A 57,222-nucleotide genomic window follows, 5' to 3' on the forward strand; every position below is an offset into this window, starting at 1 on the left:
CCGACGATCGCAGTGACGACCAGCAATTCGACTAACGTGAAGGCTTGCCTTACGCACGCATCGCCTTGTCCGCGGGCAGCGTCTGTCGTCGATCTGGAGTTTTCCATTGCAGACATCGCCGCAACTGTGACTGATTAGCCGCGCTGGCGGCGCAGCAGGTCGAGACAAGCTCTCGTCAGACTATCAGATTCAGCAGGAGAATGCAGGTAAATTCGTCGCCGCGGAATTTTGCAAGATTGGCGTCGCTTGGGCACATTGGTACGGCAGAGCGATAGAATTTGGGCAATGACCCTACCGAACGACGCCACAGCAGAAATATCCGGCGGGGTTCCCGATATGACGGACCCCGTTATTTTTGCTGCGCACTTCCAGGATGCGTATCGTCGACTGACGCTTGTTGCGGCAGGCGTCACGGGAGAACGCCAGGCTGCTGAAGACATCGTGCAAGAAGCCGCGATCGTCGCGTTCGAAAAGGTTGAACAATTCCAACCAGGCTCCAAGTTTTCTGCATGGATGGCGGAAATCGTGCGACGCTGCGCCTTGAACTATCGGCGAAAAGTTCAGCATCGGCGAACGTACGCCGCCGATCCGGCGATCATCGCGGAAGTGCAAGGCGACGCTACCGTCGACAAGCGATCGCCGATTGCCCGCAACGGCGGCGAGTTGGTTCCCGATCAGACCGCTTTCGACGACGAAGTTTCCAGCGCCTTGCAAACTCTCAGCGTCGAGGCTCGCTCTTGTTTGATGCTGCGAGTCATTGAGAATTTAACGTATGCAGAGATCTCGGAACTGCTCGGCATCCCGGAAGGCACGGCCATGAGCCACGTCCACCGGAGTAAGTCGGCGCTCAGAAAACATCTCTCCGAATCGCCTAAGATGACGCGCCAGCAGCGCTAGTTTTTGCTATGCCCCAAGATCAAGAACAACCCGACGACGAATTGCTCGAGAAGTTTCTCGACAATTTGACGAACGATGACGAGCGCGAGTCGTTCACGGCGGCGTTGCGCACTGATCCGGGGCGTCGGGCGGAAGTTGAGCTTCAGCGCCGCATCGATGATTCGCTTCAACGAATGTTCACGATCAACGTGCCCCAGAGCAGAATTCCCACTATTGCTCCGCCGGCTGATGAGGAATTCGTCGAGCGCCCCGCGGTGAAACCTTCCAAGCAAAGACGGAACGTCATCATTGCGGCTCTAGCAGCGTCGTTGCTGGTCGCTTCTGCGCTGACGTTTCTGTGGCAGAACGCCCAGCATGGCGGCCCCGACGTCGCGGCGCGGCCGCTGGTCGACATCTACCGGAACGCAGTGTCGAGTGGTTTTGAGCCGACGTATGAATGTCACGAGCCCGAGCGATTTGCCGCGACGTTCGAGCGTCGGCAAGGCGAGCCGCTGCGATTGCTCGAACTGCCCGCGAACATGCGCATGCTCGGACTGGCGTACACGGGCGGCCTGAGTCGCAACGCCACCGCGATGCTGGCGTACGTCGACGATGCGCCGGTGATGGTTTTCGTCGATCGCTTGGAAAATGACGTCAAGCAAGCAGCCCCAGCGGCGGGCGATCTACACATTTTCCGCGATGAGCGAGATGGTCTAGTTTTCTACGAGGTCACGCCCTTGCAGTCGCCGCTCGTGACGCCATTTCTCGCGAAAACCATGCAAGACTCCCCCTAGTCGCCTTGCAAGTCGCTTGGTTGGTTCTGGAGCGTCAGTCTTCGATCAAGCTGCGGGGCTAGAAGCTCTTCTCTTCGAGCGTGCAAGATTTTTCACGCGTCGACACATTCTGAAGTACGACACCCGCGTAGTTTTTTCGCCGGACTCATCAAAGAAGGGGGCTGCCATGCGCCAGAACAGTGCATGCTTTGCGTTAATCGGGTCGATTGTTGCTCTTCTGCTGCGAAGCGAGGGGGCGGCTCAGCCTTACACAACCCCGATTGCGAAGGGAGCGATCTCCGTACGGCTGGAGCCAGTCGCCACTGGAATGGCGGCCCCGGACTACGCGATTAGTCCGCCGGATGATGCTTCAAGACTATTTGTCGTCGAACAGCGTGGTCTGCTGCGAATCATTCAGAACGGCGCGCTACTGCCTGGCGCCGCGCTCGACGTCAGCGGCAGAGTGAGTCCGCCATTCGTTGCCGGCAACGCGAACGACGAGCGAGGTCTGTTGGGGCTGGCGTTTCATCCTGGTTTCAACGACAGCGCCAGCGTCGGCTACCACACGCTCTACACGTATGGGAGCGAACCGATCCCAGCTGGAACGGCTCCTACGTTCGTCGCGCCGAACAACGCGGCGCAGGCCTACAAGAACGTCGTCAATGAATGGAAGATCAGCGCGGCGGACCCCAACGTCATTGATCCAGCGTCTCGCCGCGAAGTCGTCTCCTTCGGCAAGAACGCCGGCAATCACAACGGCGGCACGCTCGCTTTTGGGCCCGACGGGTACATGTACATCGGACTCGGTGACGGCGGAAACGCCAACGACACGGGCACCAGCCACATCGAACCGGGGGGGAACTCGCAGAACCTCTCGACGCCGCTCGGCAAAATGCTGCGCATCGATCCAGTGAACCCCGCGCTGACTTCGACCAGCGTCGACGCCGTCAGCGGCAACGCCCAATATCGCTTGCCAGCGACGAATCCGTTTCAAGGGGCGAATCAGCTGCGCGAGATTTACGCCTACGGATTTCGCAACCCCTATCGCTTCGCCTTCGACACAGCGAACGGCGAGTTGATCTTGGCCGACGTCGGGCAGAACAACATCGAAGAAATCAATCGCGTGACGCTCGGCGGGAACTATGGCTGGGCTGTGAAGGAAGGGACGTTTTTGTTCAATCGCTCGAACGGAACCATCGGCGCGCCTCCGGGAAATAACAGTCCCGGCTCGCCCGCTGGCATGATCGATCCGATCCAGGGAACGCTTGGAACCCTGCAATACGATCATGGCGACGGCATCTCGATCACCGGCGGATTCGTTTATCGAGGCTCAGCTATTCCCCAACTCGTCGGCAAATACGTTTTCGGCGACCTCGCGTTACGCGGCACGCCCGTTCGCGCCGACGGCCGGCTGTTCTACGCCGATTTGACGACGGGCGTGATCAACGAGTTCCGCATTCCACAGTTCGCCAATGACCAGCTGCCCAACGGCCTGACGGTTCATGGATTTGGCGAAGACGGCGCAGGCGAACTCTACGCGCTTGTTACGAACACTCCCGCCAATGGGGCTGGTGGCATCGTCTACAAGTTCGCAGCTGTGCCAGAGCCTGCTGCATTGCTACTTGCCTGCTGGGCGGGACTTGCGGCAACGCTTGCACGAGGCCAGCGGCGACTTTGACGATGAACATTCGCCGCGCAGCAAATGATGATGGCGAGAACCAAGGCTTCGGCAGCAACTTGCCTCAAATGTGCCTCGACCCGTTGACGCGATTTTCCGACCCAGTTTGTCAACAGTTTAAGTTCGTCGAACTCACTTGATTGCGAAAGGGACTTGCGTCAACGATGTAGCGAGTCAAGATAGTGCAATCCCCCCTTACACTTTCCATGACTCTCCCGGCCGGCCAATATGGAATATATCGTTCTGGCCTTTGGCCTGATTAGCTTCTTTGTTCACGTCGGGTTGGCCATCGCGGTGCTTGCAGACGCGAAGAAGATCGGAACCGATCGGCAGTCCATGGAGATTGGGCCGATGCTGTGGGGCTGGGCGACGCTCATCGGCGGAATCGTCGCTGTGGGCATCTACTGGTTCATCTACCATTCGAATTTGCGGTCTGATCGCAACGAACCTCCGCGGTGATCATACCGCTCCGCGGTCACTGCTCTATTAGCGATCCACGCCAAACGCTTTGATAGCGTGTTCTCGCTCCCGCTTTCGGTCGGAGTCGTCGCCCTCTTGATCAGTGCGAGCGGCTGAATTATCATACAATTCACCGTGGTCGCGACGGCAGGCATTTCGAGGTTTATCTCGGGCCATCTTCGTGGTTTTTTCAGCTCTGCTCGGCGTGCGGCCCCGGCTTGTCATCTCATTTGCCGTACACGGATCGGAATTGGTTCCTCTCAGCTTGCCATCCGTTCGACGGCGCTGCGCACGACTACGCGTAGCAACCCTCGTCAAGAAGGCCGTTGCAGTCGACCAACATCGAAGGCATTCGCGATGCGATGAGTTTGGGGCGCCAATCCGCAGGCGATTTCATCGACCAAGCCACTTCGACGAGATTATTCAGTCACGTGTAAACGGATGAATGGTACGCAACGATGCCGCTTGTAGACGCCGCCGCCGCCGAGTCGTACATCGGTTCCCTTTTCGAACGATTGGGAACGCCCGAGCGCAGCGCGCAGCTCGTAGCCAATCATCTTGTGGAGTCCAGCCTGCTAGGCCATGACTCGCATGGCATCATGCGCACCGTCCAGTACTGCGCTGCCATCGAGCGGGGCGACTTGATCACGGACGCGCAGTTGGAAATCGTTCGCGAATCCGCAGCTGGCGCCGTCCTCGATGGACGATGGGCTTTTGGGCAGGTTGCCGCGGCCGAAGCGATGCAGCTCGCCATGAGCAAAGCCGCTAAGTGCGGCGTCGGCACGGTAACGTTGCGCAACTGCAATCACACCGGTCGCCTGGGCGCCTACACGGCGACGGCTGCCAATGCCGGCATGGTCGCCATGATGATGGTGAACGCGGGCGGGGGGTATCAGTCCGTCGTACCCTTCGGCGGTCGCGAGCGGCGACTCGCCACCAATCCGTTGTCACTGGCTGCTCCGTCTGGCGGCGAATTTCCGCTCGTGCTCGATATTGCGACCAGCATGGCGCCCGAGGGGAAAATCCGCGTCTACAAGCAACGCAATGCCGCGCTGCCGAGCGGTTGGATTGTCGACGCCAATGGCGAGCCGTCGACAAATCCAAATGATCTCTACGCCGATCCGCCCGGCGCCATCCTGCCTTTCGGCGGAGAAGTCGGGCACAAAGGGTATGGACTGGCGTTCATGGTCGACGTTCTCGCCGGCGCGCTGACAGAAGCTGGTTGCTGTCGAGCAGGCGAGATCGTCGCACGCGACGGTTCGTTGCTCATAGCGATCGACGTGAGGCATTTCTCAAGCGAAGACATTTTCAGCGGCCATGTCAGGGGCTTGATCGCGCACATCAAATCCTGTCCTCCCGCTCCGGGATACGACGAGGTCTTCGTACCAGGAGAGATGGAGTATCGCACGGCGCAACTTCGTCGTAAGGAAGGGATTCACGTCGAAGAAGAGGCGTGGAACGGAATCGAAGCGATTGGCGATCGGCTAGGCGCGACTCGCATTTCGTATCTTCGCAATTGAGCCCGAGTTTCCGCGATTTAGATTTGCATTTCGAGGGTTTTCTATGACTTACCAAGCCTTGCTGCACAGGCAATACGCCAACTTTGCCTTCCGATGTCTCGCGATGGCGTTTATTGCCATGCACGGCTTCGTCGCCTCTCCACTTATGCACGCTGCCGTTCCAGCAGCTGCGCCTACTCAGGAGGAAATCGCGGCCAAAGATGCGTGGGGCAAAGCGAACTTGCTAGACGCCGAGGCGCAGCCGCCTTTTTCGCTCATGTTCGGCTCGGATAGTCGTTCCGATTTTTTCCGCACGTGGCCTCGCGAGACGAGCACGCGGAAAATCGACGCCGATCGCACCGAGCACACGTTCACCTGGCGGGACGCGGCGTCTGGGCTCGAACTACGGTGCGTCGCCGTCGACTACGCAGACTACCCAGTGGTTGAGTGGACGGTCTATCTCAAGAACACCGGCGACAAGCGCACGCCGCTACTGAAAAACATTGAAGGGCTCGACATCGTCGTCAATCGCAACGCCGATGGCGAGTTCACGCTACACGGCATTAAGGGCGACTTCTGCGCCGCCGACAGTTACGAGCCATTCTCGCTGCCGATGCCCGCAGGATTCGAGAAGAAATTCGGCACGCCGATATGGTCCGGCAAATCTTGCGACGGCCCCGATGGTTGGCCGTACCATAATTTACAAATGCCCGGCGGCGGAATGATCTTCGCCATTGGTTGGCCTGGCGCATGGCACAGCAACTTTACCCGCGTCGGCGAGCAAGGCTTGCACGTGGCCGCTGGCCAACAACATACGCACCTGGTCCTGGAGCCAGGCGAAGAGATTCGCACGCCCCTGATCGCCGTTTTGTTTTACCAAGGCGACGACATCATCCGCTCCCAGAATCTGTGGCGCCGGTGGAATCGAGCGCACGTGATCCCGCAGGTGGATGGGAAGCCGCTCGGCCCGCTGTCGCAGGTGCAAGTCGACGGCGTCGACAAAACGTATGTTCAAAGCTTGCTCGACGCCGGCGCCCACATCGATCTTTGCTGGCGTGACGCTGGCGCCGGCGGCCCGAACACCTGGTATCCGAGCGACAAAGGGCCACACCTGCCGAAGCCGGGGGAGCCGAACAACCAATGGCTGAACACCGGCACGTGGGAAATCGATCGCAGAAGGTACCCCGACGGTTTTCGCCCCTTCAGCGATTGGTGTCGCGAGCAAGGGATGCAATTCATCATGTGGTTCGAACCGGAACGCGCCGGCTCGCCCGAAACATTCCTCGGCAGCAAGACCGAGTGGCTGTTGCCGCAAACCCCGTCGACCGTGGGCAGCATCGTCAACTTGGGAAATCCTGAATGTCTTGCTTGGCTGATCGATCACATCGACGGGATGATCGAATCACAAGGGCTCGATTGGTATCGCGAAGACATGAACGGCGACGGTCCCTTCACCGCGTGGCGCGCGGCAGACGCGGGAGATCGGCAGGGGATGACCGAAAATCTCTACATCCAGGGCCATCTTAAGTTTTGGGATACGCTCGTGGAGCGCAATCCTGGTTTGCGGATAGATTCCTGCGCATCCGGCGGCCGCAGGAACGATCTTGAAACGATGCGCCGCGCCGTGCCATTCGTGCGCAGCGATTTCCAGTTCCCCGACATTCAAGAGAACGTGTTCGACGCGAATCAATGCCAGACTTACGGCCTGTCGAGCTGGCTGCCGTTCAATGGTTCAGGGGTCTACCGCTACTCGCCATATGAAATGCGCAGCTTCTACCTCCCGTTGTTTGGCACGGGATGCTTAAAGTCTGACGACTTCAAGGCGCAGGCGGAAGCCTACAAAGAGTGCGCTCGCGTTGCTCCCTCCATGTTATTCGGCGACTACTACCCGCTGACGCCTTACAGCTTGGCGAAGGACGTTTGGATCGCGTGGCAGTTCGACCGTCCGGAGCTAGGGGAGGGGGCGATTCAAGCATTTCGACGTGCGGGTGCGGAGGAGGGGACCATTCGATTGAAGCTGCGCGGACTCGATCCGAACGCATCCTACGAAGTGACCGATTTCGACCATGGCGACAGCACGCATCTCGGCCAGAAGCTGATGGACGAAGGCTTGGAGGTGGCCCTTGAGCCAGAAGGATCTGCGGTGTTCACGTACAAGGTGAAAGCCGCGGAAAATTGAACGGGCGTAGAACTGCAGGCCAGACGTTCGCGCTTCGGTACCGGCAATCGGCGTCACGACCTGCCACTGAGAAGCCGTCTCCGCTTCGTTTGTGAGCGAGACGGCGAGTTCGGTCCGCGCTTTGTTCTGCTGGCGAGGCTTGTGTACCATGTGAGCGACGAACGCGCTACTCCGACATCGACGCCAAGCTCAACGCAGTGAGAAAGCATGCGAAGCCTGCTCCTGATCGCCATCTTGTCTGCTCTCGTTTCCGCTCCATCAGTTCACGCCGCGCGACCGAAGCCCCCCGTGCGAGATCCGCAGGAGGATGGTTTCGTCGCAGCCGTCGAACTTCCGGACGGCGAGCTGCCGCCGAAAGACGCCGTCGGCAATTTTGTCCTCGGCCCGAAGCACCCGGTGGCGCCGGAGATGCTCGATCCGCCCGGCGGGCTGCGGGGTAGGGTGGTCGAGTTCACGATGAAGTCGGCTGACAGCAAGATCTATCCTGGCGTCGCGCGCGATGCCGGCACGTCAGGCAAGGTTGATCCGGCCGACCCGGCAAAGCTGATCGTCACAACCAGCCGGCCGGCGCCATACGAGCGTCGCGTCGCCGTCTACATTCCGAAGGACTATGTGGCGGGGACGAAGGCGCCGTTTATCGTCGGCGCCGACGGGCCCGACAACGGCCTGTTCACGGCGCTCGACAATCTCATCGCTGAGAGACGGGTGCCTCCGCTCGTGGCGATCTCCATCGGCAACGGCGGCGGCGACGCGCAAGGGAGCCAGCGCGGACTCGAATACGACACCGTGTCGGGCCTCTATGCCGAGTTTGTCGAAAAGGAAGTTTTGCCGCGCGTGGAGAAAGAATGCGGCGTCATGCTCACCGACGACCCCAACGGCCGCGCGACGACCGGCTGCAGTTCGGGCGCCTCGTGCGCGTTTACGATGGCGTGGTTCCGCCCCGACCTGTACCGCCGCGTTCTCAGCTACTCGGGCACTTACGTTAATCAGCAGTGGCCGTCGAACCCCGAGACGCCGCACGGGGCTTGGGAGTACCACGAACGCTTGATTCCCAGCAGCCCGCCGAAGCCGCTCAAGATCTGGCTCGAGGTAAGTGATCAGGATAACTTTAACCCGAATCGCATGCGCGACGGCATGCACGACTGGGTGCTGGCCAACGAGCGGATGGCCCATGTATTGGCCGAGAAGGGGTACCAGTACCAGTTCGTCTTCGCGAAGAACGCCGGCCACTGCGACGGCGCGGTGAAGCGACAGACATTGCCGTACGCACTCGAGTGGCTGTGGAGCGACTACAAGCCGGCCGAAGCGAAGCCGTAGGGCCGCGCCTGCAATAGCTTGTCGCTCAACGAGCGTTTGATGCGTCGCCGCTCTTCTCGGGCTCGATCGCCACCTCAAACCGCCCCGACGAATCAGCCATCCCGCGCGGCATCGCTGCCGTGTTGAACTCCGCAACCAAATCGCCTGCGTGATCGACGGCGATTAGCCCGGCCGTATCCTTCGGCAAGCGGTCGCGGACTTGCACAATCGCCGCGTCGGCCAGCGAAACGTCCGCGTAACGCATCCGCGCCGCGACGTCGTAACACACGGCGTTGCGGATGAACAGCTCGCCGACGCCGGTGCCGGAGATCGCGCACGTTTTGTTATCAGCGTACGTGCCGGCGCCGATGATCGGCGAATCGCCGATGCGTCCATACTTTTTCATCGCCAATCCGCCGGTCGACGTGGCGGCGGCGAGATTTCCATGCGTGTCGAGCGCGACGCAGCCGACGGTGCCGTAGTGATCGGGGGCCGCGAGTTGCGAGGTCTTGGGCTTCGCTTCGCCGTCGCGCGCTTCAGCCTCGGCTTTTGCTTTCGCCTTTTCGTATTCCGCCCGCGTGCGATCAGTCCAAAAATAATCGGGCGAAACGATCTCGGCGCCAACCTCGCGCGCAAACTTCTCTGCACCGTCGCCGGCGAGCAGCACATGCTTCGTATCGGTCATCACGCGACGTGCCAGCGAGATCGGATTCTTCACCGTCGACACCCCGGCGACGGCGCCGGCCGTGTGGTCGGCGCCATTCATGATCGAGGCGTCGAGTTGATGCTGCCCCGTCGCCGTGTAAGTGACGCCATGGCCAGCATTGAAATAGGGCGAATCTTCCAGCACGCGCACCGACTGCTCGACGGCGTCGAGACTGCTGCCACCTTTGGCAAGGATATCGCGACCGACAGTGAGCGACTTCTCGAGCGCCTGCTCAATTCCTTTGCGAGCCTCAGGCGTCAGATCGGCCCAACCGCCCGCGCCGCCGTGAATCGCGATGGCGTACTTTGCCGGCTCCGCCGCCACGGCCGGCGATGCGGCGATCAGTCCAACGGCAAAATGACAAATTGCGAACGCGGCGAGACGATTCACGGCATTACCTTCTTGGGCGTGAGGAATTCCGGGCGCTGCTGCAGCATAATGGCCGCGACTCCAACTTGCCACCAATTGCGAACGGAGAAGCGATGCGGCGCCTCGGCTACGTTTTACTAGTGCTCGTCATCGGAATCGATCGGCATCGTGCGAGCGGCGCCGACGAATCTGCGCACGCAGCGAATCCAATCGTTGCCGAGAACGCGCAGGAGGGATCGCTCGACTGGCAGCTCACTCGCGTCCGCGTCGACGATCGCGGTTTTCGTTCGCCATGGATTGAGGGCTACTGCTCGCGGCAAAGCGTGAAAGCGGGCGAGTCCATCGACATCATGGTCTCTACGAACCCGCCGCAGCGATTCGAAATCGAAATCTTCCGCATGGGCTACTACGGCGGCCGCGGCGCGCGACTCATGACGAAGCTTGGCCCCTTCGACGGCGTAACGCAGCCTGATCCGCCCAAAGGTGAAAAGAACCTCCACGAATGCCGCTGGCCCGCAGCCACAAAGCTGACAATCCCCACTGATTGGCTCAGCGGCGTCTATCTAGGCCGACTGACGACGCTGCCCGAAGATAAGGACAAACCTTACTGGCAGAGCTACGTCATCTTCATCGTCACCGACGATCGCCCGGCCGACATTTTGTTTCAATGCTCCGACAACACTTGGCAAGCCTACAACCGCTGGCCAAATGATTTCTCGGTCTACACGCATCCGCAGGGAGGGCAGGGCCCTTGGGCCGACGTTAGCTTCGATCGTCCCTACGCCCGCGAAGCTCAGCACAACGAGATCGTCAACGACCCGCTCACCGTCGGTGCCGGCGAGTTTCTGCCCTTCGAGTTTCCACTCGCCTATTGGTTGGAAGAGCAGGGGTACGACGTCGCCTATTGTTCGAACAGCGACATGCTCACGCCCGATCGCGGCCTCAAGTGCCGAGCGTTCATCAGCGTCGGCCATGACGAGTATTGGGACATCCGCCAGTTCCGCAGCGTCGAGGTGCTGCGCGACGCCGGCGTCGACTTGCTCTTCCTCTCGGGCAACGCCGTCTGTTGGGTGACGCCGTATCGAGCGAGCGTCGACGGCCGCGAGAATCGCATCATGTTCCGCGGCGGGCCGTACGGCGCCGACAACGACTATGCCGAGCAGCGCCAGCGCGAGCATGGTCCGTTCCCCGAACGCGGTCCCGACGAAGGGCTCCTCATCGGGGCCCGCAACATCGAACCGGTCAACGGTGGCGGCGATTGGATCGTCACCCAGCCCGAACATTGGATGTTCAACGGCACGGGCCTCCAGGCGGGCGACCTAATCCCCGGCCTCATCGGCTGGGAGTACCACGGCGCCCCGGCCGACATCCCGGGATTAGAAGTTGTCGCCGCGGGCACGGCTTGGGTCGGCGGCGACGAACCGCAACAGTGGACCGCGACGATCTATCCGGGCCCGAAGCAAAATTTCGTCTTCAACGCCGCCACGATCTTCTGGTCGCAAGGCCTCAGCACGCCGCCCGGGCACACGCTCCCGTGGTCGCACTGGTCGCGCCCTCACGGCCCTGACCGGCGAGTCCAGCGGATCACCAAAAACCTGCTCGACCGAGCTCTCGCTCCGCCGACAACAGAATAAGTGAGTCCGGTCGGGTGCCACTGGCGTGCCGCCAGTGCTGAAGTACCTCAACGGCATGGCTACTGAACGACTTGCAAGCAGCCTGAAGAGTGGGGCTGTCGGCTCACCTCATAACTGAAGGTGATCCGTGTCCCCGCTTCTCACTGGCAAGATGCCAGTGGCACCCCCGCTCATCTGTATAGAGAGCCCCAACCCCACTCGCGGCCTGCCAAATTGGCGGAACCCGCCCGCGGCAAGAAATCGCCTCCCCAACCCTCGCCCTGCCAATTTCCCCCACGAAACACCGGCGTTTCGGGCCCCGAACCAGCAGTTTTTCCCCGTTGGCACGCCCATTGCCTTAATTGGCCCTCACACCACGGTCTGCCTGCCATTTCCGGCAGAACGCCCGCCTCGACGCCTCAAAATGCGGCCCGAGCGGCTATCGCAAACCCCTTAAGCCGTTTAGATTTAGCGATTCGCCGCAGTCCGCTCCAGGCAACCATACACACCTCGAATCACCGTCCGGCCGGCCCATCGCGGCCCCGGACTGATCGCATCAGTCTTTTAGGAGGATTTCACGTGCCCAAGCAGATGGTCTTTGAAGACGACGCACGCAAGCCCCTCGCGGCCGGCGTCGAGAAGCTGGCCCGAGCCGTCCGCAGCACGCTCGGCCCGCGCGGCCGCAATGCGGTGCTCGACAAGGGATGGGGTTCGCCCAAGGTGACCAAGGACGGCGTCACCGTCGCCGAGGACATCGAGCTGGAAGACGCCTACGAAAACCTGGGCGCCCAACTCGTTAAGGAAGCCGCCAGCAAGACCAACGACGTTGCGGGCGACGGCACCACCACCGCCACCGTGCTGGCCGAAGGGATCTTCCGCGAAGGTTTGAAGATGCTCGCCGCCGGCGCCGATGCGATGGCCCTGAGCCGCGGCATCCAAAAGGCCGTCACGGCCGTCACCGAAGCGATCCAAAAGGCCGCCGAGCCGCTCGACGTCAAGGACAAGAAGTCGCTGCAGCAGATCGCCACGATCGCCGGCAATAACGATCCGACGATCGGCGCCGTGCTGGCCGATGCCTTTGCGAAGGTCGGCAAAGACGGCGTCATCACCGTCGAAGAGGGCCGCGGCAACGAGACGACCGTCGAGGTCGTCGAGGGCATGCAGTTCGACCGCGGTTACCTGTCGCCTCACTTCGTCACGAACGAAGACGACCAAACCGCCGATCTCGACAACTGCCTGGTGCTGGTCTTCGAAGAGAAGATTTCGAGCGCCAAGAGCCTCGTGCCGGTTCTTGAAGCCGTCTCGAAGGCGGGCCGTCCGCTGATGATCATCGCCGAAGACGTCGAAGGCGAAGCCCTCGCGACGCTCGTGGTGAACAAGCTTCGCGGCATCGTCCAGGTTGTCGCCGTGAAGGCCCCCGGCTACGGCGATCGCCGCAAGGCGATGCTCGGCGACATCGCCGCGCTCACCGGAGCCACGGCGATCTTCAAGGACCTCGGCATCAAGCTCGACGGCGTCCAGCTGTCGGACCTCGGCAAGTGCCGCAAGGTGATCATCTCCAGCGACAACACGACGATGGTCGGCGGCGGCGGCAAGAAGGAAGCGATCAGCGGCCGTGCCGAGCAGATCCGTCGCGAAATCGAAACGACCGACAGCGACTACGATCGCGAGAAGCTGCAAGAGCGTCTGGCGAAGCTCGCCGGCGGCGTGGCCGAAATCAAAGTCGGCGCCGCGACCGAAACCGAAATGAAGGAACGCAAGGACCTGCTCGTCGACGCGAAGTCGGCCACGCAGGCCGCGCTGGCCGAGGGCGTCGTCCCCGGCGGCGGCGTTGCCTTGCTGCGTGCGGAGAAGGCTCTCGACAAGCTCGGCCTCGAAGGCGATCTGAAGCTTGGCGCCGACATCATCCGCAAGGTGCTCGATTACCCGCTGCGGGCCATCGCTGAGAACGCCGGCGTCGACGGCGCCGTCGTCGTCAACCGCGTTCGCCAGCTCAAGGGCAAGACCGAAGGCTACAACGCCGACAAGGACGAGTACGGCGACATGATTGCCGCCGGCGTCATCGACCCGGCAAAGGTCGTTCGCACGGCTCTGCAGAACGCCGCGAGCGTCGCCGCGCTCTTGCTCACCACCGACGCGCTGATCACCGACCTTCCGAAGAAGGAAGAAGACGGGGGCGGCGGCCACGACCACCACGACCACGGCATGGGTGGAATGGGCGGCATGGGTGGCATGGGCATGGGCGGCATGGGTGGAATGGGCGGCATGATGTAAGAAGCGAGGAAGTGGTCAGCCGTCAGCTCTCAGCCAATAAAGGCTAGTGAATTATCTGACTTGAATGGCTGACTGCTGATCGCTGAAAGCTGACCGCTAAGCCGTTCCACACAAACTCGATCAACACCTCAAATAAACATAATCAAGGAACCGTTTTCATGGCCAAAATCAAGCTTCGTCCGCTCGACGATCGCGTTGTCGTTCAACCCCTCGAGGCCGAGGAAGTCACCGCCGGCGGCATCGTGCTGCCAGGCGCCGCCCAAGAGAAGCCGCAACGCGGCAAGGTCGTCGCCGTCGGCGTCGGCAAGCTCCTCGATAGCGGCAAGCGCGGCGAACTGTCGGTCACCGTCGGCGACGAAGTCATCTTCGGCAAGTACGGCGGTTCGGAAGTCGAAGTTAACGGCGAGGAATACAAGATCCTCCGCGAGAGCGACATTTTGGCCAAAGTCGTCGGCTAGTAAGCCGCGTCCGCGCATCGGACTGGTCGCTTAAGCGACCAGTCCAGCCCCGACGAAGACTTTCCATTCAAAACAAATTCACTCCTGAATCAGGAACCTTACAGTGCCAAAGCAACTCATGTTCGACGACGCAGCCCGGGCGAAGCTGCTCCGCGGCGTCGACAAGCTGGCCGACGCGGTGGCCGTCACCATGGGCCCCACCGGCCGCAACGTCATCATCAACAAGTCCTTCGGCGGTCCCACCGTCACGAAGGACGGCGTCACCGTCAGCAAGGAAATCGAGCTCGAAGACCCCTTCGAAAACATGGGCGCTAAGCTCGTGCACGAAGTGGCCGACAAGACCTCCTCGCTTGCCGGCGACGGCACCACCACCGCCACCGTGCTCGCTCGCGCCATCCTCCGCGAAGGCGCCCGCAACATTGTGGCCGGCAGCAACCCGATGGCCGTCCAACGCGGCATTCGCAAGGGCGTCGAAGCCGCCGTCGCGAAGCTCGACGAAATGAGCAAGAAGGTCTCCAGCAAGGAGCAAATCGCTCAAGTCGGCGCCATCAGCGCGAACAACGATCGCGTCATCGGCGACCTGCTCGCCGACGCGATGGAGAAGGTCGGCAAGGACGGCGTCATCACCGTCGAAGAAGGCAAGTCGACTGAAACGACCCTCGAGTTCGTCGAAGGCATGCAGTTCGATAAGGGCTACCTGTCGCCCTACTTCATCAACCAAACCGCCGACATGGCGTGCGTCCTCAACGACGCCTACATCCTGATCCACGAAAAGAAGATCAGCAACCTCCGCGAGTTGGTGCCGATCCTCGAGCAGGCCAGCCAAAAGGCGAAGCCGATTCTGATCATCGCCGAAGACGTCGAAGGTGAAGCCCTCGCCGCTTTGGTGGTGAACAAGCTCCGCGGCATCCTCAACATCTGCGCCGTGAAGGCCCCTGGCTTCGGCGATCGTCGCAAGGCGATGCTCGGCGACATTGCAGCCCTCACTGGCGGCACGCTGATTAGCGAAGACCTCGGCATCAAGCTCGAGAGCGTCACGCTCGAACAGCTCGGCCGTGCGAAGAAGATCACCGTCACCAAGGACAACAGCACGATTGTCCAAGGCGGCGGCTCGAACGCCGACGTCAAGAAGCGGATCGATCAACTGCGTAAGGGCATCGAAGGGACCACCAGCGATTACGATCGCGAAAAGCTCCAAGAGCGGCTCGCGAAGCTCACTGGCGGCGTGGCCATCGTTTCGGTCGGCGCCAACAGCGAAGCCGAAATGAAGCAAAAGAAGGCCCGCGTCGAAGACGCCCTCCACGCCACCCGTGCGGCGGTCGAGGAAGGCATTCTTCCCGGCGGCGGCGTCGCCCTCATCCGCTGCAAGGAAGCGGTCGAGGCGGCTCGCAGCGGCGCCAAGGGTGACGAGAAGATCGGCGTCAATATCGTCGCCGGCGTCCTCAGCGCCCCGCTGAAGCAAATCGCCGACAACTGCGGTCTCGACGGCAGCGTCGTCGCCGACGAAGTCAGCCGCAAGTCGAACAGCATCGGCTACGACGCCAACAACGGCGAATACGTCGACATGTTCAAGGCGGGCGTCATCGACCCGACCAAGGTGGTGAAGACCGCCCTTTCGAACGCCGCGAGCATTGCCGGCCTGATCCTCACGACCGAAGCCCTGGTGACGAACCTTGACGGGAAGGACCAGGACAAGCGTGCGGTATCGGGCAGCGTCCGGTAACGCGTCAGCCGTATAATTAGGAAAGTTCGCAAGCCGGGCCACTCGATTGGCGATCAAACGAGTGGCCCGGTTGCGTGTCACAGCATGAGAAGAGGGTTCAGGAGTTGGGGTTCGGGGTTCAGTTGAGGGAGTCAGTGGTCCGTGGTCTGTTGCTGAAAAGGCATGAGCCCAACGTCTTTAGCAACTGACGACTGACAACGGGCCACTGACAGATCAACCAATCTCGTCGCCCCTACGGACAGCTTCGAATGGCAACCAAACGCTGTTATTACGAAACGCTCGAAGTCACCCGCACCGCGTCGGGCAGCGAAATCTCTGCGTCCTACCGGAAGTTGGCGGTAAAGTATCACCCCGACAAAAACCCCGGCGACGAAGAAGCGATCGCACGCTTCAAAGAATGCAGCGAAGCCTTCGAAGTTCTCAACGATAGCGACAAGCGGGCTCGTTACGATCGCCACGGCCACGCCGGCGTCAACGGAGGCGGGGCGGGGCAGTTCAACGACGTCGAAGACATCTTCTCGGCGTTCGGCGATATCTTTGGCGACATCTTCGGCGGGCGTCAGCGCGGCGGCGGTCGTCGCGCGCGTCGCGGCCGCGACGTGCGCTGCGAGGTGACGCTCACGCTCAAAGAGGCCGCCGAAGGCGCTCACAAGAAGGTGACGTTCCACCGTCACGAAAGCTGCACAACCTGCGAAGGCTCGGGCGCCGCGGCCGGCAGCAAACGCGAAGTTTGCTCCTACTGCGGCGGTCGCGGCCAGGTGATCCAGCAGATGGGCATCGTCCGCATGCAGACGACTTGCCCGCAGTGCCACGGCGAAGGTTCGGCTGTGTCGAACCCCTGCAAGTCATGCCGCGGCTCCGGTCAAACGGCGAAGAAAGTTGAAGCGGAAGTCGACGTCCCCGCCGGCGTCGACAACGGCATGCAGATTCGCATGACAGGGCAGGGCGAGCCGAGCCTCGAAGGGGGGCCCGCCGGCGATTGCTACTGCGTCGTCACCGTGCTGCCGCATCCGCTGTTCGAACGCGAAGGCCAGCATCTCATTTGCCGCATCCCCATCGCCTACTCGCAGGCGGTGCTGGGCGCGACGCTCGAAGTGCCGACGCTCAGCGGCCCGATGGAACTCAAGGTCCCCGCCGGCACCCAGTCAGGCGAGGTCTTCCGCCTCCGCGGCAAAGGCCTCCCCGATCCCCGCGTTCACGGCCTCGGCGATCTGCACGTGCAGGTGACGATCGAAGTCCCCAAGAAGATCACCGCCGAAGAAAACGAACTCCTCCGCAAGCTCGCGGAGCTGGAACACAAAAACGTCGCCCCCGCGCGCAAAGGCTTCTTCGACAAAGTGAAGGAGTTCTTCGCCCCGGAGGAAGAACATACGGAAGTCGAAGCGTCCTAACGCTCGCTGGAGAGAAACAATGCCAAGCCATCCTTTTCGACAAGATCAGCCGTCGCGCGACGGCGGCGAAGACAACCCGTCCGACGCCCAGCTCGAAGGCGCCACGGCCGACGGTGCGCCGGGCGACAACGCCGGCATCGCCGACGGCATGAACGGCGGCGACCTGCTGGAAGCCGAACTTGCCACCGAACGCGATCGCAACTTGCGGCTCCGCGCGGAGATTGAAAACCTCCGCACCCGCAGCTCGCGCGAACTCTCCGACCAAATCCGCTACGCCGCGCTGCCGATGGCTCGCGACCTGCTGCCGGTGCTCGACAACGTCGACCGCGCCATCGCCGCGGGCGAAAAGGCTGGCGAGAAGGGTCCGCTCGTCGACGGCATCAAAATGGTCCGCCAACAGCTGATCAGCGCTCTGCAGCAGCAGCAGTGCCAAGAGATCAAAGCCCTCGGCGAACCGTTTAACCCGCAGTTCCATGCCGCGATCCTGCAGCAACCCTCAGCCGACGTCCCCGCGAACCACGTGATGATGGTCACCCAAGCCGGCTACCAACTCCACGACCGCGTCGTCCGCCCCGCGCAAGTGATCGTCTCCAGCGGACCAGCCGCCTAGCGGCGTCAGTCGTCAGTGGTCCGTAGTCAGTTGCTAGAAGACGTTGAACCCAAAGTCACCAGCAACTGACGACTGACAACGGACCACTGACATCCCCCAACTGAACCCCGAACCCCGAACCCTGAACCCTCCCGCTTCTCCAATGCCCACCTACGACTACGAATGCGACGCCTGCGGACATGAGTTCGAGTTGTTCCAGGGAATTAACGACGCCGTCCAGCGCAAGTGCCCCAAGTGCGGCAAGCTGAAGCTGCGGCGCCTCTTCGGCACCGGCGCCGCCGTCGTGTTCAAGGGCTCGGGCTTCTACGAGACCGACTACCGCAGCGACTCGTACAAGAAGGCCGCCGAGAAGGACAAGAAGTCGTCGTCTGAGTCTTCAAGCAGTTCCAGCGAGAAGTCGTCAGAGAAGAGTTCGGAGAAATCGTCGTCCTCCGAGAAGTCGTCTTCGAGCAGCAGCGAGACTAAGTCGAAATCGAAGAAGCCGAAGAAGGATTAGAAGAAAATCCACGCTTCATTCTTTCTTCGTGCGTCTTCGTGACCATCGTGTCTTTGTGGTGAGTTCTTTTGATCACTGCTCCAGCGGGTCGTTGACCCACGGCTACTATGCGTTGTCCCACCTGCGAACGCGAATTTCAGCCTGCTGAATCGACGATGCTCCCGTTCTGCAGCGAGCGGTGCCGCACGATCGATCTCGGCCGCTGGTTGGAGGAAGGGTACGCCCTTCCCGAACTGACCGAAGTCGACGACGAAGCTTTCGGCGACGGCGAATAACCCGTCTGCGTTCTTTCTCAGCGACCGCAATTTCGCGGTCGCCGCCAACGACGCGATTGGCCTATAATCCGGCCAACGCCGCGGCCCACGTTCCGCCGCTGCGACCAAGCTCGCCATCAGACGCACGCCTCATGACTCCCTCGCCGCATCAGCTTTCCTCCGTCCGTTGGCCCGCCATCTTTCCGTGGCTCATCCTCGTTCGCGCCGCTCGCGTCTCGCTGATGTTCCGCGTCATCGTCCTCGCGCTCCTCGGCGTCGCGGCAACGCACGGCGGTTGGCGGCTGATTGATTCCATGCTGCAAGGCAGCCAATCATTGGAGTCGTTGGAACGCGCGCCGCAGATCTCGATCCCACTGATGCCCGAAAGGCATGAGCCGCCGACGACGTTCAACGAGCCGATCATCGTGAAATCGGAATTGACGGTGGGAGCCTTCCTCTCCGCCTGGCATTGGCTCGGCCGGCCGTTCGGCTTGCTCGCACTGCGGCCAACGCTGCAAGAGAGCGTCACGCTCGCGCTCGCTGGCGTTTGGAGCGTCGCCGTCTGGGCCCTGTTCGGCGGAGCGATCGCTCGCATCGCTGCCGTTTACCTTACCTACGGCGAGACGCTCGGGCCAATCGCCGCCATCCGCGCAGCGGCCCGCACGTGGCTGGCGGCCGTCGGCGCCATCGGCCTGGTCGCGCTCGCGACGCTCGTCGTTGCGCTGCCGTTGATCGTCGCCGGGGCGCTGCTCCGCTTCGATCTCATGGTCTTGCTCATGGGCATGGCCTGGATCGTCGCACTTCTTTGCGGAGCCGTGGTCGCCATCCTCGCCGTCGGCCTCGCACTCGGCTGGCCGCTCATGTGGGCCACCTCCGCTGTGGAGCGCACCGACGCGTTCGACGCGATCAGCCGCGGCTTCGCCTATCTCTATCAGCGCCCGCTGCAGCTCTTGTTCTACGTCCTCGTCGCCAGCCTGATTGGCGTCCTCGCGCAACTCGCAGTTTCCGCCGCCGTCGTCGCGACGACGACCGCCACCGAGTGGTCCGTCGCCCTCGGCGCCGGCGAGGGCCGCACGAGCGACCTCGGCTTTGATCAGCAGGGCGTTAGCGGCGACGTCGATTCCGTCGGCGAGATCGGCGCCGGCGGCATCCAGTTCTGGACCGGCGTCGTCCAGGGAGCGTCGACTTACTTCCCGCTCGCCTACTTCTGGCCCGCTGTCACGGCAATCTACCTGTTGCTGCGACGCGAAATCGACGGGACCGAGATGACCGAGGTCGTGTTCGACGAAGGCGAATCGTTCCGCGGTCTGAAGCCCCTCACGCCAACCGCCAGCGGCGTCCCGCAGATTGAAGGCTCCGGCAGCGAGCAGGCTACGACGAGCAAATAAAAGCCACCGGCTCCGCCGGTGGACGGATTGAAAGAATCTCTACGAGCGCTAGGTAACTCGACTGGCACGTCGTCCACCGGCAGAGCCGGTGGCTCTTACCGCGCCAGCGCCGCGACGAGCGCATCAAGCCGCCCCTCAAACTGCCCGCGGGTAACGACCTCGTCGCACCCCGCCGCCACGGCCGCCGCGAGCGAATCGCGCTGCACATGCGGCCCGCCGGCCAGAATCTTCGCTGCCGGCGCCGCGGCGCGGAGTTGAGCAACCGCCTCCGCCACATCGAGCGCGGGCAACCGCAAGTCGATCGCAACGAGCGCCACGCCGTCCGCAGCACAGCGCGCCACGGCGTCCGCCGCGCTCCCCGCCACGCCCACGGTCGCCCCATGCCGATCCGCCGCCCCCTGGGCCGCAGACATCAGCATCAAATCAGAACTCAACAACAAAAAATGCATCCCAATCCCCAGTCGCTCGCGGCGTAGCGACTACCGGCGTCGCGAGTCCGAACAATTAAATTAAATCGCTCCCGGCCCGCGCGCTCCGTCGCTCACCTGAATCGCCTCGTCCATCGGCAACACAAACACCTTGCCGTCGCCGATCGTCCCTTCGCCGCCGGTGCGGGCAACTTGTTCTAGGACCTCGATCGTCTTCTCAACAAAATCGTCGTTCACGGCGATCTCAAGCGCCACCTTCCGCAGCAAGTTCGTCTTGTACTCGGCGCCGCGATAAGTTTCGTCCTGGCCGCGTTGTCGGGCAAACCCCATGGCGTCGCCGACGGTGAGCCGCGACACGCCGATCCGCCGCAGCGCTTCTTGCACCGCTTTCAGCTTCGGAGGTTGGATGATTGCGATGATGAGCTTCATAACTGCCGCCGACTGACGAGAAACCGTTCTTTTTGGGTAAGATAGAGCATACCCCGCCGCCCGCGATTCGAGTAGGTCGGCCCACGAGGCCCGCGACATGGAACAACTCGTCAAAGAGCTCGTTGCGACCCTCGGGGCGTGGCTTCCAGCCCCGCACGCGGCGTTGTTTGCTGGGCTCGGCGAGGGAAGCAGTTTTAGCGGCGCCGGGCTCTGGCGGGTCGAGCATCGCGATGCCATCTACGTGCTACGCCGCTGGCCTGCCGCGGCGACGTCGCAGCGCCTCGACGAAATCATTCGCCTGCAGCGTCACCTCGCTGCGGCGAATCTCGCCGTCGCCGCTCCGCTCGCGCTGGCGGACTCGCCTGAGAAATTCGTTCACACGCATTTCGGCGCCAACGCCGAGTTCTGGACGCTCTCGCCGTGGCTTGCGGGCGTCGCCGATTACTGGACCTACCCGCGTGCCGCGAGACTCAAATCGGCGCTCCGCACCCTCGCCGACGTCCACCTCGCGGCATCCAGCCACGCTCCCCCCGACGCGAATGGCGGGCCGCGTACCGCTCGTTCGCCCGCGCTGCAGAAACGAGCGGACCGCCTCGCCGCGCTGCAAGCCGGCGATCTCGCCGAACTAAAATCATACGTCACCCGCGGCCCTGCCAGTCTTACCCGCGAGTTGGCATTCCACGCCCTCGCGCACAGCGAACGCGCCCTCCCGCGACTTAGTCACGAATCGCACCGCTGGCGCGAAGAGTCGCTCCCGCTGCAGTGGGTGCTCCGCGACGTCTGGCACGACCACCTCCTCTTCACTGAGGACCGCGTCACCGGCGTCCTCGACTTCGGCGCCGTTGCCGTCGATTCCCCTGCCGGCGACGTGGCACGCTTGCTCGGCAGTCTCGTTGGCGACGACGAAGCGGCATGGCAGCTCGGTCTCGACGCCTACGCCAGTCGCCGCCAGTTAGCGCCCGACGAACTCGCCGCCGCACGGTTCTTCGACGCCAGCGGCACGCTCCTCTCGGCGATGAATTGGGTCCACTGGCTCTACCGCGATAGCAGCTCGCTGGGCCCGAATGTCGACCTCCCCGCGGCACACCGCCGCTTGGAACGGCTCGTCTCGCGGCTCCGTTCGCTCGCCTCCGTCTAAAAACCGCCAGAAAAAGTGTCGCTTTTCTCGGCAAACCGCACGCCGCTGACGCTCGGCGCCGCAAACCCCGGTCGCCGATCGCCGTTGACCCGGTTTTCGCCCCAACCGTAAAATCTTCTCATCGGCAGAGGCGGCGGGGATTCCGCGCGCGATGCTGGCATCTCCCGGTTAGGAATTCGACGGAATGACTCTTTCACGATATCGCGGGGCCTCCGCCCGGTTGGCGGCGTTCCTCTGTCTTCTCGTCGCCGTGCAGACGGCGGCCGCGCAAGAGTTCAATTTCGGCAAGTTCGACAACAAGCTCGGCGGCGGCCTGGGCGGCTTCGGGCAGAACGACCAGAAGGTCACCGTCTCGGCCGAGTTCACCGAGCCGACCGAAACGGCCCCGGCGATGCTGTTCGTCACGGCGAAGATCGTCCCCGGCCTCCACCTCTACGCCGCCGACCAAGGCGCCCTCGCCGACGGCGACGGCCCGAGCCCGACGCGCATCAAGCTGCAAGACGGCGAGCCGGTGAAGCTGCTCGGCAAGTTCCAACACATCGAGCAACCGAAGACGCACGTCGACGGCATCATCTGGAAGGGCCTCGAAATCCGTGAGCACTACGACCAAGTGACGTGGTACGCACCGGTCGAGCTCCCCGCCGGCTTCAACGCCGCAACCGCGGCGATCAGCGGCGCCCTCGACGGCCAGGCGTGCGACGAAAAATCATGCACGCCGATCGACGTCGCCTTCACGGCCAAGCTCGGCAAAGGTTTCGACATCCCCACGACGCAAGCCGCCACGCCGCCAAGCCCCGCGTCAACCCTCTCGCTCTGGACCGTCGCCGGCTACGGCATCATCGGCGGGTTGATTCTCAACCTGATGCCGTGCGTGCTGCCGGTCATCGGCCTGAAGGTACTGTCGTTCGCAGAGCAGGGGGGCCGCAGCCGCGCTCGCGTCCTCGGCTTGAATCTTGCTTACTCAGCCGGCCTGCTCTCGGTCTTCATGATTCTGGCGACGCTCGCCGTCGGCGTGCAGCTTGGCGTGAGCCGCGAGAATTTTGGCTGGGGCGAACTCTACACGCTCACTTGGTTCAAAGTCGGCATGACGGCCCTCGTCTTCTCGATGGCTCTCAGCTTCATGGGCATCTGGGAAATCCCGATTCCCGGCTTCGCCGCCTCGAGCACCGCGTCGAAGTTGTCGGCAGAGGAAGGTCCGCTTGGCGCTTTCTGCATGGGCATCTTCACGACGCTACTGGCGACGCCCTGCAGCGGGCCGTTCCTCGGCCCGGTCTTCGGCTACACGATCAGCCAGCCCGCCGCCGTCACGTTCCTGGTCTTCGGCTCGGTGGGCGTCGGCATGTCGTTGCCCTACCTGCTGATCGGCATGTTCCCGTCGCTGGTCAGCTGGCTGCCCAAGCCCGGCCCATGGATGGAAACGCTTAAGCACCTGCTCGGCTTCGTGCTGCTCGGCACGGTCGTCTACCTCTTCTCGACGATCAACGAAGACTACTTCCTGGCGACGCTGGCGATGCTGTTCGGCATTTGGTTCGCCTGCTGGTTGATTGGCCGCGTGCCGATCTACGCCGAGTCCGGCGAAAAAATCCGCGGCTGGGTAACCGGCGCCGCGATCGCCGCGCTCATCGGCTACGGCTCGTTCCAATTACTGACGCCGAGCGAGTCGATGCTCCCCTGGCAGCCTTATTCCCCGGAAGCGCTCGCGATGGCCCGCGCCCAGGGCAAGACGGTGATGGTCGACTTCACCGCCGACTGGTGCCCCACCTGCAAGACGAACCTCAAGTTCTCCATCAATCGCCAAGAGGTGAAGGACGTCGTCGAAGAGAACGACGTCGTGACTTTGCTGGCCGACTGGAGCGACAAGAACGACACGATCAAGCAAGCGGTGATGGAACTCAACAGCCGCAGCATTCCGCTGCTGGCGATCTACCCATCCGATTCGAGCCGCGAAGTGATGGTGCTGCGAGACGTGATCACGCAGTCGCAAGTCCTCGAAGCCCTCGCCGAAGCGGGCCCGTCGCTCGACCCCAAAACCGCCGCCGTGACGAGCGAAAAGAAGTAACGTTGCTACAGTAGCCGCGGGTCAACGACCCGCCGGAGCGTTGAGGAAAAAGGCTAACCACCAAGACACCAAGGGCACAAAGACGCACTAAGCAAGCGAAGGAAGAAGATATTCCGAAGCGTAGGCTCCGGCTCACTCTTCCTTCGTGATTCTTAGTGCCCGTCGTGCCTTCGTGGTAAAAGCGAACTTGTTTCTACGCCCAACGCGCCTCGCCCTTGCCCTCAACAATCCGCCCAATCCGCCAGCTCTCAAACCCCAGCCCGTTGAGCTGTTGCTGAATGCTCTCGGCGTAGTAGTCGCTCACCACCAGCGTCAGCCCGACGCCCATGTTGAAGACGTGGAACATCTCGGCCTCTTCGACGTCGCCCAGCTTCTGCAGCCACGGGAACACCGGCGCGATCGGCCAGCTGTCGCGGAAGATCTCCGCATCGACGTGATTGGGCAGCACCCGCGACAGATTCTCGTGTAGCCCGCCGCCCGTGATGTGGGCCACCGCGTGGACGACGCTTTTTACCTTGTAGTGATTGAGCACGTCGCGGACCGGGCGCGTGTAGAGCCGCGTCGGTGTCAGCAACACGTCACCGACCGTTTTGTCGCTGAAGTCGACCTTGTCGTTCACTTTCAGTCCGGCGTGATCAAGCACGATCTTGCGTACGAGGCTGTAGCCGTTCGAGTGGATGCCGCTCGACGCGATGCCGATCACCGCGTCGCCCGGCGTCACGTTCTGCCCGGTGAGCATCCGCGACTGCTCGACGATACCGACGCAGAATCCGGCGAGGTCGTAGTCGCCCGGCTGGTAGAGATCAGGCATGATCGCCGTCTCGCCGCCGACGAGGGCCGCGTCGCAGTCGAGGCACCCTTGGCTGATGCCGCTGACGATCTGCTCGAGCAGCCCTGGATCGTCCGCCGCCATCGCCACATAGTCGAGGAAGAAGAGCGGTTCCGCTCCGCAGCAGATCGCGTCGTTGACGCACATCGCCACGAGGTCGATGCCGACCGTGTCGTGCCGGCCGAGCAATTGGGCGACCTTCAGCTTCGTGCCGACGCCATCGGTGCAGGAGACCAGCACTGGCTCATTATAGTTCCGCGCGAACAGGCCGCCGGCAAAATCGAGCTTGAACAGCCCCGCGAACCCATTGGCCCACGGCAACACCCGCGGGCAGTGCGTCCGCCGCATCAACCGCGGGAGCCGCGACATCGACTCCTCGTAGGTGGCCAGATCGACGCCCGAATCTTTGTAAGTCAGTTTTGCCATTGAACTTGCTTGCGTGAAGATGGCTGCAAGGGAGCGATTTTAAGGGCCCAGCCGCCGACCGTCGAGGGTCGGAGTAGTGGGAGGGAGAGGGGGAAATGACGAATTCCCGAATGACGAATGACGAATGAGGATCGCTTGAGTCCTCCATTCGTCATTCGGATTTCGTCATGCGTCATTCATTTCTGGGGCCCAAGCGATTCAATCCCCGCCCCTGCCAACAGCCCCCGGGGCTGGCATCTCGCCCCCGCCCGGGTACGATTGTGCAGGTCCTATCGGTGAGCGGGCGACGGCGGCCGGCGCAACCCGACAGTGGCGCCGCGTAGCGAAACAAAGCCTTCCGCGCCGGTGCGCCTACCTGCTCCGCCTAAGCTATGTTGAAGCGGAGGCACGGGTTGACGCGCGTGTGCGGTAAGGCGAAGGTGCGCTGCGGCACATTTGCGTTTTCAAGACTAACGGGAGATTGAGTCGAAGCATGAGGCGTGGCCCAGCGCTGCGCCTTCAGGGAAGCAAGGCACAGCGGCGGCAACTGGGACCACACCTCCTGAAGCCGGCCACCGTCATCCCGAGAGCCTTCCCGATCCATGCTGACCCAATGGACCCCCACGCTCACCACGCCGTCGTTTACGCCCGTCATGCCAGCCGCGCAGCGATTCATGCAGTTTCGCTATCCGCTGCCTTACGGTGCGCTCTTACAAGACGGCGGGGTGCAGTTCGTCGTATACAGCCGCTCGGCTACGGCCATGCGGGTGTTGCTCTACAAGCGAGTTACTGACCGCGAACCGTATCGCATCGTCGACTTCAATCGCACCACCGACCGGTGGGGCGACATTTGGAGTCTCTTCGTGCCTGATCTTGAAGCAGGCGCGTTGTACCATTTTCAAGCCGACGGGCCCTACGCCCCCGAGCGCGGCCACCGCTTCAATCCGCAAGCGCGATTGATCGATCCGTACGCTCGCGCGTTGGCCGGCGCCTTCCAAGCGTCGGAAGACGGCATCATCCGCCCGCCGAAGTGCGTCGTCATCGACGATAACTTCGACTGGCAAGGCGATCGCCACTTGCGCCGCCCGCTGTCTGAGTCGGTGATCTACGAGATGCACGTCCGCGGGTTCACCAAGGGCGGCTCCAGCAACGTCGACTCGCCTGGTAGCTATCTCGGCGTCATCGAGAAGATTCCGTATCTACAATCGCTCGGCGTCACCGCCGTCGAGCTGATGCCGATTCACGAGTTCCCCACGAACGGCGTGTTCGGCGGCAAGCTCGATCGTCCCAACTACTGGGGCTACGACTCCCTCGCGTTCTTTTCGCCTCACCGCGGCTACCAACAGGGGAACGAGCCGGGCGACCAGGTTCGCCAGTTCAAGGAAATGGTCCGGGCGCTCCACGCGGCCGGCATCGAAGTGATTCTCGACGTGGTGTTCAATCACACCGCCGAAGGAAATCACATGGGACCGACGCTCAGCTTCAAGGGGCTTGAGAATCGCGTCTACTACATGCTCAATGGCGACGGCACCTACAAGAACTACTCCGGCTGCGGCAACACGGTGAACGGCAATCACCCGATCTGCCGCGAGATGATTTTCCACTGCCTCCGCCACTGGGTTTACAACTACCACATCGACGGGTTCCGTTTCGATTTGGCGTCGATCCTCAGCCGTAACCGGAACGGCGAGCTCGTGCCGAATCCGCCGATGGTCGAGCTGATCGCCGAAGATCCGATGCTTGCCGACACGAAGATCATCGCCGAAGCGTGGGACGCCGCCGGGGCGTTCCAAGTCGGCAACTTCGCCGACAAGCGTTGGGCCGAGTGGAACGGCCACTACCGCGACGACGTCCGCCGTTTTTGGCGCGGCGACCAGGGGATGATCGGCCCGATGGCCACTCGGCTGTCAGGTTCGAGCGACCTCTACCAATCGAGCGGTCGTCATCCGTATCACAGCATTAATTTCGTCACCTCGCACGACGGCTACCCGCTGAACGACTTAGTCAGCTACGAACACAAGCACAATCAGGCCAACGGAGAAGACAACCGGGACGGAGAGAATAACAACAACAGTGCGAACTACGGCGTAGAAGGTCCGACTCGGCGAAAGCACATCGTCGAGCTGCGTCGCCGCCAGGCGAAGAACATGATGGCGTCGCTCCTATTGAGCGAAGGGACGCCCATGATCGTCGCCGGCGATGAAGTCCTGCGAACCCAGCGCGGCAACAACAATGCTTACTGCCAAGACAACGCGACGAGCTGGTTCGATTGGAATTTAGTTGAGAAGAACGCGGAGATGTTGCGGTTCACGCAAGCCATCATTGAGTTTCGCAAGGCTCAGCCCAACGTCCGTCGTCCAATGTTCCTCACCGGCCAAGCGGCCCAAGAGGGACAGATTCCGGACGTCAGTTGGTACGGGCCCGAGGGGCATGGCGTGAACTGGGGTTCCCAGCAGAAGAGCTTGGTGTGCGTACTCGGCACCGCGGGTCTCGACGACCCGTCCGCCCGGTACATCATGCTGCTGCTCCATGCGGGGGGCGATTCGCAAGATTTCACCATCCCGGCGGCCGTGCGACGGCTTCCTTGGCGCCTCTTCGTCGATACCGCGGCCGAAGCCCCGGGCGACGTTTACCCCGGCGTCAACGGCCCCGCAGTCCCCGCCGGCGGACGCGTGAAAATGGTCCATCACTCGATGCGGTGCTATGTAGCATAGCTAGGCTCTAAGTTGTAGGCTGTAGGCCGTAGGCGGGGCATTGCTTCTCGCCTACGGCCTACTTCGTTTAGCTGGGCTTTGTTCAAGAAGTTGACAGTGGGAGCATTGACTGTGGGAGGCGTCTCCGACGCCGATAACGGTAACCAGAACGCGCCGTTGCGGCCCTCAACGTCGATTCGGGGTCGGAGACCCCTCCCACAATTGAAGGCTGATTAGGCTCTGAACTCGAACCACGAACTTGCGGCAATGGCGGTATCACGCTCCAACGTTTCGATCATCGGTATTGGCGACGACGGGCTCGACGGCGCTTCCGAAGCCGTTCGCCGCATCATCACTGAGGCGGACTTGCTGGTTGGTAACGACCGCGTGTTGGCGCTCGTCCCCGGCAACGTGACGGAACGGCTCGTCCTCGGCGCCGACGTCGAAGCGGCCGCCGACCGCATCGCCGCCGAACATGGACGCGTCGCCGTGCTCGTTTCGGGCGACCCGCTCTTCTACGGCTTGGCCCGCTATCTCTGCGATCGCGTCGGCATCGAGCGCTGCGAAATCGTGCCGCACGTCAGCAGCATGCAACTCGCCTTCGCCCGCGTGAAGGAGAGCTGGGACGATGCTTACCTCACCAACCTTGCGAACCACTCGCTCGAAGCCGTCGTCGAGCGGATCCGCACGGCCGAGAAGGTCGGCCTGTTCACTACCGACGAGCATGGCCCCGACGCCGTCGCAAAGGCCCTCGCGAAGCGGAAGATCGACTACTTCACCGCCTACGTTTGCGAGAACCTCGGCGCCCGCAACGAACGCGTCACCCGCGGTTCGCTCGCCGACATCGCCGGACAGAAGTTCGACCCGCTCAATGTGATGATCCTCGTCCGCAGCAGCGACGCCCCCGACCGCCCCCGCGACGCCTCGGTGCGCAGCCTGTTCGGCAACCCCGACGAGGCGTTTGTTCAATCAAAGCCGAAGCACGGCCTGCTCACCCCGGCCGAAGTCCGCGCCGTCGCCCTCGCGCAAATGGCGCTCTCGCCGCGGAGCATCGTGTGGGACGTCGGCGCCGGCAGCGGTTCGGTGAGCGTCGAAGCCGCGCTGTTGGCGCCCGCCGGGCAAGTGTTCGCCATCGAACAAGACGCCGAAGACGTCGAACTCATTCGCGAGAATGCTGACCGCTTCGCCGCCGAGAACGTGACGCCGGTCGTTGGTCGCGCCCCTGAAGTGTGGGCCGACCTGCCCGATCCCGACGCCGTCTTCATCGAAGGGAGCGGCCGCGAAATCGCGCGCTTGGCAGAACTAGCGTTCGAACGCCTCAAACCGGGCGGCCGCTTGGTCGCAAGCGTCTCAAGCATCGAGGGCCTGCACGAAGTGAAGGCGAACCTCGCCGCTGCCACCTCCGACGTCAACGTCTGGATGCTAAGCGTCGCCCGCGGCACCGACCAACTGCAACGCCTGCGCCTCAACGCGCTCAACCCCGCGTTCCTAGTCTCCGCCACCAAAACGGCCTAGCACCCTACAGGCGAGCCGGAGGCTTTATGCCTCCGGTCTTCAAGCCTCCGGTCTCCCCTCTATCACTCATCCCGATGCACCGTGGTAGGCGAAAACGCCGGCAGACAAACCGCCACATACTCCGCCCCTTCGACGCCCGGGCTGCTATAGCGAATCCATTCGCCCGCGTCCGTGATGATCGCTTGCCCCGCGGCAACGTCGAAGGTCTCGCCGCGTGTTTCCACGCGCAGTGATCCGCGCAGCACCAGCGTGTACTCCGCGAACTCCGGCGTCTGGCCCGGCTCGCTCCAGCCTGATGGGCTCACCATCCGCGCGACGCTCACCTCGGCGGTCTGAGAATTGACCCGACCGATGTATTCCTCAATCACTTTGGGCGGTTCGCCGTGGGCGTGAATACGCGTCGGCGAATTGATGAGTCGCGGCATCGCATTTGCTCCTGAGTGGTGTCTGTTGGAGTTCAGGATTTCAACCGAACGGTTGGCAACAGTTCGGCAACCACGGAGCATACATGCGTTACCAAGCCCTCGCCACCGACTACGACGGCACGATCGCCCATAACGGCGTCGTCAGCGAGAGCACCGTCGCCGCGCTGCGCGATCTGCTCGCCACAGGCCGCCGGCTGATCCTCGTCACCGGCCGCGAGTTGCCCGAACTCCTCGAAATTTTCCCCGAGGTCGATCTGTGCGAATGGGTCGTCGCCGAGAACGGCGGCCTCCTCTATAACCCCGCGACGAAGGAAGAACGTCCCCTCGCCGAGGCTCCCTCGCCAGCGTTCTTGGAAATGCTCCAAGCCCGGCAGGTCGAGCGCGTCTCGGTCGGCCGGGTGATCGTCGCCACGTGGGAGCCTTACGAAAACATTGTTCTCAAATCAATTCGCGACCTCGGTCTCGAAAGCCAAGTCATCTTCAACAAAGGCGCCGTCATGATCTTGCCGGCCGGCGTCAACAAAGCGAGCGGCCTCACTGCGGCACTGAAAGAGATGGGCCTCTCGCCGCACAACGTCGTCGGCGTCGGCGATGCCGAGAACGACCACGCGATGCTGAAGCTCTGCGAGTTCTCGGCCGCCGTCAGCAACGCGCTTCCCGCGGTGAAGGAGACTGCCGACTTCGTCACCTCCGCCGATCACGGCGATGGCGTCGCCCAACTCATCGCCGCGATGGTCGAAGACGACCTCGCGAAGTTCGATGACCGCCTCGCACGTCACCACCTCATCCTCGGCAAAGCAGGCAATGACGAAATCGCGATTCCCTCGCACGGTCCCTGCATTCTCATCTGCGGGCCCTCGGCCAGCGGCAAGTCGACGCTCGTCACGCGGATTGTCGAAACGCTTGAAGAGCAGCATTACCAGTTCTGCCTGTTCGACCCCGAAGGCGATTACGAAAACTTTGCCGGCGCCGTCGCGTTCGGCAGCCCCGACGCGCCGCCGGCCGCGGACGAAGCGCTTCAACTCCTCTCGAACCCCGACGCCAACGCGATCGTCAATCTCACCGGCCTGAAAATCCCCGATCGCCCGCCGATGTTCCTCAGCATGCTCGGCCCGCTGCTGCAAATGCGCACCCGCACCGGCCGGCCCCACTGGCTGATCCTCGACGAGGCCCACCACCTCCTCCCCGCCGATTGGCGCCCGCCCGAAGGCGTGGTTCCCGAGGAGTTTCAAAATGTGATCATGATCACCGTGCACCCGGAACTGCTCGCTCCGGAGATGCTGCAGCGCGTCGACATGCTGCTGGTCGTCGGCAAGGACGCCGAGGAGATGATCGCCACCTACTGCGACGCTTCCGGCCTCGACGCGCCGGCGCTTGAGCCCGCGCACCTACAGCAAGGCGAAGTGCTGCTTTGGAAGCCAGGCAACGAAGAGCCGCCGCTGAAGATCGCCGCGTACCCCTGCAAAACCGAACGCCGCCGCCATCGCCGCAAATACGCCGAGGGAGAACTCCCTCCCGACCGCAGCTTTTTCTTCCGCGGCCCCGGCGCCAAGCTCAACCTGCGGGCGCAGAATCTCATTATGTTTCTGCAAATCGCTGAAGGCGTGGACGACGAAACGTGGGAGTACCACCGCCGCGCCGGCGACTATTCAAAATGGTTTGGGTCGTGCGTCAAAGACGACGACCTCACTGCGGCGGCGAAGCAAATCGAATCGCTCGCCGCCCTCGATCCCCACGAAGGCCGCGAGATGCTGCGGGCTGCCATCGAGCGGGAGTATATCCTGGCGCCAACGTCAAAAATGCCCGTCGTCGGCGCGAGTTGATTATCGTCAATAGCAGAGATGCCGCGACTGGTGCAGGTCGTCGCGTGCTCGAAATGCTGAACCGCGGTGGAACTCTCCGCGGACTTCCCATACTCATGTCTGAGAGGCGAGAGTATGGTGCCGTGCGACGTCTTGGTTGCACGCTAGACTACCCCGAGACATCCCGGCGCTTTTTCTCGCCGACCAGGGTTGTCAACGCATCGTTGGGTCCACGATGGAACTCCTCAAGAAGCGTTCCATCTCGCGTTAATGTTCTGCTATTCATGAGCACGTCATACGCGAACTCCATCTCGCGATACACGGTGCCGTCGTCGTGCCACTCACGCTCAATGCCGTGACGTAAACCATGCACATAAGGGACTTCGAGCTTATTTGTACCCGCTGGATGATACTCGCGCGTGATACCGTGTTGGAGCCCAGCCTCGAAGTGTAGCTCACTTAACAGGGTTCCATTCGCGTAAAACTCGACAGCCGTCCCAGTAAAACGGAGTCCGTTAAATAAGTATATGTGGTCGTTTGAGTACTCTAATTGATCATAAAAGACTTGCATGGTTGTTGCGCGAAATTGCTTGAAATCTTTGTTTGATACAAACGAGGTGGAACCGACACGCGGGCGACGGGGCGTCGTGGAGCGCCGGCCTGCTGGACCACGATCGGGCGTCTGCGAAGGTTCGGCATGCTCACGCCTGAGGGGCGAGAGCATGGCGCCCTGCAGCTAAGCCAACAGTCTACCGCCGCGGCGAGCGCGATTGCGAACCTTTCGCTCCCTTAGCCCCTTTGCCCCCCTTCGGCCCGCCAGCTCCCTTCGCCGCCGGGTGCTTCTTATGCGGTCCAAGAGTGGCCGCAGCCGCCGCCCGCGCTTTCGCCGCATTCTCCGCCTGCCCGGTCATCTCGTACAAAAACCGGCTCGGCACCGTGTCCTTCGGCTTCCCCCACTTCCGCCGCGTGAGGGCGAACGACATCGTCAGCTTCTCTTGCGCCCGCGTGACGCCGACGTAGCAGAGCCGTCGCTCTTCGTCGATTTGCGATTCGTCCGGCATTTCGAGCGTCCGCTTGTGGGGCAGAATCCCTTCCTCCATCCCCACCATGTAAACGTACGGAAACTCCAGCCCCTTCGCTGAGTGGAGCGTCATCAGCGCGATCGCGTTGCGTTGCAGCTGGTCCTCTTTCTCGTCGCGGTTGTCGCTGCCGCCGAGGGCGACGTCGTCGAGGAATCCGCGGAGCAGTGGAATTTCCTCTTCGTCCTTCTTCGTCTTCTTCCCTTTGTTGTACGCGGCGCCGGCGTTGATCAGTTCCTCGATCGACGCGGTGCGGGCCTCGCGTTCCATGGGATCAGGATAGAGCCGATCGAGCTCGCGGCGATACTGCGTGCGGTCGACCACCGCGTCGACCAGCTTGTCGACCGGCGCCCCGCGATCGGCGATCTCTTTCAATTCGCCAATGAGTTTCACAAATTTCCCAATCGCGTTGCCCGTGGCTCCGCCGCCGCCGGCCGCTTCGCGCAGCACGGTCCAAATCGGCTCGCCGCGATTCACCGCCTCGGCCAACAGTTGCTTTACTGTAGCGTTGCCGATCCCGCGCGGCGGCGTGTTGATAATCCGCAGCAGCGACGTTTCGTCGGTCGGGTTCTCGACTGTCTTCAGGTACGCCAGCAGGTCGCGGACTTCCTTGCGATCGAAGAACGATTGCCCGCCGACCAGAATGTACGGCAGCTTCAGCCGTCGCAGTTCGGTTTCGAACGCCCGCGGCTGCTCGTTTGTGCGACACAGGATCGCAAAATCTTTCGCCTGCATTCCGGGCTGCGTCAGCTGCATGTGGATGTCGCCAACCACCCGTTCCGCTTCCTGCGCCTCATCAGGCAGCTGCATGATGATCGGCCGCTGTCCGGCGCCGCGGGCGGGCCGCAAGATTTTGTCGTGCCGCTTTTTGTTGAACGCAATGAGCGTGTTGGCGTATTCGAGAATGGCCCCGGCCGAGCGGTAGTTCTCCTCAAGCCGCACGACCTTCGCGTCGGGCCAATCTTCTTTGAACCGCAAAATGTGCTCGACCTCGGCGCCGCGCCAGCCGTAAATCGACTGGTCGTCGTCGCCCACGACGCACAAGTTGCGATGCCCCATCGCCAGCGCTTTGACGATGCGGTACTGGCTGCCGTTGGTGTCCTGATATTCATCGACCAGCACGTGGTCGAAATGCCCTGCCTCCTCGCGGCGGATGGCCGGATACTTGGTGAACAACTCCTCCGTGCAGAGGAGCAAGTCGTCGAAGTCGACCATCCCGCGAGCCTTCAGGCTGCTTTGGTAGCGCCGATAAGCCGCGGCGGCGAGATGCTCCTTATCGCTCGTCGCCTCCGACGCCGCTTGCATCGGCCGCAGCGATTTGTTTTTCCAGTTGCTAATGATCGCCAACAGGTCGCCCGGTCGCAGCGAATCTTCGGGGCAGCGAATGTCGCGCAGCGAGGTCCGCGCGAGCGACTCCTGGTCGCCCCGATCGCAAATGGCGAACTGGGGGGGATAACCCAGCTGAGTGATGTGCCGCCGCAGCACCTGGACGCACAGTGCGTGGAAGGTCGAAATCTGCGGCCGAATCTTCGGCCCCTTCGGCTTCGCTCTGCGATGCGTCTTGCCGGGCTTTTCCGGCCCGCCGAGCAGGGCCAGCGCCCGCTCCTGCATCTCGCCCGCCGCCTTGCGGGTGAACGTCACCGCCAGAATCCGATCGGGCTTGATCCGATGCTTGATGAGATTCGCAATCCGCGTCGTCACGACGCGGGTCTTCCCCGTCCCAGCCCCGGCTAAAACGAGCAACGGGCCGCTTAGCGTCTCAACGGCAGCGTGTTGGGCGGGATTCAGTCCGTGAGCCATCGGGCATCCATGCAGGCGGGCAAAAACTAGGCGGGCCGGCGGCGACAGCCTCAGCGGCGCCGCGCGACCCGCCAGTCTAACGGCTTCGTCGAAGAGAATAAAAGCCACCCGCAAACTCACCCCAGTCTGCTCTTTGCGCCTTCGCGCCTTTGCGTGAGATATCTTTCCTGAAAATCTCACGCAAAGGCGCGAAGGCGCAAAGAACGGGACTTTCCGGCCGAACCGCATTGCGACGCTAGCCTTGACGCAAGTCGTTTCATGGCCTTACACTTCGGGTTTACAGGCGGCCTCCGGTGGTCAGTGAATGGCCCTCCAACGCCCCTAGCGGTTTCGATCTGCCCACTGCTCACTGCCCACTCGCATTCATGAATACCGAACGACGACACGAGCTGGAAACCAACGCCCTGGCCGAAGGGATCACCACCTGGAGCGACAAGGCGCGCCCCTACACGTCGGCGCTCCTCGGCCTCATCGCCGCGCTGCTCGGTCTGTTCATCGTCGCCTCGCTCTGGAACTCCTACCAAGAACGTCGCAACCGCGAAGCGTGGCACGAACTGGAAGTCGGCCTCCTCGAAGGCGACATCGAATCGCGGAACCTCCGACTGATCGCCGACCGCGAAGATCTGCAGGGGACCGACATGACGGAGTGGGCCTACATGAGCTGGGCCGATCGCCAACTCCTCCGCGCGTCGCAGCTCTACCTCACCGATCGCGAAGATGCCAAGAAGCGGCTCGATGAGATCGAATCGATCTACGAGCAATTCGCCGACAGCGCCTCGAGCCCTGAGCTGAAGAATCGCGCTCGCCTCGGTCTGGCCCGCGTCAGCGAAATGCAAGGCGACGTCACTGACGCAGTGGCTCAGTACGAACTCATCGACGGCGCGTTCGCCCCGCTTGCCGAAGACCGGATCAAGGCGCTTAAGGCCAAGCCAGCGAAAGAGACTGTCGAGTGGCTCGCTACGGTTGAACTGCCGAAGCGCACGCCGCCGGGCGGCCCCGGTTCGCCTGGCGCTCGCCCCGGATTTGAAGCCGCTCCGCCGTCGGCTGATCAAGGCGGTGTGAATTTCGAAACGACGCAATCGCTCGAAGAGATCCTCGGCGGCATCAACGCTGCGGAAGACGCGGGTAAGCGGTACACGGAAGGCGCGGCTCCGGCCGAGGGCGCCGCGGCGCCTGCCGCTGAAACTCCGGCCGCCGGTACGACCGAAGCGCCGGCCACCGAGGAGAAGCCCGCCGCTGAACCAGCCGCCACGACTCCCGCTGCGGAAACCCCGGCTGCTGACGCTCCCGCAGCCGCCGAAACCCCCGCTGAATCGCCAGCCGCCGATGGCGCCGTCGCTGAGAAACCGGCAGCTCAATGACGCTGGACGACGAGGGGGCTTGGGATGATGAAGTCGCGCCAGTCACGTCACTGGCCAGCGAGTTCGGCGACTACACGCTCACTGTCGACGAAGCGATGGCCGGTCAGCGCATTGATGCGTTCTTAGCCGCAGCGATCGATGGCGTCAGCCGCGCCCGCATTCGCCGTTCGATCGATGAGGGCCTCGCCACCGTCAACGGCACGCAGCAGAAGGCCGCTTACCGCACGCTGCTGGGCGATCAGATTCAAATCCGCATTGCCGCGGCGGTCGAAGCGCCGCTCCCCGAGCCGATTCCGCTCGATCTGCTCTACGAAGACGACGTCATCGCCGTCGTCAACAAACCGGCCGGCATGGTCGTCCATCCCGCCAAGGGACATTGGGCCGGCACGCTCGCCGCCGCGCTCGTCCATCGTTTTAACGATGGCCTCAGCGCCGTCGGCGGACAAGTCCGCCCCGGCATCGTCCACCGCCTCGATCGCGAGACGAGCGGCGCCATCGTCGTTGCTAAGAACGACGCCGCCCACGAGTCGCTCGCCCGGCAGTTTCACGATCGCGAAGTGCAGAAGGAATACCTCGCGATCTCCGCCGGCCGCTTCGATCGCGACGCCGATCGCGTCAACGAACCGATCGGCCCCCATCCGACGCATCGCGAAAAGATGGCGATCCGCGGCGACCACCCCGACAGCCGCCCGGCGGAAACTTTCTTCGAAGTGCTTGAGCGCTTCCCCGGCTTCGCGCTGGTTCGCTGCCGTCCGAAGACCGGCCGCACCCACCAGATTCGCCTCCACCTGATGCACCTCCGCTGCCCAGTGCTGTGCGACAAGCAGTACGGTAGCCGTTCGCGAATTACTATCGGCGAGGTGCGCGGCATCACGCGGCAGAAGCGGCTAGGCGGCGACGCCCTCGACGACGAAGTGCTGCTCGCGCGTCACGCGCTGCACGCCCATCGGCTCAGCTTCGCTCATCCTATGAGCGGCGCGGCGATGACGGTCGAGGCGCCGCTGCCGAAAGATATGGAGCGTTTCCTGGAAGTGTTGCGATCGGCCGCCGGATCGTGATACAACGGCGGCGCGTCGATTCCTGCGACACCCGCCCTCAAGGAGATTCTCAATGGGACTACTCAGCGAATTCAAAAAGTTCGCCATGCGCGGCAACGTCGTCGATATGGCAGTCGGCGTGGTGATCGGCGGCGCCTTCGGCCTGATCGTCACCGAGATCGTCGGCAAGGTGATCACGCCGATCATCGGCTATCTGCAAGGCGGCGTTGATTTCAAGGAACGCGTCTACACCTTGCAACTGCCTGAGATTGCTGACGGAATGAAGCCGCCGGTGATCGGCTACGGCGCCGTCCTCCAAGCGATCCTCAATTTCATCATCGTCGCTTTCGTGCTGTTCCTCGTGATCAAAGCGATGAATCGCATGGTGAAGAAAGAGGAAGCAGCGCCCGCTCCTCCTTCGGAAGAAATTCTCCTTCTCCGCGAGATCCGCGACGCGCTTAACAAGCGCTAGTAACCGCAACACTCGACTCACTCGTGGCCTCGTTTTAGTTACGTAAAGCTCAACGGTTCTGGCTCCCTTCCCCTGGAGGGGACAGCAAGATGCATTTACTATCAGCCCCGACGGGGGCGGCATGATGTAGCCAGGGGCGTCAGCCCCTGGTTCGGCGCATCGTAAATGCCCCAAAGCCCCGTGAGGGGCGACACAACTCCCCTTTGTCGAGGACGAACAGTGCCGCCCCTCACGGGGCTGAGAAAGCTGGTCGCCCGAGAGTCCAGGGGCTTGCGCCCCTGGCTACATCACTGGGCCTCTTCTGGGCCGGGATTGGCAACAACTCATGCCACAAGCAAGCGCGTAATCCTGTTAAGGGCTGGGAAGGGGCGAGGCGCTTGCGCACGGCCTCGACCGTTTTCCGCCCAATTGAGGCCGATCTCGCGTTTGCACGTTTGCGCGCTCGCCTTGTTCAGCGAATGAAAAGGCCCCGCTCGCGCTGCCGCCATTTAACGCACTTTCTCCGCATTTCTCGGCAGATGTCCTAAAATCAGGCCCAATAGACGCAGGGGCCTGTAGTGGTAAAATGCCCGCTTCCGAGGCTCAAGAACTCTTGAGCGCAGTGCGAATTTAATAACGGAAGCGAACAATGCCAGAAGTCGACGTCAGCAAGAAAGAAAAGAACTACTTCACCGACGTGCCGCAGCAAACCCCCGGGTTCTTCCTCAAGGGAAGCGGCAACCTCGATTGGGGCATGAAGCACCGCCTCTCGCACACCTTCAATCCGAAGACGGGCCGCACCGTGATGCTCGCCTTCGATCACGGCTACTTCCAAGGCCCCACCACCGGCCTCGAGCGCATCGATCAAACGATCGTCCCGCTCGCCCCGATGTGCGACGCCCTGTTCTGCACCCGCGGCATCACCCGCTCGATGATCCCGGCCGACATTCAGAAGCCGGTCTTCCTGCGTGCCAGCGGCGGCCCGAGCATCCTCAAGGAACTCTCGGACGAACAGATCGCGATGGACATCGAAGATGCCATCCGCCTCGACGCGGCCGGCATCGGCATCCAGGTCTTCATCGGCGGCGAGCATGAAACCCGCTCCGTCCACAACATGACGCGCCTCGTCGACGCCGGCATGCGTTACGGCATCCCCGTGATGGCCGTCACCGCCGTCGGCAAGGAACTCGTCCGCAACGCCCAGTACTTCCGACTCGCTTGCCGCATGTGCGCTGAACTCGGCGCCCACGTCATCAAGACCTACTACGTCGCTGAAGAGTTCGAAACCGTCACCTCGTCCTGCCCTGTGCCGATCGTCATGGCCGGCGGCAAGAAGCTGCCGGAACTCGAAGCCCTGACGATGGCTTACAACGCCGTCCAACAAGGCGCCGCCGGCGTCGACATGGGCCGCAATATCTTCCAGTCGGACGCGCCGAAGGCGATGATGACCGCCGTCAACAAGGTCGTTCATGAAAACATGAAGCCGGCCGAAGCGCTCCAACTCTTCGAATCGCTCAAGGCGGAGTCGAAGTAGTGAGCCAGTTCGCAGTCCTTGACGTGCTTCGGACGCGGCCCCCGAAACTGAGCGTCGGCATCCTTGCCGCCGACGCGATGGACTACGGGGCCGGCGTGCGGCTGCTGGAGCAGTTCGGCGTGCTGTTGCACCTCGACGTGATGGATGGCCGCGTCTGGCCAAGCATCACCGCCGGGGCGCCGGTCCTCGCCGGCCTGCGTACCAGCTTGCTCAAGGACGTTCATCTGCTGATCGAAGAACCCGAGAAACACGTCGCTGCGTTCGCTAAGGCGGGCGCCGACGTGATCTCGTTCTCGATCGAGCATTGCGGCGACGTTTCTGCGACCCTCGATCTCATCGGCCAGCAAACGAACGCCAACGACCCAGCCCGCGGCATCGTCCGCGGCGTCTCGCTCGATCCGGCGACGCCGGTCGACGCGATTCGATCCGTCGCTGACAAGATCGACGCGGTGACGCTGCTCGCCGTCGGCCCGACTACCGGGAAGCAGAGCTTCATCGACGCGCTCCCTGCGAAGATCGCCGCCGTTCGTGCGTTGAACGAGCAGATCGTCATCTTCGTCGACGGCGCCGTCACCAAGGACAACATCGGCCAACTGGCCGCGATGGGCCCGAACGGCATCGTCACCGGCAGCGCCGCGTTCGCCGGCAATCCCGCCGAGAATATTCAGTTCATGCTGGAGCAAATCAGTGTCTAAGGTTTTGAGCGGCAAGGTCGCGGTCGTCACCGGCGCCGCCGGCGCCATTGGCTACGGCATCTGCGAAGTCCTGCTGGAAAACGGCGCCACGCTCGTCGCCACCGACCTGCCGGGCGAGAAGCTCGACGCCTTCGCGAAAGACCTCGACGCGCTCGCTCCCGGGCAATCGATCGGTTTGCCGATGGACGTCACCAGTCCGGAAGGCGTCGGCGCCGCGCTCGACGAGATTTACGCCAAGTTCGGCCGGCTCGACATCATGATTCACAACGCAGGCATCGCGTACGTGTCGAAGATCGTCGACATGGACATCGCCCGCTTCCAACTGCTTGAGAAGGTGAACGTCGACGGCACGCTCGTCGTCCTCAAGGAAACCGGCAAGCGGATGATCGAGAAAGCGGCCGGCGGCGACATCGTCGTCATGTCGACCAAAAACGTCCCCTCGCCAAGCGCTGGCTTCGGCGCCTACAGCGCGACGAAAGCCGCTTGCCATCAACTCGGCCGCATCGCAAGCGTCGAGTTCGCTCCGCACGACATCCGCGTCAACATGATCGCCCCCGACGCCGTGTTCGCCGAAGGCAAATACAAGTCGGGCCTGTGGGATCTCGTCGGCGAAGACCGCATGAAGTCCCGCGGCGTCAGCGAAGCGGAACTCCACGAATATTACCGCAACCGCAACCTGCTGAAGGCGTCGGTCACCGGCCGCCACGTCGGCAACGCAGTGCTCTACTTCGTCTCGCGGCAAAGCCCCACGACCGGCGCCACGATTCCCGTCGACGGCGGTTTGCCCGACGCGACGCCCCGCTAGCCGCACGGCCCCCACTTCCGCTTGGGTGGCATGCCCTCAGATATTCCTGTGGGCATGTATTCAGTGCTAAGGGCGAGGATGCTCCGCGCGCATGTATTGTAATTGTGTGGCCCCCTCCCCATGGAGGGGAGGGCTGGGGAGGGGGGAAGAACCCTGATACCCGCTGCCGTCACCCCTCCCTAACCCTCCCCCTCAAGGGGAGGGGACCAGACGGTTTATTGATGCAAGTGGGAGCCCGGGGCTACATCGGCGCATCCGACGGCGGTGACACCACCACGTCTCCAAACATCGCTCCCATGAGATCGCGCGTCCCGAGCGTCCGCGGCGTCACGAGCAACTCGCCCGCCGCGAACCCCGCGATTTCTCCCATGTGTTTGGCCTGCGCTTCAACGCGTCCAAACACGTGCTCCTTCTCTTTTGGGAACTGCGTCGCATAGCACCGTACCGCCGCGAGCTTCTTCTCCAGCGTCGCGCTGATGTCCGAGATGAGATGCCCCGCCCCCTGCAGCGGCGTCGCTGAGTAGAACGCCAGCGTGTAGTAAAGCTGCGCCGCAATCTTGTGCGGCGGCAAGTTCTCGAACTGGTCGTCCCACTTCGTCAGCCGCGCGTAAAAAATCGCCGCGTCGGTGATCTGCATCGCCTGCCAATGGTCAGGCGACGCCATCGGCGTTTTCTCGCCAAAGCCAATCACCAGCTTCGGCCGATACCGCCGCAATTCGATCGCGAGCGCCACGCGATTCTCGTACGAATCAAAGAGCTTCCGATTCGAAAGCTGCAGCACGATCCGCTTGTGAATCCCGAGCGCCGCCGCCGCCGCCCGCGCTTCCTCAAGCCGCGCCTCGGGCCCCGGCGAATTCGGCGTCGGCTCGCCGTCGGTGAGATCAATGATCCCCACCTTGTGCCCCTGCTCAGCCAACCGAGCGAGCGTCCCGCCGCAAGCAATCTCCACATCGTCCGGATGCGCCCCGACGGCAATCACATCAAGCGGTTCGGGAAGTTCAACAACGTTCGACATGCTGCTCGCCTTCTCTCTCGTATTTCCTTTGCGCCTCTGCGCCTTTGCGAGAAATCTTTCCGAAGAGATGTCTCACGCAAAGGCGCAAAGAAGGAATGCCTACTTCAGTTTGTCCCGTAGTTTTTCCGCGACGCGCTCAGCGATCCGCTCCACGAGCGCCTCTTCATCAAACGGCCCGCCGCTGCGCTTCGTCCACTCCGCCGCCGCCCGCGACCACGCCGGGATGCCAAAGGCCCCGCCGTTCACGCCGCTCGCGGCCCACGCCTCGCGGAAGATATCGTCGGCGAACAAATCGCTTCCTTGGTAGCTCGCCGCATGCCGCGGATCGTCGATGCCGAACCGCTTCTTCAGCGCGAGCAACTCCCACCCTTGCTGCTCCGACAGAAACTCAACGCCGCCGACCTGCTTCGCCAGGATGAGAATCCGGCAATAGGCGTCGAGAATCTCCGTGAGCCAGTACGCCCGCTCGACGCTCTCGCCGTAGCTCACGACGCCGTGGCTGGCGAGAATCATCACGTTCGTTTGCGCGGTGAACGGCAGCACCGTCTCGGCAAACTCCTTGCCGCCGGGCGTCTCGTACCGCGCGATCGGCACGTTGCCGAGAAACACATCGACCTCCGGCAGCACGCACGACGGAATCGCCTCGCGGGCCACGGCAAACGCCGTCGCATGCGGCGGATGGCAATGGACGACGCTTTTCACGTCGGGCCGGGCCTTCAAGATTTCGAGATGCAGCAGCACTTCGCTCGAACGCTTCCGCTCGCCGGCAAGTTGATTGCCTTCAAGATCGACCGTCGCGATGTCGCTCGGCTTCATGAAGCCCTTGCAGATCATCGTTGGCGTGCAAAGAACTTCGTTCGGTCCGATGCGATACGAAATATTGCCGTCATTCGCGGCCGCGAACCCGCGCTTGTACAGCCGGTCGCCAATGTCGCAAATCTCTTGCTTGATCTGTTCGGCGTCGACCATGGCAGAATTCAAATTCATCAACACAGAGGACACAGAGAGCACAGAGAAGACAATAAGTAGTTAAAAAGTCTTCTCTGTGTCCTCTGTGCTCTCTGTGTTGAAATGTTTTTTTATTGCAGTTGAGATGGTCTTTGCACCGGGCGTCCGCAGCGCTCACCTCATTCAAATACTAATCGTCAATCATCGCCCCGCCGCGCGGCCGCCCCGCGACAATCCGCACCCGCCGCCCATCGAGTTTGATCCGCCCCGCCGCCAGCAGCTTGAGCACGTGCGGATACGCCTCTTTCTCGACCTCGAACACCCGCGCCGCGAGCGTGTCCGCCGTGTCGTCGTCGAACACCGGCGTCGGCTGCTGCCAAATGATCGGCCCCGCATCGTACTCGTTGTCGACGAAGTGCACCGTCACGCCGGCCACCTTGGCGCCATACTCCAGCACCGCCTCGTGGACGCGATGCCCATACATGCCGTGGCCGCAGAACGCGGGAATCAGCGACGGGTGGATGTTCACCACGCGCCCCGCAAAATCGTCCGGCACTGGCGCGAGCTTGAGGAACCCCGCCATCGCCACGAAGTCGACCCCCGCCGCACGGCACGCCGCAAAGATCGCATCGCCATACGCCTGCGCCGACGAAAAATTCTTGCGAATGAGCACTTCCGTCGGCACGGCCGCATCGACGGCGTACTGCAATCCGCCCGCGGTGGGGCTGCTCGAAATCACCAGCCGCACGTCAACCGGCAGGCTTCCCTCGGCGGCTAGGTCCAGAAAATTCTTCAGCGTTCGCCCGCTGCCCGAGATCAGCACGGCGATCTTCAGCGGCTTCACCGGTTCGCGACTCATGACGCCACCTGCAGGTAGAGTTCCACATCGGCGTCGCCGACCTTCGTGGCTAACGGCGCCGCGTTGGGAATCGCCTGCGTCGTCAACTTAGCCGCCAGCGTTTCCGCAGAGATATACTCGCGGAAGCTCTCGACGGCGCCGATCAGTTCCGGCGCCGCGGAAACAACGCCGACGTTGATCCGGTCCGTAAACTCGCAGCCCATTTCCTTACGGCGATCCTGAATCACCCGCACCAAGTCGCGAGCCAGCCCCTCGGCGAGCAACTCCGGCGTCACTTCCGTCGCGAGCACGACGACGACGCCTTTGTCGTTCGCCGCCGTCCATCCCGGCTTCGCTTGAAAACGAACCTCCAGCTCTTCCGGCAGTAACTCCACCGCTTCGCCGTCGATCACGAGATCGACCTTGCCGTTGTCGCGCAAGTTGGCGAGCAACTCGGCCCCGCTCTGGCTCGCCAGCGCTGGTTTTACCTTCGGCATCAGCTTGCCGAGCTTCTTGCCCAGCAACTTAAAGTTCGGCAGCACCTCATGTTCGACGTACTTATCCGGCTCGTCGCTGAACTCCACCAGCTTCACGTTGAGTTCTTCGGCAATCACCGCCGCATGCTCTTCAAGCCATTTTTGATGCGTGTTGTCGGCCAGAATCACTTCCACGCGAGCGAGCGGCTGCCGCACCTTGAGGCTCGCGCTCGTCCGCGCTTGGCGGCCGAGCGACGAAATGTGCCGCACCAGGTTCATCCGCGCGGACAACTGCTCGTCAACAGCCGAGGCATCGCCCGTCGGGTAGTCGCACAGATGCACGCTCTCCGCAGCACTGCCGGCCTTCGCGCCATTCAGCGGCTTCGCGACCAAATTCTGCCACAGGCTTTCCGCCAAAAACGGCGTGAACGGCGCGATCAACTGAGCCGTCGTGGTGAGGCACTCGTACAGCGTCCAGTAAGCGTCGAGCTTCTCTGCCGATTGCTTGTCAGCCGCCCAGAATCGATCGCGACTACGGCGGACATACCAGTTCGACAACGCATCGACGAACTCGGTGATCGCCGCGCAAGCTGCGAAGTTGTCGTAAGCATCCATCCGCTCGACGACGATCGCCGCAGTGCGATTGAGTTCGCTGACGATCCAGCGGTCGAGCTCGCTCCGCTGAGCCAACGGCCGCTTCGCCGGGGAAGTCGCCGGATCAAACCCGTCGATGTTTGCGTAGATCGTGAAGAACGAATACACGTTCCACAGCCGCAGCAAAAACTCCGGCACGCTGTCCTTGATCGACTGCTCGCTATACCGAATCGAAGTCCACGGCGGCTGATTCGCAAAGAAGTACCACCGGAGTGCGTCGGCCCCGTAGCGATCAAAAATCTCGCTGGGTTCGCGGTAATTCCGCTTGCCCTTCGACATTTTGCCGACCTTCTGAACAAAGCCGCCGTTGCCGCAAGCCGTCAGTGCAGCTTCTTCTGACAGAAAGAGTTGCTTTCCATCTTTTGATTCCCACCACTCGGCAAGCATGTGGCCAAGCACAATGCAGTTGCGGAACGGATGAGGGTACGGCATCGCCGTTCCTTTGGCGGAGCCGGGGGCTGAACCCCACAGCATCGTGCTGATCGCCAACTGGCTATAAAACCACCCGCGCGTCTGATCGATCGCCTCGCTGATAAAATCGGCCGGGAACTGCGAATGAAACCGCTCCGCGCTCTCGCTTCCCCCTTCCGCCTTCCCCCCTCCGCCTTCCCCTCGATATCCCCACTGCGCAAACGGCATCGCCCCGCTGTCGTACCAGCAGTCGATCACCTCGGTGACGCGCTCCATCCGCGCCCCCTTCGCAAACGGCGAGTCGTAAGTCACCGCGTCGATGTACGGCTTGTGCACCCGCAGGTCGTCGACGAGTTCAGGATTCTTCCGCTTCGCCTCGTCCCACACGTCGGTCCCGCGCACGCCCGGCTTGGCGAGCAACTCGTCGTACCCGCCGAGCGCCTCCATCTTCCCAGTTTCGGAGCAAACCCAAATCGGCAGCGGCGTTCCCCAAAACCGTTCGCGGCTCAGCGCCCAATCGACGTTCGATTCCAGGAACTTTCCGAACCGCCCGTCGCGAATGTGCTCCGGCAGCCAGTTGATCTTCGAGTTGTTCTCCAGCATCGCGTCCTTGAACGCGGTGGTGCGGATGAACCAACTCTCGCGCGGGTACTGAATGAGCGGATCCTCTTCGGCCCGCCAGCAGAAGGGATAGTCGTGCAAGTACTGCTCTTGGTGAAACAGCAGCCCGCGCGACTTGAGGTCGCGAATGATGTCCTTATCGCAATCCTTGACCCAGCGGCCACGGACGAACTCAGGCGCCTCCGCGGTGAATTTACCGTCAGGGCCGACACAGTTGATCAGCGATGGCGCCTGCTCGCCCAACTGTTCGCGAAGTTGTTGCAGAACGTTGTAATCGTCTTCGCCGAACGCGGGAGCGATGTGAACGAGGCCTGTACCGCTGTCGGTCGTCACAAAGTCGGCTGATACCACTCGCCAGGAGGACTTGATGTCTTTGGCTTGGTAGCAGTCGAACGGGGGAGCGTAGTGCGATCCGATCAAGCTTTCCGCTTTGAGTTCGCCGACAACCTTGAGCGGACGTTTTAGTTTTGCTTCCAGAGATGGCGCCAAGTCGGAGGCGACGATCAAGGTTTCCTGGGAGTCTTCATCGTAGATGTTGCAGTAGCTCAGCTTGGGGTTGATGGCGACAAATTGATTGCTCGGAAGCGTCCAAGGTGTCGTCGTCCAAACCAAGAGCGACGCTCCAACTGCCTTACCCTTGTCATCCACAAGCGGAAACTTCACATACACGCTAGGATCCGCCACCTCGCGGTACCCTTGCCCCACCTCGCCGCTCGATAGCGCCGTGCCGCCCTGGGCCCACCACCAAACGATCTTGTGCCCCTTGTACAGCAGCCCGCGGTCAAACAAATTCTTCAGCGACCACCAGACGCTCTCGATAAAGCTCTGGTGATATGTCACATAGGCGTGCTGCAGATCGACCCAAAACCCGAGCCGCTCGGTGAGACGCTCCCACTCGTTCATGTACCGCCAGACGCTCGCCTGGCACTTTTGGATGAACGGCTCGATCCCAAAGTTCTCGATCTCTTCCTTCGAGTGGATGCCGAGCTCTTTGCAGACCTCCACCTCCACCGGCAAACCGTGCGTATCCCAGCCCGCCTTCCGCTCGCAGCGGTAGCCGCGCATCGTCTTGTAGCGCGGGTAGAGATCCTTGATCGACCGCGTGAGGCAGTGCCCGGGGTGAGGCATGCCGTTCGCCGTCGGCGGCCCTTCGAAGAACACAAACGGCGGCGCCCCGTCCCGCGCGTCGAGCGTCTGCTGGTAAACGTTCCGCTCCTTCCAGAAGCGAAGGACGTCGAGCTCACGCTCAGGAAAGCCGCGGTCTTTGTCGACAGGTGGGAACATGGGCGGAATTGGTGATCAGGGATCAGTGACTGGTGATCGGTGTGTCGTGAGCTGCCTTCTAGCCCCGGGCTCTGCCAGGGGGGGGCGCTCTGCCGGCCGTGAGGCGTGGTCGCGCAAAACAACCGCCGCAGCCGTAAACGCTTAAGTTTAAGGGATTTCGGTCCACGAACCCAGGGGAGCGGCAGAACGGCGGCTCGCGCGCTCAAACCCGTAAAAGCCACCGGCTCCGCCGGTGGACGCGCCACGAATAGAGCGTCGTTGGCCGCTTTGTCCACCGGCCGAGCCGGTGGCTTTTGTTAGGCGCTAGGCTTCGCGTCCCCCGCGGCATCCTCTTCCGCCTCAGCCTCCTCCAGCACCTCGCGAACTTTCTTCCGCGCTGTCACATAAAACGTCGCCCCGATCCCCGCGACCACGTACGTCATCGCCCGGTAGCAAATCGCCGCGAGCAACCCGTCGCCCTGCTGGCTCCCCACTGCCTGATAAAGCTGATCCATCGCCGCCTCAAACGTCCCCAGCCCCGCCGGCGTCAGCGGAATCGCCCCCGCACACAAGCTCAGCGGCCCCACCAAAAACGTCGCCGCCAGCGTCGGCGCCTTAATGGGCAACCCCTGGCCGATGAGCCAAATCGCCGCGACCAGCGACAAGTGGGTGCAGCACGCCACCCCGATTGCCGCGAACAGGTACCGCCGCTCGTGCCGATACGCATCAGCTGCTCCGAACAGCCGCACGAGCGTCGACCCGACGCCCGGAATCTTCCGCAACCGCTCTCGCAACCATGGCCCAGTGAGCGCCGGCGTCATCAAGAGCGCGATACCCACGGTACCGATGACGGCCAGTGTGAGCACGAGCGCCATCAGCCCCCGCAATTCATCGTCGAGCGCAAGCGACTCGCCCGCCGCAACGGCGCCCACTGACGCCACCAGCAGCAGCGCATAGAGCCCCACGACGCGGTCAATGATCACGCTCGCCACCGCCTCGGTCCGCTTCCCCGGGTGCTCGCGGGCGACCACCATCGCTTTAAAGACGTCGCCGCCAACGCTTCCAAGCGACACTTGGCTGAGCAGATGGCCGAGCGCCCCCAAGCGAAACGCATCGCGAAACGAAAAATCGAGCTTCAGCGCCCGCACCAGAATCTGCCAACGAACCCAATTGAGCGAGATCCCCACGAGTACCAACACCTGAGCGAGCGCGAGCCGCCCCCAGTGTTTTGGCTCGTCAACGAGCCGCGTGAAGACCCCTTCGCCCCGCAGCCGGTAGACGAGGAACGCGAGGATTGCCGCGGCAATCGCCATTTTCAACATGCCCACGACCACCCGGCGACGGTGGTGCGACGAGTGGGGCAGGGGAGCAGGCATCGGCGGCAGTTTGCAGAAGGTTGGATTATCTAGCCCCGGGCTCCGCCCGGGGGTGGCGTGACGCTGGAGTCTGGCGAGTGCACTGAGAGCAGGATGCCCGCCAAATAGTTCTTCTGGCTCCCTCCCCCTGGAGGGGAGGGCTGGGGAGGGGGGATGAACCCTGGTACCCGCCGCCGTCACCCCTCCCTAACCCTCCCCCTCGAGGGGAGGGGACCAGATGGTTTTGTTTTCCAGCGGCGTCGACGGCAAGTTGCAGCGTGAACCGCTCACCGAAGGCCCCCTAGTGTGACCGCCTCGCCCCCAATCCACCAGGGCGACCCGAGCCGCAACCCTCCAAAACGCCCATTTTGCAACTCGCTTTTGGCCACTCATCGCGATATACTGTACAGGTGTTTATTTCTGCAGTGGGCAGTGGGGGGGGCGCGGAGCCGAATCGACCGCAACCTCCTGCTTTAAGCCCCCGAAGGGGGCGACATGTTGTAGCCAGGGGCGCAAGTCCCTGGTCAGCTGCCCAAAAAATCCGCAGCCCCGGAGGGGCGACACAATTCCCACGATGGGGGGGCATTTGTGGGAGGCGTCTCCGACGCCGATTCGACGTTCCATCCCCCTCTGCCGCTGGCCCCTAAACTCGGGCTCAGCTCCAAACCCGCTCTTTGAAAACTGAATTTCCAACCGCTTCACCGGGCTCCGGCCAACCTGTCGTCACCTCCCGATCGAGGGGCAACTGTCGCCTCCAATGCGACATTATGCGCGACACAAAGGCGTGTAACTCGTTACACAAAAACGACTTACACGCCAATTCTTAGTGTCGCCTAAAATCGCGTTTGGCTCTTGGGAGCAATGCGACACGACACGACAACATCCGTCGTCGCCCCCTTCTCAATCGCTCGTGCCGCCTAGCCGCCCTCTCCGCCAACCGCGGCCCCTCATCCTTCCGGTCGCCCGCACGACCGGCCCAACCGGACGCCGTCGCACCGCGTCCGGATAAAAAAAGGGGACCAATCTGCCCCAAAAAATTGCCGGTTTCCTAATCGGTGACTAGCGTGGAAGTAGAGCCCGCGCATTTTGCCCAGGCCATTCTCTTTCACCGCATTCCCTAACCGGACGAGGCAGGACTAATGACGGACTTCGACGCTCGCTGAGCGTCAGCCCTTCATCAACTACCGCAGACCGCTCCGGCGGCCCGCGTTTCTTCAGTCCACCTTGGGATGCGCTTCTTATGATTTTCCGACACCGATGGGGCCGCCGCGCGCTTGCGGCGACCTGCGCTTGCCTCGCCGCGACGCTCTTCGCGTCCAACGCTCTGGCTGTCAGTCAGCTCTCCGGCTACACGTACGTCGATCGTTATAACGATGGAATACTCCTGTTTAGCGATGCGCCGCACCCTGATCTCGTCATCCCCAACGTTGAGATTAAGCTCTACAGCGTTTCCGGGATGACCGAGACGTTGCTCTCGACCGTCGTCACGAGCGACATCGGCCTCTACTCGTTCACGAACCTCGCGGCCGGCACGTACTCGATCCGTCAGACCCATCCGTTCCAGTATCTCGACGGCATCGACACGCTCGGCACGATTCGGAACTTGAATAACAACAACGTTCCGCCAGGCGCCAACATCGGCACGCTGGCCGCCGATGCGTTCACGAACATCGTTCTGCCCGACAACGCTCGCGGCGAGATGTACAATTTCGGCGAACGGGGCCTGCTCGCTCAGTACGCCTCGAAGCGCAACCTACTCGGTTCCGCTCCGCCGCCGCAGTACGCTCCCGATCCGGAAGTCCTCCCGGAACCGGCGACCGCCTCGCTATTCGCTCTCGGCGGCATGGGGATGCTCGCCATGAAGCGTCGCGCCAGCCGCAAGCGATAAACTAGCCCCGGGCTCCGCCCGGGGGGCGGCTTGAAGTAGGGGCGACGTTCCATAGCATGGTGCGCGACCCCCGGGCGGAGCCCGGGGCTAGCAGGCGGCGTCGCGCGCCGCAATGATTGCCGCTAGGCTGCGATCAACGTCCGCCTCGGTCGTCGCCCAACTCGACACGCTGATCCGCATCGCCTTGCGACCTCGCCACATCGTCCCGCCGCACCAGCACTCGCCCGAGCGTTGGATGTGCTCGAGCACGCGATCGGTCGCCGCGTCATCGGCAAATCCGACGAGCACCTGGTTAATCACCACCTCGTTGAGCACGTCGATCCCCGCCGCACGCAACCCCGCGGCGAATCGCTGGGCGTGATCGCTGCAGCGATCGACCAGGTCTGCAAGTCCGCTCCGCCCCAGCGTTCGCAGTGCGGCCCACGCATCGAACGCCCGCGCTCGCTGCGACGACTGCGGCGTGTGGTGCATCGGATCGAGATCTCCCTCCGGCAAGTAGCCGGCCCGCGCCGACATTGTCGGCCGTAACAGGGCCGCATCGCGAATGAGGATGATCCCCGAGTCGTACGGGACGTTGAGCCACTTGTGCCCGTCGGTCGCCCAAGAGTCGGCGCCGTTCATGCCCGCGGTGAGATGCCGCCGCGCGGGCGACGCTGCGGCCCACAGCCCGATGGCTCCGTCGACATGCACCCAGCTGTTCCGCTGGCGGGCCCAATCGATGATCTCGTCGAACGGATCAAAGGCGCCGGTGTTCAACTCGCCCGCTTGCGTCGAGACGATCACCGGGCCGTCGACACTGGGCAAACGGCTCGCGATGATTCGCCCTTGATCGTCCGTGGGCGCGACGATCACCCGCTTGCGGCCAAGGCCAATGATTGAGAGTGACTTGGCGATCGTCGAGTGGGCCTGCTCGCCAACGATCACGCTCACCGGCGGCGCGCCGATCAGCCCGTCGCCCGCAGCGTCCCAGCCGACTTGAGAGAGCACGAAGTCGCGCCCCGCCGCGAGGCCGCAGAGGTTCGCCACGGTCGCGCCGCCGACAAACATCGCCTCGCTCCCGGCGGGCAGGCGGAGCGCATCGACCAGCCACCGCGAAACGACCGACCGCACGCGGCTCGCCAGCGGCGACATCGCCGAGAGCGCCGCGTTCTGATCCCACGCCGTCGCGAGGATGTGGGCCGCCATCGCCGCCGGCAGGACGGCCCCGTTGACGAAGCCGAAGTAGCGGCCACCTGTCGTCGCCATCGTCGCCGGCGAGCCGAGCCGATCGAGCATCGCCAGCGTGTCGTCCGCAGCGGCGGGCCGTTCTGGGAACGGCTCGTCGAACTCCGCCAGCGCGGCCAAACTTGCGGGCGTTGGCGCCACGCCCCGCTCGGGCAGCGAGGCGTGGTAGGTCGCGGCGCGCTCGGCCGCAGCGCGAATCAGGCGGGTCGTCTCGTCGAGGTCCATCGACCAATTCGATCGGTCGATGGACCCGCCGTCAACCTGCCGCAGTGATGCCTTCGCGCGACTGTGGGAGGCGTCTCCGACGCCGATTCCGTTCTCCACTCGCCGCCGCTTAGGCCCAGCGAGCCGCTTCGGGGTCGGAGACCCCTCCCACAGAAGGCGACCTCCAACGCTGAGCCTAGAACGTCAGTTCCAGCCCTAGGTCGGCGCCATGGGCGACCACCGTCGTGCCGAACATCCCCGGGAACGCCGGCTGCGCTCCGCCGCCGCCTTGCACCGGCGGCAAGTTCCGCGGATCGCTCGACAAGCCCGGCGGCAACTCCGATGCGGCTTGCACGACGTCGGTCCAGACAATCACGTTGTAGCCGAAGCGAGCGCTGAGCCGTTCGGTGATCTGGGCGCCGAGGCCGAGCCGGAAGCGCGGAATGACGACTGCCTTCGTATCGGTGTAGTTGCCGATGTTCGTCTCGCCCGAGGTTAGCAGACCGCCGGGATTCGAAGTCGTGCCGCCGCCGGCCGGAACAGTGATATCGGTGCCGCCGTTGATCGACACGGCGCGATTGTTGGCGCCGATCGCCATCGTCGCGAGGCCGTCGATCCAAATCCAACCCTCTTGCCGGCGACCTTGCAAACCAATTTCACCGCCGTGGAATTGGTTGCGAGCGCCGAACTTGTCTTCGACGTATACCGTCGTTCCCGGAACCAGTGGCGAGGTCGTGTTATCAAGGATTAGGATGTCTTCGTTAACTTGCAGTGCGGAGTTGTGCTGGTAGTAGCGGTACCCGCCGACGAGGGTTACCCAACCGCTCGGACCGCACGAGTTCGCGTTGCCGCAGCTCAGCAGGCATTTTTCCAAGCCGAGGCCGGCGCCTTGGAACTGGCTGCTGCTCTGCACGTGGACGTTGCCTGCCTGTTCGTCCGGCACGTTCACCAGCTGGGCGTCTTGCAGCCCGGTCTCGCTGTTAAAGAACGGACGGGCGTAGATCGTGCCGTCGTCGGGGCCAAGGCTAGAATTGAAGTTGTTGCTGCCGACTTGGAAGTAGTCGCCGACGACCGCCAACCCGTTGCATGGATCGAGCCAGTAGCCAGTGCTGACGGCGAAGCCCGAGCGCCACTTGTCGGTCAGCGCATCGTTGCCGACGAGCGTCGTCGTCGTGTTCTGGCCGAGTTGGCCTGCCGTGGCGAGCGACGTGCCGTCGGGGCTCGACGTGACGAGCGCCGGCGAATCGGCGCCGGTGACTTGCCAGTAGAGGTACTCGCCGCGAACCCAGAAGCGATCGCAGCCGTTCGACTTGCAGGCGCCGCCGCAGTTCGAACCGCACGAACCGCACGAATCGCACGAGGTGCAAGAGTCGTCCGGAAAGCCGCAGACCGGTTCGCCGCAGTCGACGATGCCGCAATCTTGGGCGCTGGCGGAAAGCGGGCTAGAAGCCAGCAGAAGACAGAGCAGAGCAGCGCCGCGCCGCCCCGCCGAAGCGGTGAAAAGCATGAGATTCCCCCCCAGGAATTTGAACGGCGAGCTGCCCCATTGTGAATTCGCGCCGATTGCACCGGTCGCCGCAGTCGTGTTCACCTTTCCTATCGGCGAAACTGTGAGGCCCGATTGACCGCCAGTCTTGCTCCAAAGGCCTCACGGCGGTTTGCGGGGTTTAAAATGGGAAGAGTTTGACGGCAACCTCCCGCTCGCTGGGGTGATCGGTCCAGTCTGGAGAGCGTTGGGCTGCGAGCCAGCCGGTTCCGGCTCCTGAATTTCTTGCTCCTGGGCCGCTCGGGATATAATTGTCGCGCCGGTTGCGACAGCCGCCGGCAGAAAGCTCCGGCTGGCACGCATTGCCGGCCGATCAATCGAGGCAAGGCCAGTGATTTCGGCGGAATTTGGCCGCGACAGCCCACTTTCCGGGCGGTTGGCGAGCCGGCGACCGTCGAAACGAGGCGTCAAGCAACCCCCGGGTGCGTTGACAGTCTTCGCAAGGCCTGATAATTTCGGCTTTCTGGCAACAACCTGTTGCCGCCCAAGGGGGATTAGCTCAGTTGGGAGAGCGTTTGGCTGGCAGCCAAAAGGTCATCGGTTCGAACCCGTTATCCTCCACTTTGACGTAAGTCATTGCTAACTCATGCTTAAAGGCCGCTTGCCCGGACGGGGCAACGCGGCCTTTATTCGTGAAGGGGCGCGAAAGGTTCCACCTTGTCTCTTAGAAAAGGAGATCCGCACTAGGCCGCGTCTAACTCAGGCGATTCCCAGTATCGCCTCCACCGCCAATCCGGGCAGGCAATTGTTACGCTGCACGGGCGTGACCATCTTTTCGGGCCGTATAAATCAGCGGCTAGCAAACTTCTCGACGACCGCCTCGTCGCCGAATGGCTCGCGAACGGCCCGCAGCCGATCGTTTCTGCCGAGGACGGGATCACGATCACTCAACAGATTGCCCGCTATTGGTATCCCGCAGGCTAACCACTGCGGGGCTCTCTCAAGTCCTCCGAATAGCTCGCAATTAGTCGCTGTCGCCTAGCGCCAGAATCTCTCCTGCCTGCCCTCAAGCCATAGAGCGAGTCACTGGGCAGCGCCCCCGCCAAATGACGCTGCATCGTTGGTTTCGTTGTAACTCTCACGGCGTGAAGCTTAAGACGCTCGTTTGTGGCGGCCGTCACATGAGTAGCGTGCCCGCCGTGAAGCGATTCTTCGAAGTAGCTACTGCTGCCAGCGATGGCGTGACAGAACGGCCAGTTCGCACGAATCGTCAGCGTGAGGCAGCGATCGCCAAAGCCGAGCGAGAACTCAACAAGGCCGGGATCTGACTAGCCTCAACTCGGTCAGTGCCTGCGCCGAAAAGCCCGGCTCCCGCTTTGACGGAAAATCTAAACGGGAACTGGGCGTGGACTCACGCCAAGCCGTTAGCATCGCTGAGCCGCGGAACCTGTAGGGACTAGCAGGTTAGCTCGTCATCCCTTTTCCGAAAGAACAGACCTGCAACAGCCATCGCCCCCAGGACCGCTGCGCCTGGTTCCGGAACAGTTGCCACGCGAAAACCAAATGTTTCATGACCGAACATTGGATGGGCCCAGTTCCGCCAATCGACCTGCATTTCTGGATATCCGCCCATGGCTGAGCTGCCCCGCAGGTCGCGTGCGAAGCCAGGCCCCACCGATTCGTTCCATTCTTCTACATTGCCGTCTTGGTCGAATGTTCCATAGGGGCTTGCGGCCTGCGTGTAAGCGCCCACATCGGTGAAGAGAGCGCCGGGGATGGGGCTCGTCGACCCGCTCACGGCATAGCCGTCGTTGAAGCCGTTCGCCAGTCCATCGTCATTGAAGTAATTCGCGGCGGATGGGTTGTCCGCCGGTTTGTCGCTAATCGGAATGGCGTTGCTGCCGGTGGGGAAGTCGAAGTAGACGCCGGCCGTGCCGGCGGTTGAATCGTGGTACGCCGCCTTGTACCACTCGTCTTGGCTCGGAATCCAAAACTTGGCGTTCGCCGAACGCACCTCGTCGATGCCGCTGCCGATCGTGTAAACGCCCGACTCCGTACCGCCGTTGCCTTGGCCGTTGTGCAGCCAGTTGACGAACCGCATCGCATGAAAGAACGACACGGAACTGACAGGCTGCTGCTCACGGCCAGCTCTCGCGACATACCGGGCGCCGTCTGTCGCGCCGGTCTTCTCGATGCCGCCGTTGACGCCTGCCATGCTTGCGTAGAAGAGGCCTAGGGCGTTACTGCCTGCGGGGTCTACCTTATTGAGAAACTCGACGTACTGGGCATTGGTGACTTCAGTTTTGGAAATCGAATAGCTGTACGCAACGGCTCCAAGTCCCGTCCGAGGATCGGCCGCGTTGCCGGCGTTGCCGACGTGAGCGAAGCTGAACGAGACCGCGTGGGCCGGCGTCGCCCAAGAGGCCACAAAGGCGGAGAGAATCAACGCTGCGGTAAGTCTCATTAGTCATCCTCTCAAAGGCGTTGTCGAAAAACTTTCGCGTTCCAGGCTGGACGAGATAGGTTGTTAGTGTATCACGAAGTCGCAAGCCGAGGGAAGAAGTCATTCGGACTGCATGTGCCGGACGTTGAGCGACTTTCACGCAAACGATTGCCGAAGTAAGTAGCGGAGACGCGTCGAGTTTCGAGAACGAAATGCTGACTTAGCTATCGTGAACGCCATGACCGCCTACCTCCGCTACGCCCTGGCGACAACCTGCTTCGTGCTGAGCGTGGCGTGCTTGGGGCTATGGGGGTGGGCTTCAGCCGACCGTGACTTTTACTGGAGTTACCCACTGGCCTCAGAGAAGGTCGTGGTGCAGTCCGCTAACGGCATGGTCACTTTAGGGAAAATCCCGTCCTTCTCGCGGCGGTCAGGGATAGAACTGTATTTTTTTAACGTCCGTGAAGAGGCGAGATTCGAGAAATTGGGCTATCCCGAAGGCGGCGATGAGAAAGTTGGGTGGTTCGGGGCTGTTGGGCCGTTCTATTACTTTCCCCTCTGGTATCCAATACTCGTCTTCACTCTCGCCGGCATCGGCGCCCTCCGCCTCGGCCGCTTCACGCTCCGCTCGGCGCTTATCGCCACGACGGTTGTGGCGGGGCTGCTGGGGATGGCGGCGGCGTTGTAGGAAGTCGTCGGAGGGAGACGGCTCACAGATCTACGCGTTCGCGCCTTCTCGCGCAAACGAACAAGCCGAAAGCCATCAAGGACACTCCCGGCGGTTCAGGTACGGAAGTGAACCGCAGGTAGTCAAACGAGCCAAAGAGGCTGCCCTGGGGGCTTGAAAAAGCCCGCGCGTATCCGATGTCTGCAATCGGGCGCGAGATGCTGAGCGTCGCAACCTGCTGTCTGCCGAGTGGCGGGGAAAAGACGGTTTCCAGCAGCGTTCCGTTGGGGCTGAACACTTCGAGCGTGCCGATCGCTGAAGACAAATCGCTTCTTCCAATGACGTCCACAGAAACAGAACTCGCTGCTCCCATGAACTGCATGGCGATTTGTCTCGACTCTGGCGTGAAACCGATGAGATAGTGGCCGAACGACTTGGTTCCCGTTGACGTGTAATATCCCCCAAGGACTGAGTCATTCGTCAGCGCGGTGACGGCAATAATGCCAGGGTCTGGAAAGACGCCGAAGTCCGTTGGAAAACTTGTGCTGAGGACGCCGTCGAAGATCCTGAGCTTCACGCGCGGATTCACGTCGTTTAAGACGGTCCCGTCCGCGTAATCGTCTGGTTCGATCACGAATGAGTCAGCAGCGAAAGAGGGGCCGCCGACAATCGCGATTGCGAATCCAAAAACCAGCAAACGGAAACGGATCATTAGCAACTCTCCTGAGTTAAGGACATTTACATCGATCGCATGGTCGGGCCATTCTAAACAGATTAAATGAATCCCGACAACAAAATAATCGTTCCTCTCCCGCCCGCCTCGGCGGCGGTTAGAATGGGCGGCATGGCTAGCTGGCACACCAAGAACGTCATTCGCACGCTGTCGGGCTACCTCGTCGTTGACGGAGACGGCGAGATCCGCGTCTATGGCGATCCCGAGGGACTTCGATCGCTAGGTCAGGCGCTGATCTCAGTCGCCGATTTGGACCAGTCCGCTCTGGACGACCGTGAATGTCCGCCAGACGACTCGTTCCATCAGCACTACACGATCATGCAGGCGGACGGTTCGCTTGGGGGACTCACTGTTGGCCGAGTCGATGAGAAAGCTTCCGGCCGAATACGCGACTGCTTTCCGGCAGTTTGATCTGAACCCGCCCCGGAATTCGGCGGCTCGGTCTGCTTACGAGGTCGCTCAGCATGGA

49 protein-coding genes and 1 tRNA gene (2 of these 50 running past the window's edge) are annotated in these 57,222 nt (G+C 62.4%); 33 read left to right on the top strand and 17 right to left on the bottom strand.

What is annotated here, in order from left to right:
* Positions 1-107: the start of a DUF1559 domain-containing protein gene (locus PLANPX_RS10855; protein WP_172991981.1), read on the bottom strand. Its footprint begins 847 nt before the window's first position; only the first 107 of its 954 coding nucleotides appear in the window; it begins with the start codon at positions 105-107; its stop codon lies beyond the left edge, outside the window.
* 229 nt (positions 108-336) lie between these two features.
* On the opposite strand from PLANPX_RS10855, the gene PLANPX_RS10860 reads away from it, so the two are divergent.
* The 7 genes from PLANPX_RS10860 to PLANPX_RS10890 all read left to right on the top strand — a co-directional run bounded on the left by PLANPX_RS10860 (position 337) and on the right by PLANPX_RS10890 (position 8,781).
* Positions 337-897 (top strand): RNA polymerase sigma factor, encoded by a 561-nt coding sequence (locus PLANPX_RS10860; RefSeq protein ID WP_172991982.1) that lies wholly within the window; start codon positions 337-339, stop codon positions 895-897.
* A gap of 8 nt (positions 898-905) precedes the next feature.
* Positions 906-1,670 carry a hypothetical protein gene (locus PLANPX_RS10865; RefSeq protein WP_152098756.1) on the top strand — a complete coding sequence of 255 codons (765 nt, stop codon included), beginning with the start codon at positions 906-908 and terminating at the stop codon, positions 1,668-1,670.
* A gap of 166 nt (positions 1,671-1,836) precedes the next feature.
* Entirely contained in the window at positions 1,837-3,327 is a 1,491-nt protein-coding gene (locus PLANPX_RS10870; protein WP_152098757.1) for a PQQ-dependent sugar dehydrogenase, read from the top strand.
* 228 nt (positions 3,328-3,555) lie between these two features.
* The gene (locus PLANPX_RS10875) at positions 3,556-3,786 is read left to right on the top strand and encodes a hypothetical protein (protein ID WP_152098758.1); all 231 of its coding nucleotides are present in this window, start codon (positions 3,556-3,558) and stop codon (positions 3,784-3,786) included.
* Between the two features lie 458 nt (positions 3,787-4,244).
* Complete coding sequence (locus PLANPX_RS10880; protein WP_152098759.1) at positions 4,245-5,306, top strand: Ldh family oxidoreductase; 1,062 nt, start codon at positions 4,245-4,247, stop codon at positions 5,304-5,306.
* A 43-nt stretch (positions 5,307-5,349) separates the two neighbouring features.
* Positions 5,350-7,464, top strand: a complete 2,115-nt coding sequence (locus PLANPX_RS10885; protein WP_152098760.1) for an alpha-galactosidase — start codon at positions 5,350-5,352, stop codon at positions 7,462-7,464.
* Between the two features lie 207 nt (positions 7,465-7,671).
* Entirely contained in the window at positions 7,672-8,781 is a 1,110-nt protein-coding gene (locus PLANPX_RS10890) for an alpha/beta hydrolase (protein WP_152098761.1), read from the top strand.
* Positions 8,782-8,806: 25 nt separating this feature from the next.
* On the opposite strand, the gene PLANPX_RS10895 is transcribed toward PLANPX_RS10890, so the two are convergent.
* Complete coding sequence (locus PLANPX_RS10895; RefSeq protein WP_172991983.1) at positions 8,807-9,856, bottom strand: isoaspartyl peptidase/L-asparaginase family protein; 1,050 nt, start codon at positions 9,854-9,856, stop codon at positions 8,807-8,809.
* Positions 9,857-9,948: 92 nt separating this feature from the next.
* On the opposite strand from PLANPX_RS10895, the gene PLANPX_RS10900 reads away from it, so the two are divergent.
* The 9 genes from PLANPX_RS10900 (at position 9,949) to PLANPX_RS10940 (ending at position 20,042) form a co-directional block, all read left to right on the top strand.
* Positions 9,949-11,469: a N,N-dimethylformamidase beta subunit family domain-containing protein gene (locus PLANPX_RS10900; protein WP_198421876.1), complete on the top strand. Its 1,521-nt coding sequence runs from the start codon at positions 9,949-9,951 to the stop codon at positions 11,467-11,469.
* A gap of 570 nt (positions 11,470-12,039) precedes the next feature.
* Positions 12,040-13,722, top strand: coding sequence for a chaperonin GroEL (groL, locus tag PLANPX_RS10905; protein ID WP_152101847.1), 1,683 nt, complete (start codon positions 12,040-12,042; stop codon positions 13,720-13,722).
* 158 nt (positions 13,723-13,880) lie between these two features.
* A complete protein-coding gene (gene groES / locus PLANPX_RS10910) occupies positions 13,881-14,180 on the top strand; it encodes a co-chaperone GroES (protein WP_152098763.1) in 300 nt (99 codons plus the stop codon).
* Between the two features lie 118 nt (positions 14,181-14,298).
* Positions 14,299-15,903, top strand: coding sequence for a chaperonin GroEL (groL, locus tag PLANPX_RS10915; protein WP_198421907.1), 1,605 nt, complete (start codon positions 14,299-14,301; stop codon positions 15,901-15,903).
* Between the two features lie 248 nt (positions 15,904-16,151).
* A complete protein-coding gene (gene dnaJ, locus PLANPX_RS10920; RefSeq protein ID WP_152098765.1) occupies positions 16,152-17,294 on the top strand; it encodes a molecular chaperone DnaJ in 1,143 nt (380 codons plus the stop codon).
* Between the two features lie 19 nt (positions 17,295-17,313).
* A complete protein-coding gene (gene grpE, locus PLANPX_RS10925; protein WP_152098766.1) occupies positions 17,314-17,904 on the top strand; it encodes a nucleotide exchange factor GrpE in 591 nt (196 codons plus the stop codon).
* A 142-nt stretch (positions 17,905-18,046) separates the two neighbouring features.
* Complete coding sequence (locus PLANPX_RS10930) at positions 18,047-18,400, top strand: FmdB family zinc ribbon protein (RefSeq protein WP_152098767.1); 354 nt, start codon at positions 18,047-18,049, stop codon at positions 18,398-18,400.
* 107 nt (positions 18,401-18,507) lie between these two features.
* Positions 18,508-18,675, top strand: coding sequence for a DNA gyrase inhibitor YacG (locus tag PLANPX_RS10935; RefSeq protein ID WP_152098768.1), 168 nt, complete (start codon positions 18,508-18,510; stop codon positions 18,673-18,675).
* A gap of 131 nt (positions 18,676-18,806) precedes the next feature.
* Positions 18,807-20,042, top strand: coding sequence for a hypothetical protein (locus PLANPX_RS10940; RefSeq protein ID WP_152098769.1), 1,236 nt, complete (start codon positions 18,807-18,809; stop codon positions 20,040-20,042).
* Between the two features lie 95 nt (positions 20,043-20,137).
* On the opposite strand, the gene PLANPX_RS10945 is transcribed toward PLANPX_RS10940, so the two are convergent.
* Together PLANPX_RS10945 and PLANPX_RS10950 are read right to left on the bottom strand one after the other, a co-directional pair.
* The gene (locus PLANPX_RS10945; RefSeq protein WP_172991984.1) at positions 20,138-20,455 is read right to left on the bottom strand and encodes a DNA-binding response regulator; all 318 of its coding nucleotides are present in this window, start codon (positions 20,453-20,455) and stop codon (positions 20,138-20,140) included.
* 96 nt (positions 20,456-20,551) lie between these two features.
* Entirely contained in the window at positions 20,552-20,899 is a 348-nt protein-coding gene (locus PLANPX_RS10950) for a P-II family nitrogen regulator (RefSeq protein WP_152098771.1), read from the bottom strand.
* 97 nt (positions 20,900-20,996) lie between these two features.
* Here PLANPX_RS10950 and PLANPX_RS10955 point away from each other — a divergent pair, with 97 nt between their 5' ends.
* Together PLANPX_RS10955 and PLANPX_RS10960 are read left to right on the top strand one after the other, a co-directional pair.
* Positions 20,997-22,037, top strand: a complete 1,041-nt coding sequence (locus tag PLANPX_RS10955) for a phosphotransferase (protein WP_152098772.1) — start codon at positions 20,997-20,999, stop codon at positions 22,035-22,037.
* Between the two features lie 184 nt (positions 22,038-22,221).
* Entirely contained in the window at positions 22,222-24,096 is a 1,875-nt protein-coding gene (locus tag PLANPX_RS10960; protein ID WP_152098773.1) for a protein-disulfide reductase DsbD family protein, read from the top strand.
* A 193-nt stretch (positions 24,097-24,289) separates the two neighbouring features.
* Here PLANPX_RS10960 and purM read toward each other — a convergent pair whose 3' ends face one another.
* The gene (purM, locus tag PLANPX_RS10965) at positions 24,290-25,351 is read right to left on the bottom strand and encodes a phosphoribosylformylglycinamidine cyclo-ligase (protein ID WP_152098774.1); all 1,062 of its coding nucleotides are present in this window, start codon (positions 25,349-25,351) and stop codon (positions 24,290-24,292) included.
* A 632-nt stretch (positions 25,352-25,983) separates the two neighbouring features.
* Between purM and glgX the strand changes: the two genes are divergently transcribed.
* Positions 25,984-28,044, top strand: a complete 2,061-nt coding sequence (glgX, locus tag PLANPX_RS10970) for a glycogen debranching protein GlgX (protein ID WP_232536410.1) — start codon at positions 25,984-25,986, stop codon at positions 28,042-28,044.
* A 246-nt stretch (positions 28,045-28,290) separates the two neighbouring features.
* A complete protein-coding gene (gene cbiE, locus PLANPX_RS10975) occupies positions 28,291-29,538 on the top strand; it encodes a precorrin-6y C5,15-methyltransferase (decarboxylating) subunit CbiE (protein WP_152098776.1) in 1,248 nt (415 codons plus the stop codon).
* 62 nt (positions 29,539-29,600) lie between these two features.
* On the opposite strand, the gene PLANPX_RS10980 is transcribed toward cbiE, so the two are convergent.
* Entirely contained in the window at positions 29,601-29,963 is a 363-nt protein-coding gene (locus tag PLANPX_RS10980; protein WP_152098777.1) for a cupin domain-containing protein, read from the bottom strand.
* Positions 29,964-30,046: 83 nt separating this feature from the next.
* Between PLANPX_RS10980 and PLANPX_RS10985 the strand changes: the two genes are divergently transcribed.
* On the top strand, positions 30,047-31,786 hold the full coding sequence (locus tag PLANPX_RS10985) for an HAD-IIB family hydrolase (protein ID WP_152098778.1): 1,740 nt from the start codon (positions 30,047-30,049) through the stop codon (positions 31,784-31,786).
* A gap of 148 nt (positions 31,787-31,934) precedes the next feature.
* Here PLANPX_RS10985 and PLANPX_RS10990 read toward each other — a convergent pair whose 3' ends face one another.
* Positions 31,935-32,489, bottom strand: coding sequence for a toxin-antitoxin system YwqK family antitoxin (locus tag PLANPX_RS10990; protein ID WP_152098779.1), 555 nt, complete (start codon positions 32,487-32,489; stop codon positions 31,935-31,937).
* Positions 32,490-32,514: 25 nt separating this feature from the next.
* Positions 32,515-34,644, bottom strand: a complete 2,130-nt coding sequence (locus tag PLANPX_RS10995; RefSeq protein WP_172991985.1) for an ATP-dependent helicase — start codon at positions 34,642-34,644, stop codon at positions 32,515-32,517.
* Positions 34,645-35,009: 365 nt separating this feature from the next.
* Between PLANPX_RS10995 and PLANPX_RS27670 the strand changes: the two genes are divergently transcribed.
* From PLANPX_RS27670 to PLANPX_RS11025, 6 genes are all read left to right on the top strand, one after another.
* Positions 35,010-36,005: a hypothetical protein gene (locus tag PLANPX_RS27670; protein ID WP_194175121.1), complete on the top strand. Its 996-nt coding sequence runs from the start codon at positions 35,010-35,012 to the stop codon at positions 36,003-36,005.
* Positions 36,002-37,063 (top strand): RluA family pseudouridine synthase, encoded by a 1,062-nt coding sequence (locus tag PLANPX_RS11005; protein WP_172991986.1) that lies wholly within the window; start codon positions 36,002-36,004, stop codon positions 37,061-37,063. The genes PLANPX_RS27670 and PLANPX_RS11005 overlap by 4 nt, the downstream gene beginning before the upstream one ends.
* A 52-nt stretch (positions 37,064-37,115) precedes the next feature.
* A complete protein-coding gene (gene mscL / locus PLANPX_RS11010) occupies positions 37,116-37,514 on the top strand; it encodes a large-conductance mechanosensitive channel protein MscL (RefSeq protein WP_152098780.1) in 399 nt (132 codons plus the stop codon).
* A 628-nt stretch (positions 37,515-38,142) separates the two neighbouring features.
* A complete protein-coding gene (gene lsrF, locus PLANPX_RS11015; RefSeq protein ID WP_152098781.1) occupies positions 38,143-39,027 on the top strand; it encodes a 3-hydroxy-5-phosphonooxypentane-2,4-dione thiolase in 885 nt (294 codons plus the stop codon).
* A complete protein-coding gene (locus PLANPX_RS11020) occupies positions 39,027-39,722 on the top strand; it encodes a ribulose-phosphate 3-epimerase (RefSeq protein WP_152098782.1) in 696 nt (231 codons plus the stop codon). Before lsrF ends, PLANPX_RS11020 begins: the two co-directional genes overlap by 1 nt.
* Positions 39,715-40,527 carry an SDR family oxidoreductase gene (locus tag PLANPX_RS11025; RefSeq protein ID WP_172991987.1) on the top strand — a complete coding sequence of 271 codons (813 nt, stop codon included), beginning with the start codon at positions 39,715-39,717 and terminating at the stop codon, positions 40,525-40,527. The genes PLANPX_RS11020 and PLANPX_RS11025 overlap by 8 nt, the downstream gene beginning before the upstream one ends.
* A 241-nt stretch (positions 40,528-40,768) precedes the next feature.
* Here PLANPX_RS11025 and PLANPX_RS11030 read toward each other — a convergent pair whose 3' ends face one another.
* From PLANPX_RS11030 to PLANPX_RS11050, 5 genes are all read right to left on the bottom strand, one after another.
* Entirely contained in the window at positions 40,769-41,542 is a 774-nt protein-coding gene (locus PLANPX_RS11030; protein WP_152098784.1) for a PIG-L family deacetylase, read from the bottom strand.
* 99 nt (positions 41,543-41,641) lie between these two features.
* A complete protein-coding gene (locus PLANPX_RS11035) occupies positions 41,642-42,511 on the bottom strand; it encodes a class II aldolase/adducin family protein (RefSeq protein WP_152098785.1) in 870 nt (289 codons plus the stop codon).
* Between the two features lie 169 nt (positions 42,512-42,680).
* The gene (purN, locus tag PLANPX_RS11040) at positions 42,681-43,349 is read right to left on the bottom strand and encodes a phosphoribosylglycinamide formyltransferase (RefSeq protein ID WP_152098786.1); all 669 of its coding nucleotides are present in this window, start codon (positions 43,347-43,349) and stop codon (positions 42,681-42,683) included.
* Positions 43,346-46,774: an isoleucine--tRNA ligase gene (gene ileS / locus PLANPX_RS11045; RefSeq protein ID WP_152098787.1), complete on the bottom strand. Its 3,429-nt coding sequence runs from the start codon at positions 46,772-46,774 to the stop codon at positions 43,346-43,348. The genes purN and ileS overlap by 4 nt, the downstream gene beginning before the upstream one ends.
* Before the next feature lie 296 nt (positions 46,775-47,070).
* Positions 47,071-48,129, bottom strand: coding sequence for a lysylphosphatidylglycerol synthase transmembrane domain-containing protein (locus PLANPX_RS11050; protein WP_152098788.1), 1,059 nt, complete (start codon positions 48,127-48,129; stop codon positions 47,071-47,073).
* A 1,219-nt stretch (positions 48,130-49,348) separates the two neighbouring features.
* Between PLANPX_RS11050 and PLANPX_RS11055 the strand changes: the two genes are divergently transcribed.
* Complete coding sequence (locus PLANPX_RS11055) at positions 49,349-49,996, top strand: SdrD B-like domain-containing protein (protein WP_152098789.1); 648 nt, start codon at positions 49,349-49,351, stop codon at positions 49,994-49,996.
* Between the two features lie 87 nt (positions 49,997-50,083).
* On the opposite strand, the gene PLANPX_RS11060 is transcribed toward PLANPX_RS11055, so the two are convergent.
* Together PLANPX_RS11060 and PLANPX_RS11065 are read right to left on the bottom strand one after the other, a co-directional pair.
* Positions 50,084-51,544 (bottom strand): pyridoxal phosphate-dependent decarboxylase family protein, encoded by a 1,461-nt coding sequence (locus tag PLANPX_RS11060; RefSeq protein WP_198421877.1) that lies wholly within the window; start codon positions 51,542-51,544, stop codon positions 50,084-50,086.
* Between the two features lie 76 nt (positions 51,545-51,620).
* Positions 51,621-52,931 carry a BBP7 family outer membrane beta-barrel protein gene (locus PLANPX_RS11065; protein ID WP_152098790.1) on the bottom strand — a complete coding sequence of 437 codons (1,311 nt, stop codon included), beginning with the start codon at positions 52,929-52,931 and terminating at the stop codon, positions 51,621-51,623.
* A gap of 527 nt (positions 52,932-53,458) precedes the next feature.
* Here PLANPX_RS11065 and PLANPX_RS11070 point away from each other — a divergent pair.
* Both PLANPX_RS11070 and PLANPX_RS28415 read left to right on the top strand, forming a co-directional pair.
* Positions 53,459-53,531, top strand: a tRNA-Ala gene (locus PLANPX_RS11070).
* 452 nt (positions 53,532-53,983) lie between these two features.
* Positions 53,984-54,238: a DUF1580 domain-containing protein gene (locus PLANPX_RS28415; RefSeq protein WP_420844080.1), complete on the top strand. Its 255-nt coding sequence runs from the start codon at positions 53,984-53,986 to the stop codon at positions 54,236-54,238.
* A gap of 128 nt (positions 54,239-54,366) precedes the next feature.
* Here the strand turns inward: PLANPX_RS28415 and PLANPX_RS11080 are convergent, their stop codons facing one another.
* Entirely contained in the window at positions 54,367-55,374 is a 1,008-nt protein-coding gene (locus PLANPX_RS11080; protein ID WP_152098792.1) for a formylglycine-generating enzyme family protein, read from the bottom strand.
* A gap of 217 nt (positions 55,375-55,591) precedes the next feature.
* Between PLANPX_RS11080 and PLANPX_RS11085 the strand changes: the two genes are divergently transcribed.
* On the top strand, positions 55,592-56,041 hold the full coding sequence (locus PLANPX_RS11085; protein ID WP_152098793.1) for a hypothetical protein: 450 nt from the start codon (positions 55,592-55,594) through the stop codon (positions 56,039-56,041).
* Between the two features lie 22 nt (positions 56,042-56,063).
* Here PLANPX_RS11085 and PLANPX_RS11090 read toward each other — a convergent pair whose 3' ends face one another.
* Positions 56,064-56,732 carry a hypothetical protein gene (locus PLANPX_RS11090; RefSeq protein WP_152098794.1) on the bottom strand — a complete coding sequence of 223 codons (669 nt, stop codon included), beginning with the start codon at positions 56,730-56,732 and terminating at the stop codon, positions 56,064-56,066.
* Positions 56,733-56,864: 132 nt separating this feature from the next.
* Here PLANPX_RS11090 and PLANPX_RS11095 point away from each other — a divergent pair, with 132 nt between their 5' ends.
* Positions 56,865-57,164: an Imm32 family immunity protein gene (locus PLANPX_RS11095; protein ID WP_152098795.1), complete on the top strand. Its 300-nt coding sequence runs from the start codon at positions 56,865-56,867 to the stop codon at positions 57,162-57,164.
* 53 nt (positions 57,165-57,217) lie between these two features.
* A protein-coding gene (locus tag PLANPX_RS11100; RefSeq protein ID WP_152098796.1) for a hypothetical protein crosses the window boundary here: on the top strand, positions 57,218-57,222 show its 5' portion. The gene runs 193 nt beyond the window's last position; 5 of the gene's 198 nt are visible here — the first part of the coding sequence; the start codon lies at positions 57,218-57,220; its stop codon lies beyond the right edge, outside the window.

This window comes from Lacipirellula parvula (assembly GCF_009177095.1).
In the GTDB taxonomy this organism is placed as follows: domain Bacteria; phylum Planctomycetota; class Planctomycetia; order Pirellulales; family Lacipirellulaceae; genus Lacipirellula; species Lacipirellula parvula.

Coding starts and splice junctions, on each gene's coding strand:
- PLANPX_RS10860 (WP_172991982.1), top strand. CDS start 337: ATGACGGACCCCGTTATTTTTGCTGCGCACTTCCAGGATGCGTATCGT.
- PLANPX_RS10865 (WP_152098756.1), top strand. CDS start 906: ATGCCCCAAGATCAAGAACAACCCGACGACGAATTGCTCGAGAAGTTT.
- PLANPX_RS10870 (WP_152098757.1), top strand. CDS start 1,837: ATGCGCCAGAACAGTGCATGCTTTGCGTTAATCGGGTCGATTGTTGCT.
- PLANPX_RS10875 (WP_152098758.1), top strand. CDS start 3,556: ATGGAATATATCGTTCTGGCCTTTGGCCTGATTAGCTTCTTTGTTCAC.
- PLANPX_RS10880 (WP_152098759.1), top strand. CDS start 4,245: ATGCCGCTTGTAGACGCCGCCGCCGCCGAGTCGTACATCGGTTCCCTT.
- PLANPX_RS10885 (WP_152098760.1), top strand. CDS start 5,350: ATGACTTACCAAGCCTTGCTGCACAGGCAATACGCCAACTTTGCCTTC.
- PLANPX_RS10890 (WP_152098761.1), top strand. CDS start 7,672: ATGCGAAGCCTGCTCCTGATCGCCATCTTGTCTGCTCTCGTTTCCGCT.
- PLANPX_RS10900 (WP_198421876.1), top strand. CDS start 9,949: ATGCGGCGCCTCGGCTACGTTTTACTAGTGCTCGTCATCGGAATCGAT.
- groL (WP_152101847.1), top strand. CDS start 12,040: ATGGTCTTTGAAGACGACGCACGCAAGCCCCTCGCGGCCGGCGTCGAG.
- groES (WP_152098763.1), top strand. CDS start 13,881: ATGGCCAAAATCAAGCTTCGTCCGCTCGACGATCGCGTTGTCGTTCAA.
- groL (WP_198421907.1), top strand. CDS start 14,299: ATGTTCGACGACGCAGCCCGGGCGAAGCTGCTCCGCGGCGTCGACAAG.
- dnaJ (WP_152098765.1), top strand. CDS start 16,152: ATGGCAACCAAACGCTGTTATTACGAAACGCTCGAAGTCACCCGCACC.
- grpE (WP_152098766.1), top strand. CDS start 17,314: ATGCCAAGCCATCCTTTTCGACAAGATCAGCCGTCGCGCGACGGCGGC.
- PLANPX_RS10930 (WP_152098767.1), top strand. CDS start 18,047: ATGCCCACCTACGACTACGAATGCGACGCCTGCGGACATGAGTTCGAG.
- PLANPX_RS10935 (WP_152098768.1), top strand. CDS start 18,508: ATGCGTTGTCCCACCTGCGAACGCGAATTTCAGCCTGCTGAATCGACG.
- PLANPX_RS10940 (WP_152098769.1), top strand. CDS start 18,807: ATGACTCCCTCGCCGCATCAGCTTTCCTCCGTCCGTTGGCCCGCCATC.
- PLANPX_RS10945 (WP_172991984.1), bottom strand. CDS start 20,455: ATGTCTGCGGCCCAGGGGGCGGCGGATCGGCATGGGGCGACCGTGGGC.
- PLANPX_RS10950 (WP_152098771.1), bottom strand. CDS start 20,899: ATGAAGCTCATCATCGCAATCATCCAACCTCCGAAGCTGAAAGCGGTG.
- PLANPX_RS10955 (WP_152098772.1), top strand. CDS start 20,997: ATGGAACAACTCGTCAAAGAGCTCGTTGCGACCCTCGGGGCGTGGCTT.
- PLANPX_RS10960 (WP_152098773.1), top strand. CDS start 22,222: ATGACTCTTTCACGATATCGCGGGGCCTCCGCCCGGTTGGCGGCGTTC.
- purM (WP_152098774.1), bottom strand. CDS start 25,351: ATGGCAAAACTGACTTACAAAGATTCGGGCGTCGATCTGGCCACCTAC.
- glgX (WP_232536410.1), top strand. CDS start 25,984: ATGCCAGCCGCGCAGCGATTCATGCAGTTTCGCTATCCGCTGCCTTAC.
- cbiE (WP_152098776.1), top strand. CDS start 28,291: ATGGCGGTATCACGCTCCAACGTTTCGATCATCGGTATTGGCGACGAC.
- PLANPX_RS10980 (WP_152098777.1), bottom strand. CDS start 29,963: ATGCCGCGACTCATCAATTCGCCGACGCGTATTCACGCCCACGGCGAA.
- PLANPX_RS10985 (WP_152098778.1), top strand. CDS start 30,047: ATGCGTTACCAAGCCCTCGCCACCGACTACGACGGCACGATCGCCCAT.
- PLANPX_RS10990 (WP_152098779.1), bottom strand. CDS start 32,489: ATGCTCTCGCCCCTCAGGCGTGAGCATGCCGAACCTTCGCAGACGCCC.
- PLANPX_RS10995 (WP_172991985.1), bottom strand. CDS start 34,644: ATGGCTCACGGACTGAATCCCGCCCAACACGCTGCCGTTGAGACGCTA.
- PLANPX_RS27670 (WP_194175121.1), top strand. CDS start 35,010: ATGAATACCGAACGACGACACGAGCTGGAAACCAACGCCCTGGCCGAA.
- PLANPX_RS11005 (WP_172991986.1), top strand. CDS start 36,002: ATGACGCTGGACGACGAGGGGGCTTGGGATGATGAAGTCGCGCCAGTC.
- mscL (WP_152098780.1), top strand. CDS start 37,116: ATGGGACTACTCAGCGAATTCAAAAAGTTCGCCATGCGCGGCAACGTC.
- lsrF (WP_152098781.1), top strand. CDS start 38,143: ATGCCAGAAGTCGACGTCAGCAAGAAAGAAAAGAACTACTTCACCGAC.
- PLANPX_RS11030 (WP_152098784.1), bottom strand. CDS start 41,542: ATGTCGAACGTTGTTGAACTTCCCGAACCGCTTGATGTGATTGCCGTC.
- PLANPX_RS11035 (WP_152098785.1), bottom strand. CDS start 42,511: ATGGTCGACGCCGAACAGATCAAGCAAGAGATTTGCGACATTGGCGAC.
- purN (WP_152098786.1), bottom strand. CDS start 43,349: ATGAGTCGCGAACCGGTGAAGCCGCTGAAGATCGCCGTGCTGATCTCG.
- ileS (WP_152098787.1), bottom strand. CDS start 46,774: ATGTTCCCACCTGTCGACAAAGACCGCGGCTTTCCTGAGCGTGAGCTC.
- PLANPX_RS11050 (WP_152098788.1), bottom strand. CDS start 48,129: ATGCCTGCTCCCCTGCCCCACTCGTCGCACCACCGTCGCCGGGTGGTC.
- PLANPX_RS11055 (WP_152098789.1), top strand. CDS start 49,349: ATGATTTTCCGACACCGATGGGGCCGCCGCGCGCTTGCGGCGACCTGC.
- PLANPX_RS11065 (WP_152098790.1), bottom strand. CDS start 52,931: ATGCTTTTCACCGCTTCGGCGGGGCGGCGCGGCGCTGCTCTGCTCTGT.
- PLANPX_RS11080 (WP_152098792.1), bottom strand. CDS start 55,374: ATGAGACTTACCGCAGCGTTGATTCTCTCCGCCTTTGTGGCCTCTTGG.
- PLANPX_RS11085 (WP_152098793.1), top strand. CDS start 55,592: ATGACCGCCTACCTCCGCTACGCCCTGGCGACAACCTGCTTCGTGCTG.
- PLANPX_RS11090 (WP_152098794.1), bottom strand. CDS start 56,732: ATGATCCGTTTCCGTTTGCTGGTTTTTGGATTCGCAATCGCGATTGTC.
- PLANPX_RS11095 (WP_152098795.1), top strand. CDS start 56,865: ATGGCTAGCTGGCACACCAAGAACGTCATTCGCACGCTGTCGGGCTAC.